This is a genomic window from Dactylosporangium sp. NPDC005555 (assembly GCF_040605635.1).
Taxonomy (GTDB): Bacteria; Actinomycetota; Actinomycetes; order Mycobacteriales; family Micromonosporaceae; genus Dactylosporangium.
In genome coordinates, this window is the sequence record NZ_JBEXDG010000072.1 from 1 (window position 1) to 49,717 (window position 49,717).

The 49,717-nt window shown below is 71.9% G+C and carries 42 protein-coding genes, 8 tRNA genes and 1 pseudogene; 20 read left to right on the forward strand and 31 right to left on the reverse strand.

Going from position 1 to position 49,717, the window contains the following annotated elements; translation table 11 throughout:
- Positions 1-2,584: FtsX-like permease family protein (locus tag ABZS58_RS44390; protein ID WP_354790183.1), on the reverse strand; the 2,584-nt coding region annotated here is incomplete at its 3' end.
- A gap of 221 nt (positions 2,585-2,805) precedes the next feature.
- Between ABZS58_RS44390 and ABZS58_RS44395 the strand changes: the two genes are divergently transcribed.
- Both ABZS58_RS44395 and ABZS58_RS44400 read left to right on the forward strand, forming a co-directional pair.
- Positions 2,806-3,408, forward strand: a complete 603-nt coding sequence (locus tag ABZS58_RS44395) for an HD domain-containing protein (RefSeq protein ID WP_354790185.1) — start codon at positions 2,806-2,808, stop codon at positions 3,406-3,408.
- A 10-nt stretch (positions 3,409-3,418) separates the two neighbouring features.
- Complete coding sequence (locus tag ABZS58_RS44400; protein WP_354790187.1) at positions 3,419-4,003, forward strand: dihydrofolate reductase family protein; 585 nt, start codon at positions 3,419-3,421, stop codon at positions 4,001-4,003.
- Here the strand turns inward: ABZS58_RS44400 and ABZS58_RS44405 are convergent.
- The gene (locus ABZS58_RS44405; RefSeq protein WP_354790188.1) at positions 3,958-4,695 is read right to left on the reverse strand and encodes a helix-turn-helix domain-containing protein; all 738 of its coding nucleotides are present in this window, start codon (positions 4,693-4,695) and stop codon (positions 3,958-3,960) included. The two genes, ABZS58_RS44400 and ABZS58_RS44405, sit on opposite strands and share 46 nt — an antisense overlap.
- Positions 4,664-5,590: an EamA family transporter gene (locus ABZS58_RS44410; protein WP_354790190.1), complete on the reverse strand. Its 927-nt coding sequence runs from the start codon at positions 5,588-5,590 to the stop codon at positions 4,664-4,666. Before ABZS58_RS44410 ends, ABZS58_RS44405 begins: the two co-directional genes overlap by 32 nt.
- Before the next feature lie 47 nt (positions 5,591-5,637).
- On the opposite strand from ABZS58_RS44410, the gene ABZS58_RS44415 reads away from it, so the two are divergent.
- Positions 5,638-6,150, forward strand: coding sequence for a MarR family transcriptional regulator (locus ABZS58_RS44415; RefSeq protein WP_354790191.1), 513 nt, complete (start codon positions 5,638-5,640; stop codon positions 6,148-6,150).
- Between the two features lie 22 nt (positions 6,151-6,172).
- Here ABZS58_RS44415 and ABZS58_RS44420 read toward each other — a convergent pair whose 3' ends face one another.
- The 3 genes from ABZS58_RS44420 to ABZS58_RS44430 form a co-directional block, all read right to left on the reverse strand.
- Positions 6,173-7,354, reverse strand: coding sequence for a serine hydrolase domain-containing protein (locus ABZS58_RS44420; protein WP_354790192.1), 1,182 nt, complete (start codon positions 7,352-7,354; stop codon positions 6,173-6,175).
- 130 nt (positions 7,355-7,484) lie between these two features.
- On the reverse strand, positions 7,485-7,709 hold the full coding sequence (locus ABZS58_RS44425) for a hypothetical protein (RefSeq protein WP_354790194.1): 225 nt from the start codon (positions 7,707-7,709) through the stop codon (positions 7,485-7,487).
- A gap of 106 nt (positions 7,710-7,815) precedes the next feature.
- Complete coding sequence (locus ABZS58_RS44430) at positions 7,816-8,889, reverse strand: ROK family transcriptional regulator (RefSeq protein ID WP_354790196.1); 1,074 nt, start codon at positions 8,887-8,889, stop codon at positions 7,816-7,818.
- A 41-nt stretch (positions 8,890-8,930) separates the two neighbouring features.
- Between ABZS58_RS44430 and ABZS58_RS44435 the strand changes: the two genes are divergently transcribed.
- Positions 8,931-10,166, forward strand: coding sequence for an MFS transporter (locus ABZS58_RS44435; protein ID WP_354790197.1), 1,236 nt, complete (start codon positions 8,931-8,933; stop codon positions 10,164-10,166).
- Between the two features lie 255 nt (positions 10,167-10,421).
- Here ABZS58_RS44435 and ABZS58_RS44440 read toward each other — a convergent pair whose 3' ends face one another.
- The gene (locus ABZS58_RS44440) at positions 10,422-12,662 is read right to left on the reverse strand and encodes a PAS domain S-box protein (protein ID WP_354790199.1); all 2,241 of its coding nucleotides are present in this window, start codon (positions 12,660-12,662) and stop codon (positions 10,422-10,424) included.
- A 198-nt stretch (positions 12,663-12,860) separates the two neighbouring features.
- Here ABZS58_RS44440 and ABZS58_RS44445 point away from each other — a divergent pair, with 198 nt between their 5' ends.
- From ABZS58_RS44445 to ABZS58_RS44455, 3 genes are all read left to right on the forward strand, one after another.
- A complete protein-coding gene (locus ABZS58_RS44445) occupies positions 12,861-13,643 on the forward strand; it encodes an SAM-dependent methyltransferase (RefSeq protein WP_354790200.1) in 783 nt (260 codons plus the stop codon).
- The gene (locus ABZS58_RS44450; protein ID WP_354790202.1) at positions 13,640-14,560 is read left to right on the forward strand and encodes an RNA polymerase subunit sigma-70; all 921 of its coding nucleotides are present in this window, start codon (positions 13,640-13,642) and stop codon (positions 14,558-14,560) included. The genes ABZS58_RS44445 and ABZS58_RS44450 overlap by 4 nt, the downstream gene beginning before the upstream one ends.
- Before the next feature lie 91 nt (positions 14,561-14,651).
- Positions 14,652-14,891: a hypothetical protein gene (locus tag ABZS58_RS44455; protein WP_354790203.1), complete on the forward strand. Its 240-nt coding sequence runs from the start codon at positions 14,652-14,654 to the stop codon at positions 14,889-14,891.
- A 51-nt stretch (positions 14,892-14,942) separates the two neighbouring features.
- Here ABZS58_RS44455 and ABZS58_RS44460 read toward each other — a convergent pair whose 3' ends face one another.
- Positions 14,943-16,637 carry a trypsin-like peptidase domain-containing protein gene (locus ABZS58_RS44460; protein WP_354790204.1) on the reverse strand — a complete coding sequence of 565 codons (1,695 nt, stop codon included), beginning with the start codon at positions 16,635-16,637 and terminating at the stop codon, positions 14,943-14,945.
- A gap of 81 nt (positions 16,638-16,718) precedes the next feature.
- Here ABZS58_RS44460 and ABZS58_RS44465 point away from each other — a divergent pair, with 81 nt between their 5' ends.
- Complete coding sequence (locus ABZS58_RS44465) at positions 16,719-17,120, forward strand: TrmO family methyltransferase (protein WP_354790205.1); 402 nt, start codon at positions 16,719-16,721, stop codon at positions 17,118-17,120.
- Positions 17,121-17,123: 3 nt separating this feature from the next.
- Here the strand turns inward: ABZS58_RS44465 and ABZS58_RS44470 are convergent, their stop codons facing one another.
- The 7 genes from ABZS58_RS44470 to ABZS58_RS44500 form a co-directional block, all read right to left on the reverse strand.
- The gene (locus ABZS58_RS44470; RefSeq protein WP_354790207.1) at positions 17,124-18,017 is read right to left on the reverse strand and encodes a CPBP family intramembrane glutamic endopeptidase; all 894 of its coding nucleotides are present in this window, start codon (positions 18,015-18,017) and stop codon (positions 17,124-17,126) included.
- A complete protein-coding gene (locus tag ABZS58_RS44475; protein ID WP_354790208.1) occupies positions 18,014-18,553 on the reverse strand; it encodes a PadR family transcriptional regulator in 540 nt (179 codons plus the stop codon). Before ABZS58_RS44475 ends, ABZS58_RS44470 begins: the two co-directional genes overlap by 4 nt.
- Positions 18,554-18,656: 103 nt before the next feature.
- Complete coding sequence (locus ABZS58_RS44480; protein ID WP_354790209.1) at positions 18,657-19,976, reverse strand: class I SAM-dependent methyltransferase; 1,320 nt, start codon at positions 19,974-19,976, stop codon at positions 18,657-18,659.
- Positions 19,973-21,343: an FAD-binding oxidoreductase gene (locus tag ABZS58_RS44485; RefSeq protein WP_354790236.1), complete on the reverse strand. Its 1,371-nt coding sequence runs from the start codon at positions 21,341-21,343 to the stop codon at positions 19,973-19,975. The genes ABZS58_RS44480 and ABZS58_RS44485 overlap by 4 nt, the downstream gene beginning before the upstream one ends.
- A gap of 223 nt (positions 21,344-21,566) precedes the next feature.
- Positions 21,567-23,402 (reverse strand): N,N-dimethylformamidase beta subunit family domain-containing protein, encoded by a 1,836-nt coding sequence (locus ABZS58_RS44490; RefSeq protein ID WP_354790210.1) that lies wholly within the window; start codon positions 23,400-23,402, stop codon positions 21,567-21,569.
- Position 23,403: 1 nt separating this feature from the next.
- Positions 23,404-24,780, reverse strand: coding sequence for a condensation domain-containing protein (locus ABZS58_RS44495; RefSeq protein ID WP_354790212.1), 1,377 nt, complete (start codon positions 24,778-24,780; stop codon positions 23,404-23,406).
- 53 nt (positions 24,781-24,833) lie between these two features.
- Entirely contained in the window at positions 24,834-25,010 is a 177-nt protein-coding gene (locus ABZS58_RS44500; RefSeq protein WP_354790238.1) for a hypothetical protein, read from the reverse strand.
- A gap of 113 nt (positions 25,011-25,123) precedes the next feature.
- Here ABZS58_RS44500 and ABZS58_RS44505 point away from each other — a divergent pair, with 113 nt between their 5' ends.
- The 3 genes from ABZS58_RS44505 to ABZS58_RS44515 all read left to right on the forward strand — a co-directional run bounded on the left by ABZS58_RS44505 (position 25,124) and on the right by ABZS58_RS44515 (position 27,534).
- Positions 25,124-25,744 carry a class I SAM-dependent methyltransferase gene (locus ABZS58_RS44505; RefSeq protein WP_354790213.1) on the forward strand — a complete coding sequence of 207 codons (621 nt, stop codon included), beginning with the start codon at positions 25,124-25,126 and terminating at the stop codon, positions 25,742-25,744.
- 55 nt (positions 25,745-25,799) lie between these two features.
- Positions 25,800-26,888: a hypothetical protein gene (locus ABZS58_RS44510; protein ID WP_354790214.1), complete on the forward strand. Its 1,089-nt coding sequence runs from the start codon at positions 25,800-25,802 to the stop codon at positions 26,886-26,888.
- Between the two features lie 88 nt (positions 26,889-26,976).
- Entirely contained in the window at positions 26,977-27,534 is a 558-nt protein-coding gene (locus ABZS58_RS44515) for an NAD(P)H-binding protein (RefSeq protein WP_354790215.1), read from the forward strand.
- 342 nt (positions 27,535-27,876) lie between these two features.
- On the opposite strand, the gene ABZS58_RS44520 is transcribed toward ABZS58_RS44515, so the two are convergent.
- From ABZS58_RS44520 to ABZS58_RS44535, 4 genes are all read right to left on the reverse strand, one after another.
- Positions 27,877-29,646: an ABC transporter substrate-binding protein gene (locus ABZS58_RS44520; protein WP_354790217.1), complete on the reverse strand. Its 1,770-nt coding sequence runs from the start codon at positions 29,644-29,646 to the stop codon at positions 27,877-27,879.
- Between the two features lie 336 nt (positions 29,647-29,982).
- Entirely contained in the window at positions 29,983-30,393 is a 411-nt protein-coding gene (locus tag ABZS58_RS44525; protein WP_354790218.1) for an RpiB/LacA/LacB family sugar-phosphate isomerase, read from the reverse strand.
- A gap of 17 nt (positions 30,394-30,410) precedes the next feature.
- Positions 30,411-31,001, reverse strand: a complete 591-nt coding sequence (locus ABZS58_RS44530; protein WP_354790220.1) for a hypothetical protein — start codon at positions 30,999-31,001, stop codon at positions 30,411-30,413.
- 21 nt (positions 31,002-31,022) lie between these two features.
- Positions 31,023-31,970: a DMT family transporter gene (locus ABZS58_RS44535; protein WP_354790221.1), complete on the reverse strand. Its 948-nt coding sequence runs from the start codon at positions 31,968-31,970 to the stop codon at positions 31,023-31,025.
- Between ABZS58_RS44535 and ABZS58_RS44540 the strand changes: the two genes are divergently transcribed.
- Positions 31,969-33,354, forward strand: coding sequence for a PLP-dependent aminotransferase family protein (locus ABZS58_RS44540; RefSeq protein ID WP_354790223.1), 1,386 nt, complete (start codon positions 31,969-31,971; stop codon positions 33,352-33,354). The two genes, ABZS58_RS44535 and ABZS58_RS44540, sit on opposite strands and share 2 nt — an antisense overlap.
- A gap of 43 nt (positions 33,355-33,397) precedes the next feature.
- On the opposite strand, the gene ABZS58_RS44545 is transcribed toward ABZS58_RS44540, so the two are convergent.
- Positions 33,398-37,678, reverse strand: a complete 4,281-nt coding sequence (locus ABZS58_RS44545) for a discoidin domain-containing protein (protein WP_354790225.1) — start codon at positions 37,676-37,678, stop codon at positions 33,398-33,400.
- Positions 37,679-38,147: 469 nt separating this feature from the next.
- On the opposite strand from ABZS58_RS44545, the gene ABZS58_RS44550 reads away from it, so the two are divergent.
- A complete protein-coding gene (locus ABZS58_RS44550; RefSeq protein ID WP_354790226.1) occupies positions 38,148-39,431 on the forward strand; it encodes an ROK family transcriptional regulator in 1,284 nt (427 codons plus the stop codon).
- Here ABZS58_RS44550 and ABZS58_RS44555 read toward each other — a convergent pair.
- The gene (locus tag ABZS58_RS44555; RefSeq protein WP_354790227.1) at positions 39,409-40,488 is read right to left on the reverse strand and encodes a cytochrome P450; all 1,080 of its coding nucleotides are present in this window, start codon (positions 40,486-40,488) and stop codon (positions 39,409-39,411) included. The two genes, ABZS58_RS44550 and ABZS58_RS44555, sit on opposite strands and share 23 nt — an antisense overlap.
- A gap of 82 nt (positions 40,489-40,570) precedes the next feature.
- On the opposite strand from ABZS58_RS44555, the gene ABZS58_RS44560 reads away from it, so the two are divergent.
- Together ABZS58_RS44560 and ABZS58_RS44565 are read left to right on the forward strand one after the other, a co-directional pair.
- Positions 40,571-41,197 (forward strand): alpha-ketoglutarate-dependent dioxygenase AlkB, encoded by a 627-nt coding sequence (locus ABZS58_RS44560; RefSeq protein ID WP_354790239.1) that lies wholly within the window; start codon positions 40,571-40,573, stop codon positions 41,195-41,197.
- A gap of 94 nt (positions 41,198-41,291) precedes the next feature.
- Positions 41,292-41,660: an STAS domain-containing protein gene (locus ABZS58_RS44565; RefSeq protein WP_354790229.1), complete on the forward strand. Its 369-nt coding sequence runs from the start codon at positions 41,292-41,294 to the stop codon at positions 41,658-41,660.
- Positions 41,661-41,888: 228 nt separating this feature from the next.
- Here the strand turns inward: ABZS58_RS44565 and ABZS58_RS44570 are convergent.
- From ABZS58_RS44570 to ABZS58_RS44615, 10 genes are all read right to left on the reverse strand, one after another.
- Positions 41,889-41,967: transfer RNA gene (locus ABZS58_RS44570), tRNA-His, on the reverse strand.
- A gap of 19 nt (positions 41,968-41,986) precedes the next feature.
- Positions 41,987-42,058: transfer RNA gene (locus ABZS58_RS44575), tRNA-Val, on the reverse strand.
- Positions 42,059-42,071: 13 nt separating this feature from the next.
- Positions 42,072-42,145 (reverse strand) — tRNA-Pro (locus tag ABZS58_RS44580).
- Positions 42,146-42,256: 111 nt separating this feature from the next.
- Positions 42,257-42,331 (reverse strand) — tRNA-Asp (locus ABZS58_RS44585).
- A gap of 5 nt (positions 42,332-42,336) precedes the next feature.
- A tRNA-Leu gene (locus tag ABZS58_RS44590) sits at positions 42,337-42,409 on the reverse strand.
- 10 nt (positions 42,410-42,419) lie between these two features.
- A tRNA-Gln gene (locus tag ABZS58_RS44595) sits at positions 42,420-42,490 on the reverse strand.
- Positions 42,491-42,514: 24 nt separating this feature from the next.
- Positions 42,515-42,587: transfer RNA gene (locus ABZS58_RS44600), tRNA-Ala, on the reverse strand.
- Positions 42,588-42,715: 128 nt separating this feature from the next.
- Positions 42,716-42,788 (reverse strand) — tRNA-Trp (locus ABZS58_RS44605).
- A 279-nt stretch (positions 42,789-43,067) separates the two neighbouring features.
- Entirely contained in the window at positions 43,068-43,970 is a 903-nt protein-coding gene (murQ, locus tag ABZS58_RS44610; protein ID WP_354790230.1) for an N-acetylmuramic acid 6-phosphate etherase, read from the reverse strand.
- Positions 43,967-44,881, reverse strand: coding sequence for a MurR/RpiR family transcriptional regulator (locus ABZS58_RS44615; protein ID WP_354790231.1), 915 nt, complete (start codon positions 44,879-44,881; stop codon positions 43,967-43,969). Before ABZS58_RS44615 ends, murQ begins: the two co-directional genes overlap by 4 nt.
- A 53-nt stretch (positions 44,882-44,934) precedes the next feature.
- On the opposite strand from ABZS58_RS44615, the gene ABZS58_RS44620 reads away from it, so the two are divergent.
- The 5 genes and pseudogenes from ABZS58_RS44620 to ABZS58_RS44640 form a co-directional block, all read left to right on the forward strand.
- Positions 44,935-45,975 carry a BadF/BadG/BcrA/BcrD ATPase family protein gene (locus tag ABZS58_RS44620; protein ID WP_354790232.1) on the forward strand — a complete coding sequence of 347 codons (1,041 nt, stop codon included), beginning with the start codon at positions 44,935-44,937 and terminating at the stop codon, positions 45,973-45,975.
- A gap of 132 nt (positions 45,976-46,107) precedes the next feature.
- Positions 46,108-47,520: an N-acetylglucosamine/diacetylchitobiose ABC transporter substrate-binding protein gene (gene ngcE / locus ABZS58_RS44625; protein WP_354790233.1), complete on the forward strand. Its 1,413-nt coding sequence runs from the start codon at positions 46,108-46,110 to the stop codon at positions 47,518-47,520.
- Between the two features lie 4 nt (positions 47,521-47,524).
- Entirely contained in the window at positions 47,525-48,433 is a 909-nt protein-coding gene (locus tag ABZS58_RS44630; RefSeq protein ID WP_354790234.1) for a sugar ABC transporter permease, read from the forward strand.
- A gap of 5 nt (positions 48,434-48,438) precedes the next feature.
- Positions 48,439-49,326, forward strand: a complete 888-nt coding sequence (locus ABZS58_RS44635) for a carbohydrate ABC transporter permease (protein WP_354790241.1) — start codon at positions 48,439-48,441, stop codon at positions 49,324-49,326.
- A 144-nt stretch (positions 49,327-49,470) separates the two neighbouring features.
- Positions 49,471-49,717: pseudogene (locus ABZS58_RS44640) on the forward strand (phospholipid carrier-dependent glycosyltransferase); the annotation flags it as partial.

The following is a 49,717-nucleotide window of genomic DNA, read 5'->3' on the forward strand; positions in this document are numbered from 1 at the left end:
GGGCGGCCGCGGCGGCGAGCACACCGAGCGCGGCGGTGACGAGCTGGAGCCGGGTGGCGACGGCGGGGCCCTGCCCGGCGAGCCGGGCGGCGCGGGCGGTCGCGGTGTCGTCGCCGAGGACGACGAGCCCGGCGGCGGCGAGCGCGGCGACGACGGACGCGGGAGCACCGTCGGCGAGCCACACCTCGGTGCGGCCGGCGGCGCCGCCGGTGCCGAGCCGCTCGGCGGCGTCGAGGTCGAGCAGGATGCCGGCGGTGCCGACGGCGGGGAGCACGCCGGTGGTGCCGGCGACGCGGACCGGGACGGCGCCGCTACCGAAGACATCGACGGCAGGGTCGCCGAGCCGCCATCCCTCGGGCACCTCGCCGGCGACGACGACGGGCAGCGGCAGGCCGGTGGCGATCGGGTAGGCGACGCTGTCGCCGCGATACACCGCCGGTGCCTGTGCGAGCGTGAGCGTGCCCTGCCGGGCGACGACCGACACGGCGAGGCCCTTCGCCGGGGCCCGCCACAGCCTGGGGTCCCCGAGGGTGGCGCTGTCGAACACGGCCCGGTCCCCCTGCCGCAGCGCCTCGACGGTGAGCGCGTCGCCGGCGCCGGCCTTGACGAGGTCGAGCCGCGTGACGCGGCAGCCCGCGGCGCAGCCCTCGACGCCGGCGGTGACCTCGTGCGCCCCGGCGGGGACGGGCCCGAGCGTGACCGTGCTCAGCGACCCGTCGGCGGTGTCCTGCAGGTGCACCGCCAGCGTCACCCCACCCTCCCCGGCGCCGCGGGCGCGCAGGACGAGCGGCCCGGCGCCGACGGTCGCGGGTGCTCTGTCCCCCACGGCCGGCGCCGCGAGCGACGGCAGCGGCCCGTATTCGGTCCGCCAGCGGGCGACGGCGGCGAGCCGGCTCGCGTCGACGGCGAGGACCCGGGGCCGGGTGGTGTCGTCGACGACGACGGCCATCGCATACCGCCCGCCGGGGTCGGCCTCCCGGACCGCCCGCAGCAGCGTCGTCGGGTTGGCGACCCTCACGGTGAGGACGCGGGCGGCGCCGAGCTCCTGGCCGCTGCGGTCCGCCCGGGCGGTGTCGCCGGTGACCTGGGCGGCGGTGGCGGCGGTGAGCCCGGCGACGGCGACGGCGACGAGCGCGAACACCCGGTCGGCGCCGGGCCGCCGCGACACCTGCACCGCGGTGAGCCCGAGCCGCAGCCGCCCGCGGCGCAGCGCACCCGCCCCGGCCCGGTCGGCGGCGGCGCCCAGCAGCCGGGCGAGGGGGACGGCGAGCACGACCGCCACGAGCACGGGGACGGCGGCGGCGAAGCCGTTGCGGCCGAGCTGGAACGCGCCGACGGCCGCGAGGATCACCAGGACCGCGTCGAGCGCGCCGCGGCGCCAGCCGCGCCGCCGGCCGGGGACCTCGCGCAGCAGGACGGCGACCGGCGCCCGCAGCACCGGCACCTCGGCGCTGAGCACCGCAACCGCCGCGCCGAGCAGGGCCGCACCGGCGGCGGCAAGGCTGGTCTGGAGCACCCCACCGCGGTCCGCGGCCGGTGGCGCCCCCGCCAGCCCATACGCCAGCAGCCACCCCAGCCCGAAGCCGGCCGGTGCGGCGGCGAGCAGCGGCACGAGGTGCTGACCGGCGGCGAGCCGCAGCATCCTGCGCCGGGTGCTGCCGCGCAGCTTCAGCAGGGCCACGTCGCCGCGGCGGTCGCCGGAGGTGTGCCTGCCCGCGAGGCCGAGCGCGAACCAGCACAGGACGACCGCCTGCAGCGCGCCGGCGAGGACGCCGCGGCGGATCGCGGCCCGGTCGGCGGCGATGCGGTCGAGCAGGTCCTGGGTCGGCGCGATCAGGTAATAGCCGGCGCCGCGCAGCGTGTATTCGGCGCGGCGCAGCTGCTCGGCGAGCCCGGCCCCGGCGAGCGCCCGCTCGGGCACCGCCGTCGTGTAGTCGAAGGTGGGGTCGACGAACCGGCTGCTGGCGAACGCGTCCACGGCGAGGAAGAACGGGTCGATGTTGCCCGCCGCGTCGCGGCGGAACAGCGGGTTCGCCCAGTAGAGGCCGGCCGGGTCGACGAGCTCATAGCGCCCGACGACGCGGACCTGCTCCTGCGGGGCGCCCGGCTGCGAGCTGAGCACCACGGTGTCACCGATGTGCAGGCCGAAGGCGTCGGCGGTGTCGCCGCTGACGACCGTCTCGCCGGCCGCGCGCGGGCAGGCGCCCTCGATGCGCATGTGGTCGCAGGCACCGTCGCGATAGGCGGCGACGACGCTCGACGTGCCGCCCTTGCCGAACGTCATGGACACGGACATGCCGAGGACCGGCGCTTCGTCGCGGACGGTGAGGAGCCGCTCGACGCCGGCCCGGAAGGTGGCGAGCGCGACCGCCGCATCGCCGTCGGTGTCGGTCTGCCGCCGCACGGACAGCATGCGCTGCGCGGCGGGCGCGACGGCGACGTCGGCGGCGGTGGCCCGGCGCTCGGCGGCGGCCGCATACCAGGGGCCGGCGGTCGCGGCCGTGACGAGCAGGACCGCGAGCGTGAACACCGTCCACGCCTGCGCGGTGCGCGCCCGCAACGCGCCCAGCACCAACCGGAGCACCGTGACCTCCTCGACCAGGTGCTAGGCAATCTACGTTCCAGGTACGACAAAAACGACGGCAGGCCCCGGCTTCGTGTGCCGGGACCCGCCGTCTGTCGCGCCGCTCGCATCCGCAGTCGATAGGGCAGTACGGATGCTGAGGGCTTCCCTCATGTCGTTGCCGTGCGGATCGACATCCAAACATCACCTGAAGGTCAATCACGGGTCGTACCGTCGCGAGGATGAGGCCGAGGTCGCTGATGGACCCGATTCTGGGGATCGCCGCACTGTTCGAGGGCGACGGTGCGCGCGAGTATCTCGGCGAGCCGGTGACGCAGGCGCAGCACATGCTGCAGACCGCCGCGCTCGCCTCGGTCGCGGGCGCGCCGCCGCCGCTCGTGGCCGCCGCGCTGCTGCACGACGTCGGGCACTTCCACGGCGTCGTCACGGGCGCGCAGCTGATGGAGGGCACCGACAACCGGCACAGCGACACGGGCGCGGACTGGCTGGCCCGCTGGTTCGGCCCTGCGGTGACGGAGCCGGTGCACCTGCACGTGGCGGCGAAGCGCTACCTGTGCACGGTCGAGCCCGGCTACCACGCGCGGCTGTCCGACGCCTCCCGGTTCACGCTGTCCGTCCAGGGCGGCCCGTTCACCGCGGAGCAGGCGGCGTCGTTCCAGGAGCTGCCGTACGCCAGCGACGCGGTGGCCCTGCGCCGCTGGGACGAGCAGTCGAAGGACCCGAAGGCCCGGGTGCCGGGCTTCGACTCCTACCGCGGCATGCTGCGACTGCTGCTGCGCCCCGCTGTCGTTTCCGTACAAGACCGGCGCGGCGGCGGTTCCTAGCATCGAGGGCATGCGCGAACTGGTCTACACAGGATTCATGTCACTCGACGGCGTGCTGGACTCGCCCGGCGGACCCGGCGAAGGGCATCGCAGCGGCGGCTGGGTCGCAGGCGTCGAGTTCCTGCCCGAGGCGTTCGCCCTCAAGGGCGAGGAGCTCGCGGAGACGACCGCGCTGATGTTCGGCCGCCGCAGCTACGAGGCGTTCGCGCCGTACTGGCGCGAGTCGGACGATCACGCCGCGTACAAGGAGCTGCCCAAGTACGTGGTCTCCTCCACGCTGAGCGAGGACGCGCTCGTCGACGGCTGGGGTCCGACGACGATCCTGCGCTCGGAGAAGGAGGTCGCCGCCCTCAAGCACGAGGCCCAGCGGGGCGACGGCGGCGCGATCTTCGTCCACGGCAGCGCTGAGCTCGCCCGGCGGCTGGCCGATGCGGACCTGATCGACCGCTACCACCTGCTCGTCTTCCCGGTGCTGCTCGGTGCGGGCAAGAGCCTGTTCAGCCGGGCGGACCGGGACAAGCAGGTGCTGCGCCTGCGTGCGTCCGGGGCCTATCCCAACGGCGTCGTCAAGGTGGTGTACGACGTGGCCCGCTGAGCCAGGTCGATGGCGATCGCGCCGCCGGAGCCCTCACGCACCTGGCGGGCCGTGCGACCCACGTACCGTCGCAGCGAGCGGGCAAGGTGCGGCTCGTCGAAGTAGTCGAGCCCGGTGACGACGTCCGCGACCGGGGTGCCGGTGGCGAGGAGGGCCGCGGCGGTGCGGGCGCGTTCGATCTGGCGGACCACGCCCTGGGTGAGTCCGGTCGCGGCGCGGAAGCGGCGTTCGACGGTGCGCCCGGTGACCTCCGGGTCCTCGCCGCGGCGCACCGCGACGACGAGGGGGTCGCGGACCACGGCTCCCGCGCGGACGAGCCGGTCGACCAGGGCCTCGGCGTCGTCGGCGCCGGGCGTCCCCCACCGCGCCCCGTCGAGGCGGAACGTCCTGCGGGTCGCGTCCGGCAGCTCGATGCCGGCGTCGACGAGCGCGGGCGTCGGCACGGTCCGTAGCGACGTGCCCACCGCGAACTCGATGCCGACGAACGTCGCGCCCTCCGGCACGGGCGCGGTGCCGGTCCTGGTCTCGGGTCCGGTGACGCCCGCATACCCGTGACCGTCCCGCTCCCAGAAGACGAGGCCCCAGTTGACCGCCGCGACCGAGGTCATCGTCGTGACGTGGTCGCTGGTACAGGTCCACACGGCGTCGACCCAGGAGGAGTCAGACGCGCGCGTCTCGAACCGCAGCTGCACGGGTGAAGGATAGGCGCAGCGGCGCGGCGCCGGCGCCGGCCACGACCGCGGCGAGCACGGCGGCGGCGCCGAGCAGCTGCCCCGGCGACAGCGACTGACCCAGGACGAGCCAGCCGAGGACGGCGGCGACGACCGGGCTGAGCAGGCCGAGCAGCGTGACCCTGGCGGGCGCGAGGGCGGTGACGCCGCGGAACCACAGGAAGTAGGCGCCGGCGGTGCCGACCAGCGACAGGTAGCCGAACCCGGCGGCGTTCGTCCAGGTCAGCGCGGGCGGCAGCCCTTCGACGACCAGCGTCACCGGGGCGAGCAGCAGCCCGCCGACGCTCAGCTGCCAGCCGGTCAGCGCCAGCAGGGCGGTGCGCCGGTCGGGCAGGCCTTCAGGCGCACCCCAGCGGCGGCCGAGCACGGTGCCCAGGGACATCGACACCATGCCCGCGGCCGCGGCGGCGAGCCCGATGGGGTCGAGGGCGGCGTCGGAGCGCAGCACCAGCAGCGCCACCCCGGCCAGCCCGGCGCCGCCGGCGAGCAGCACGCGACGCCCCGGACGCTGGCTGAGCAGCGCGAACGCTAGGGCCGCCACCACGAACGGGCCGAGCGCGCCGAGGACCGCCGCGATCCCGCCGGGCAGCCGGTACGCCGCGACGAACAGCAACGCGAAGAACAGCCCGATATTCAGGAAGCCGAGCACCGCCGCACGCCACCACCAGGCCCCTTGCGGCAGCGCCCGGCGCCCGGCGAGGGCCGCGACGACGCCGACCAGCAGCAACCCGGCCGGCAGGGCACGCAGCGTCCCGGCGAGCAGCGGCCGCCCGTCGGGCAGGAGCTCGGTGGTGACGAGGTAGGTGGTGCCCCACAGCGCGGGCGCTGCGGCGGTGGCCACGGCAAGGTTCCTCATGACTAAGTAGCTTAGCACTAAGCTACTTGGTTACAAGATATGAGAGGATGGCCGACGTGGCAGACGACGTCGACCGGATCGTCGAGCAGTGGGCCCGCGAGCGCCCCGACCTCGAGACCGCCGCGATGGCCGCGTTCGGCCGCGTGTACCGGCTGGCCCGCATCGTCGGCGAGCGGCAGGAGCGGGTGTACGGGGCGCTCGGCATCAACCGCGGCGAGTTCGACGTGCTCGCGACCCTGCGCCGCGCGGGCGCACCGTTCCAGCTGTCGCCGAAGTCGCTGACCGCGTCGCTGATGCTCACCTCGGGCGGCATGACCGGGCGCCTGGACCGCCTGGAGCGGGCCGGGCTGGTCGCCCGGTCCCCCGATCCCGCCGACCGCCGCGGCCTGGTCATCACCCTCACCGACGCCGGGCGCACCCTCATCGACGAGGCCGTCACGATCGGCCTGGCCGCGCAGCGCGAGATCTTCGAGCGCCTGCCCGAGCCGGACCGCGGGCGGCTCGCCGCCCTCCTGCGTGACCTCCTCGCCGCCGCCGAGCAGCCCACCGCGGACGGCTGACCACCCGGCCGCCGCGCGTCGCTCAGTTGTCGATGGCCTGGTAGACAGACGTCCAGAGGTCGGTCCACATCGGCAGGAGCTGGTCGCCCGCGTGGGCGCGCTGCAACAGGAAGATGGCCGTCAGGTCCTCGGCGGGGTCGTTGTACCAGACGGCGCCGTAGTAGCCGGGCCAGCCGTAGCTGCCGACGGACGGGCCGAGCTGGGTGCGGCGGGTGCGGACGGACATGCCGAAGCCCCAGCCGATGTCGTCGAAGTAGTCCGGCCGGAAGCCGGACACCGCCTTCTGCGCGGGGGTCAGGTGGTCGCTCGTCATCAGCGTCACCGACGGCCGGGACAGCACCCGCTCCCCACGGTGGACGCCGCCGGCCAGCATCGCCGAGGCGAAGGCGAGGTAGTCCTCAGCGGTCGACACGAGGCCGCCGCCGCCGCTCTCGAAGGTCGGCGGGCGGCTGTACCTGCCGTCGGGGCCGTCCTCGACGACCGGCACGCCGGTGGCGTCGTTGTCCCGTTCGTATGCCGTGGCCAGCCGCTCCAGGTCTGCCGCGGCCACGCTGAAGCCGGTGTCCCGCATCCCAAGCGGCGCACAGACGCGCTCGCGCAGGGCGGCGCCGAAGGACATGCCCGTCGCTCTGGCGATGAGGACGCCCAGGATGTTGGAGCCGGTGTCATACATCCAGCGCTCGCCCGGCTGGTGCAGCAGCGGCAGCGCGCCGAGCCGGCGCAGCCACTCGTCGGGCGGCTGCTCGCCGGTCCCCGGGAGGGCGTCGGCGATCGGGACCGTGCCCGGCTCGGCGGGGACCATGCCGGTGCCCAGCGTGTACGTGAGCAGCATCCGCAACGTGATCGGCCGCTCCGCCGGGACGATGTCGTCCAGGGGTCCGCCGGGGTCGGTGAGCACGGTCATGTCCGCCAGCTCCGGCAGCAGCGCGTCGACCGGGTCGTCGAGGCGCAGCGTGCAGTCCTCGACGAGCGTCATCGCGCACGCGGCGACGATCGGCTTCGACGCCGAGCCGAGGCGGAAGATCGTGTCGCTCGCGATCGGTGCCGCCGACCCGGGACCCTCGAACGCGAGGTTGCCCGCCGCCTCGAGGCGCACCTCGCCGTGCCGGGCGAGCAGTGCCAGCGCACCGGGGACGAAGCCTGTGTCGACGTGGCGGTCGAGCTGCGCCCGGACCCGGGCCAGCCGTCTGGAGGAGAAGCCCACCTGCGCACGGTACAGCGTGCGCCGACGCTACGTGTCGCCCATCCTGTGCCGGCGCACCGTGTGCGTCCGGCGGAACTCGTCGACCGCCGCCTGCCGTCTTGGCACCCATGAAGCCTCCGCGGTGCACCGGTCACGCCGGACGCAGCGTATCCGGCCCCGCGAGGGCGGCGCGGAGGATGTGTTCGGCGGTGGCGGCGAGGCGGTCGTGGTCGAGGGTGTCGTCGAGGACGGTCTGCAGGAGCAGGCCCTGGTAGACGGCGATGAAGATCCTGACGACCGAGTCCCGAGGCCGGGTCGAAGCCGAACGTCCACGGCTCGCCCTCCCGGCGCACCGCGGCGTGCCACTCGGCCGCACCGGGGAACGTGGCGGTGCCGTCCAGGGCCGTCTCGAGGGCGCGGAACATGGCGACGTGCTCGGCGGTGCGGCTGCTCCGGTCGATCACGCCCTCAAAATCACGCCCTCAAAATAATGAACGAACACCCATTTTTGAAGGGATGCCGTACGCGGCGTCGAGCACCTGCATCGCCGCCCCCGCCGCGATGACGTCGGCACGGAGGTCGGCGAGGGTCACCGACACCGACTGCCAGTGGGAGCGGGGTATGGCTGAGCGCGTCGCGGCCTCGTACACCTCGGGGAAACGCAGAAGGTCGGCGCCGGCGAGCACGATGTGGTTGACGTCAGTGGTCTGCAGCAGGTTGACGATGCCCACCGCGAGCACCCGCGCCGCGTCCGCGACCCGGCCGTCGGCGACCGCCGTGTCGTGCAGTATCTCCAGGCACCCGTCGCGGCCGCAGACGCAGCGCGGCCCGTCGAGCTGCATGACGGTGTGCCCGAACTCGCCGGCGTTGGTGTGCGCGCCCCGGTAGGCGCCGCCGCCGAGCCACAGCCCCGCGCCGATGCCCGACTCGACCATGATGAGCGCCCCGTCGCGGAAGGCGGGCCCGCGGCGCCAGGCTTCGGCGGTGACTCCGGCGGTCACGTCCTTGTCCAGGTGTACGGGCAGCGCCAGGGCCTCCTGTGCCAGGTCCCGCAGTGGCACGTCGTGCCAGTGCCGCAACCGATGGGCGCCCCGGACGATGCCGGCCGCGTGGTCGAGCGGGCCGACCATCCCGATCCCCACCCCGACCAGGTCGGTGTCGAACGCGACGCTCCCGCGGACGGCGTCCAGCAGCTGCCCGGGCGTGAAGTCCGGCGGCAGCGGCGTGACCCGCGAGGCGAGGACCGTGCCGGCGAGGTCGGTCAGCACGGTGCGCAGCGTGGTGCGGGTGACGTGCACCCCGGCGGCGTGGCGGCTGCCCGGCACGAGCCGGTAGATGCTGGCCGGCTTGCCGACGCCCCGCCGGCGCACCCCGCAGATCTCGACCAGGCCGTGCTCGGCAAGCCGGCCGAGGACCTTCGACACCGCCTGCGGGGTCAGCCCGGTCGCCTCGGCGACGCCCGCACGGTCGAACTCGGCCCTCGTCCGGGCGAGCGCGACGACGAGCGACTCGTTGTAGTCCCGCAGGTGCTCCAGGTGGGCTCCGGGCGTGTCCATCGCCACAGTCTATTACGCAACAGCGTTGCTAAACTGCCCGCATGGACCACCTCACCGCGTCCCGGCGCTGGACGGCGCTGCTCGCCCTCGCGCTCGGCGGCTTCGCCATCGGGCTCACCGAGTTCGTCGCGATGGGGCTGCTCCCCGACATCGCCCGCAACCTCCTGCCGTCGCTCTACGAGCAGTCCAGCGCGAAGGCCGTGGCCCACGGCGGCTGGATGATCACCGTGTACGCGCTCGGCGTCGTCGTCGGCGCGCCCACGATCGCGGCGCTGACCGCCCGGCTGCCCCGCAAGCACCTCGTCGTCGGGCTCCTCGCGCTGTTCGCGGCCGGCACGGTCGCGTCCGCCCTGGCCCCGACGTTCGAGCTGGTCCTCGTCGCCCGCTTCGTGGCCGCGCTGCCGCACGGCGCCTACTTCGGCGCGGCCGGCCTGCTCGCCGCCGCCATCATGGGCCCGGGCAACCACGCGAAGGGCTTCGCGGTGGTTCTCGGCGGCCTCACCGCGGCCAACCTGGTCGGCGTGCCCGCCATCACCCGGCTCGGCCAGACGGCGAGCTGGCGCACGGCGTACATGGTGATCGCCCTCATGTTCGTGCTGACCCTCCTGGCCGTCCTCGCCACCGTCCCGGCCGTCGCCGCCGCGGTCGACGGCTCCCCGCGCGCCGAGCTCGCCGCCTTCCGCGCGCCGCAGGTGTGGCTCGTCGCGGCGGTCGCGGCCCTCGGCTTCGCCGGCTTCTTCGCCATCGACAGCTACATCGCCCCCGTCACCACCCACGTCGCGGGCCTGTCCACCGGCACCGTCCCGTGGGTCCTCGTCGCCGTCGGCCTCGGCATGACCGTCGGCAACGCCGCCGGCGGCTACTTCTCCGACCGCGACCTGCGCCGCAGCATCCTCGGCGGCTTCACCGTGTTCATCGCCGCGATGGTGGTCTTCGCGCTCGTCGCCGACTCCCCGGCCGGCCTGTTCGCCGGCGCATTCCTGATCGGCGCCGCCGGCCTCTTCCTCGGCCCGGCCATGCAGTCCCGCCTGATCAGCGTCGCCCCGACCGCCCAGCTCATGGGCGCCGCGGTCAACCAGTCCGCGATGAACGTCGCCAACAGCCTCGGCGCCGCCCTCGGCGGCCTGGTCATCGCCCGCGGCTGGGGCTACCTCGCCCCCGCCTGGGTCGGCGTGGCGCTCGGCGTGGTCGGCCTGGCCCTGGCGGCGGTCAGCTTCCTCGTCGAGGACCGCACGCGCGCCGCTCGCACCCGGGAGCCCGCGCTCACGGCACGGTGACCGCCCGGCCTTCCTGCCGAGGCGGACACACCGTCGGTCACGACCGCCATCGCATCGACGACGGCGGTCGTTGGACATGGCGCTGTCGCTGACTGCAAGGCGGGCGCTCGCCTGGATCGCCGGCGCCCACCCCACGACGGCTGCCGTCCGGGGCGGAGCGGCGGTCTCCTGCTGGAGCCGGCGGTGCTCACCCTGCTGTGGACGGCGCTGAGCTGACATGGCGACGTGCGGCGGCCGCAGGGACCAGGGAGCGCGCTAGGGCGTGAGCTGGTCGGCGACGGCGGCGAGGAGGTCGGCGCCGGTGAAGGGCTTCTCGACGAGGTGGACGCCCGGGTCGAGGATGCCGTTGCTGGTGAGGACGGGCTGGGCGTAGCCGGACATGAAGAGGACGCGGGTGTCGGGGCGGGCCTGCTGGAGGCGTTCGGCGAGGACACGGCCCAGCATGCCGGGCATGACCACGTCGCTGAGCAGCAGGTCGATCGGGCCGTCGTGGGCCGCCGCGACCTCCAGCGCGTCGGCGCCGTCCGATGCGGCGAGGACCGTGTACCCGCCGCGGCCCAGGATGCGGGTCGTCACCTCGCGCAGCGCCTCCTCGTCCTCCGCGACGAGGACGGTCTGGCCCTGGCCGGCGGGGCGGTCCGAGCAGGGGGCGTCGCCGGCGGTCAGGGGCTGGGCGTCGCTGGCCGGGAGCAGGACGGTGATCGTGGTGCCGAGGCCCGGCTCGGAGTACAGGCGGACGGTGCCGCCGGCCTGCACGACGATGCCGTAGACGGTGGCCAGGCCGAGGCCGGTGCCGGCGCCGCTGGGCTTGGTGGTGAAGAACGGCTCGAAGGCCTTGTCCTGCACGTCGCGGGGCATGCCGGTGCCGGTGTCGGACACGCGCAGCCGCACGTACGTGCCGGGCTTGAGGCCGTCGCGGGTCATGGAGTGCTCGTCGTCGACGATGACGGTGCCGGTGTCGATGGTGAGCCGGCCGCCCTCGGGCATCGCGTCGCGGGCGTTGACGGCGAGGTTGACCAGGACCTGTTCGAGCTGGCCGGGGTCGGCGACGACGGAGGGCAGCGGATCGGACAGTGCGGTGCTGAGCTCGATGTGCTCGCCGATGGAGCGGGTCAGCATCGGCTCGACCCCGGCGACGACGTGGTTGACGTCCAGCGGCACCGGGCGGACCACCTCACGGCGGGCGAAGGCGAGCAGCTGGTGGGTGAGCTCGCTGCCGCGCTGCCCGGCCCGCAGGATCTGGCGGGCGTCCTCCTCGAACGGGGTGCCGGTGCCGTCCTCGACGATGAACTCGGCGTAGTTGAGGATGACCGCCAGGAGGTTGTTGAAGTCGTGCGCGACGCCGCCGGCGAGCTGGCCGAGACTTTCGAGGCGCTGGGTGCGCTGCAGCCGGACCTCGTCCATCTGCCGGTCGGCCTCGGCGCGCAGCCGCTCCTGCTCGGCGCGGGCGAGGATCTGCTCGGTGACGTCGCGGATGCCGGCGATCGTGATGACGCCCTCGTCGGTGCGCAGGACGCTGCGGGTGATGTCGACCGGGACGAGGGTGCCGTCGCGGCGGCGGGCGGCCGGCCCGGTCCAGCCCTCGGCCTGCGCGCCATCGGGCAGCAGCCGCGCGACGGGCATGTCGAGCAGGTCGTAGCGGGGGTAGCCGAACAGCCGCTCCGCCTGCGTGTTGACCAGCGCGACCCGGGCCGACTCGTCGGCGCCGATGAGCGCGTCGGGCGCGGCGTCCAGGACAGCCTGCATCTGCGCCTCGGCCCGCTCCCGCTCGCTGATGTCGCGGGTGGTGGTGGTGACGCCGATGGTCCGGCCGTCGGCCGCGGTCAGCGGCGACACCAGCATCGACACGGTGAAGACGGTGCCGTCGGCGCGTTGGCGCAGCGTCCGGTACGGGTCGACGCGCCCCCCGGCGGCGACGATCGAGCGGATCTCGGTCTCGTCGTCGCGGCGGGACGGCGGGATGATGACGTCCTTCGACCGGCCCAGCATCTCCCCGGCGGTGTGTCCGTAGAGCCGCTCGGCGCCCGGGTTCCACGACAGGACGATCCCCTCCAGGTCGGTGGAGACGATCGCGTCGTGGGACGACTGCACGATCGAGGCGAGCAGCGACCGGGCCCGGTCCACGCCCGTCGCCCCGGAGAGGTCGTGCAGGACGGCGAAGATGTGCCCCTCGACGACCGACAGCGTGACCTCCGCGGAGAAGAGGGTGCCGTCGTGCCGGACCGCCCGCAGCGGCTGGCCCTGCCGCCGGTCGGGGTGCGTGGCGCCCAGGTACGCGCGGACCCGATCGATCATCGGCGGGTTCGCCGGCGGCACCAGCACGTTGACCGACTCGCCGACGAGGTGCTGGGTGCCGAACATAGCCCGCGCGGCCGCGTTGGCGAACGCGATCACACCGTCGCCGTCGCTCACCACGATCGCGTCCGGCGCCACCTCGAGCAGGCCGCCCGCGAGCGCCTCCGTCCACCGCACCTGACCGCCCCCGCACGTCCGCATCTACACCCAGAGTAAAGTCACATAAACGGACAGTAGTGAAGTTCCGGAAAGCGGTGTCATGAGCGAGCCCGCGAGCGAATCATGTCGCAGGTTCAGCTCAGGCTGACGCCTGGAGCGCAGCCGAAGGTGGCAGCATGAGCGAGCCATGTCGCAGCTCCGGCTCACGCTGACGCCTGGAGCGCAGCGGAAGGCGGCAGCATGAGCGTTGACCCGAACCGGCCGAGCGCCGCCCGCATCTACGACTGCCTCCTCGGCGGCACGCACAACTTCGCCGTCGACCGGGAGGTCGCCGAGCGGGCGGTCGCCCTGGTCCCGGACCTGCCGCGGGTGGCGGGCGACAACCGGGCCTTCCTGCGCCGGGCGGTGCGGCTCGCCGCCGCCCGGGGCGTGCACCAGTTCGTCGACGTCGGCTCCGGCATCCCGACCGAGGGCAACGTCCACGAGGCCGCCCGCGCCGCCGACCCCGGGGCCAGGGTCGTCTACGTCGACATCGACCCGACCGCGGTGATCCACTCGCGGCAGATCCTCGGCGCCGACCCGCTGACCGTGGTCCTGCAGGCCGACCTGCACCAGGCGGACCGCATCCTCGACGACCCGGCGGTGCGCGCGCTGGTCGACTTCGACCGGCCGGTCTGCCTATTGTTGGTCGCGATGCTGCACTTCATCCCGGACTCCGCGGACCTGCACGCGGCGCTGCGCCGCTATCGGGACGCCGCCGCGCCGGGCAGCCTCCTCGCGATCACGCACGGCACCGCCGGCTCGCGCACCGAGCAGCTCGAGGCCCTCGCCGACCTGTACGTGCGGACCGGCACGCCGCTCGTCCTGCGCGACCACGACGCGATCCTCGACCTGTTCGACGGCTGGGACCTGCTCGATCCCGGGCTCGTCCACCTGCCGCGGTGGCGCCCCGACCCGGGCGACCCGCCGGTCGGCGACCCGGCCGCCTACGCGGGCCTCGGCGCGGTCGGTGTCCGCGCGTGATCTCCGGACCCGACCTCGACGCGCACCGCACGGAGCTCACCGGGTACTGCTACCGAATGCTCGGCTCCGCGTTCGACGCCGAGGACGCCGTCCAGGAGACGATGCTGCGGGCGTGGCGGGCCGCGGACCGCTTCGACGAGCGCCGCGCGACCCTGCGGACCTGGCTCTACTCGATCGCCACCAACGTGTGCCTTGACGCGCTGCGCGCCGCAGGCCGCCGGGCCCTCGCCGTCGACCTGGCGCCCGCGGGCACGCCCGGCGGCGGCTTCGGGGCGCCGCTGCCGGAGACCGCGTTCGTCTCCCCCGTCCCCGACGCCCGTGTCCTGCCCGCCGACCCGGCCGACCTCGCCGTGCGGCGCGAGACGATCCGGCTCGCGTTCGTGGCGGCGCTGCAGGTGCTCCCGCCGAAACAGCGGGCCGTGCTGATCCTCCGCGACGTCCTCGCCTGGTCGGCGGCAGAGGTCGCGGCGTTGCTGGACGCGTCGGTGCCGTCGGTGAACAGCGCCCTGCAACGCGCCCGCGCCGCACTGCCCTCCGTGCCGGCGCAACGGCAGCCGGACCTCGACCAGGATCTCCTGGACCGCTACGTGCACGCGTTCACCAACCACGACGTCGACACGCTCGTCTCGCTGCTGCACCGGGACGCGACGATGTCGATGCCGCCGTTCTCGTGGTGGCTGTCCGGCCGCGACGCGATCGAGGCCACGCTGCGGGCCTCGGACGCGTGCCGCGGCGACGTGCTGATCCAGGTGCGGGCCAACGGCGGCCCCGCGTTCGGCCAGTACCGCGACGGCAGCCCCTTCGCGCTGCTGCTGCTCACCGGCGGCCCGCTGATCACGTCGTCGGTCGCCCACCTCGGCCGCGCCGACCTGTTCCCGCTGTTCGACCTGCCGCTGAGCCTCGTCCACGCCGGCTGAGCCGCACCCGCGGACACCGCCGCGCCGACGACCACGCGAGCTGCCACTGAGCCGCGCCCGCGGACACGCCCGCGGCGGGTTTCCGCAGGTCATGCGGGCGATCGTGGAAGGCGTCCTGGCTGCCCGCGACGAGGTGGACCGGCTCGGCCTGGACGTGCTGGTCGGCTGCAACTCCACCCCGGTCTTCGACCCCGCGCAGGACTTCTGGACCGGCCTGGGCCGGCTCGGCGGCGGGGAGTTCCGCGCCGCGCTCGGCTATGCCGGCCTGGACTTCGACTACACGCCGAAGCCGGCGTTCGAACGGTTCCGTGCGCTGATCGCCTCGCGGTGAACAGCACAACGGCCCGCGCTGTGGCGAGCGCGGGCCGTTGGCAGCGGAAGGTCAGGGGGACTCGCCGAGCGTGACGGTGAGCTGCTGCTCGGCACCGTCGCGCTTGATGGTCATCTTGAGCTGCTCGCCGGCCTTCCCCGCCTGGACGGCGTTGATCAGGTCGGTCGCGTCGTTGATCTGGGTGGTGCCGATCTTCGTCACCACGTCGCCGGTCTTCATGCCCGCCTTGTCCGCCGGGCCCGCCGCCACGACCCCGCCGATCAGAGCGCCGCCGTCGCCGTCGCCGAGCTGCACGCCGAGGTACGGGTGGCTGACCTTCCCGCCCTTCGCCAACTGGTCGGCGGCGGAGCGGGCCCGGTTCACGGAGATCGCGAAGCCGACGCCGATGTTGCCGTTGCTGTTCTCCCCCGCGGTCAGGATCGCGGTGTTGATGCCGACGACCTCACCGGCGAGGTTGACCAGCGCGCCGCCGGAGTTGCCGGGGTTGATCGCGGCGTCGGTCTGGATCGCGTCGGCGATCGACTTCGCGCCCTGCTCGCCCGAGCTGATCGTGCGGTGCAGCGCGCTGACGATGCCGGCGGTCACCGACCCCTGCAGGCCGAGCGGGCTGCCGACGGCCAGGACCGTGTCGCCGACGCGGAGGGCGTCGCTGTCGCCGAACTTCGCCGCCGTCAGGTTCGACACGTTCTGCGCCTTGATGACCGCGATGTCGCCGGCGGGGTCGGTGCCGACGACGGTGGCGCTCGCCGTCTTGCCCGTGCTGAACGTGACGGTCAGCTTCGTCGCCCCGGCGACCACGTGGTTGTTGGTGATGATGGTGCCGTCGGTGCTCATGATGACGCCGGAGCCCTCGCCCTCGCCCGTCGTGATGTCCACGACGCTGGGCAGGACCGCCTCGGCGACCGCCCCGACCGAGCCGCGTTCCAGGTTGGGCGCGGCGTTGCGGGTGATGACGGTCGTCGGCCCGCCCCCGTCCGCCGCGAAGTTCGTGGCGACGAGCCCGCCGCCGAACGCGGACACGACGGCGATGACGAGGCCCGCGATGACGAGCCCGGCGACCCTGCCGCCGCGGACCGGCTGCGCCTGCCCGTAACCCGGCTGCCCGCTCACCGGCTGGCCATATGGGGCATACCCGGGGTGACCATATGCGGTGTAGCCGTTGGCCCGCTGGCCGCTACCCGGCTGGCCCGAGATCGGGTAGCCCGAGACGGGATAGCCGGAGACCGGCTGACTGCTGTATCCGGGGTGCGTGCCGTGGCCGGGCCGGCCGCCGTACGGCTGCTGGCCGGCGCCGCCGACGGCGGGGAACGCCCCCGTGGCCGAGGCGGTCCCCGCCGCGCCGGTGGCCGGGAACGCGCCGGTGCGCGTCGCCTGCCACGTCTGTGCTGCGGGCAGCGGTGCGGTGGTGTGCTGCGGGTGCCCGGGCAGCTGCGCGGTCGACCCCCCACTCACCGGGCCCGCGCTCCCCTGAGCCCCGACCACAGGGGCGCCGGTCACCGGGGCGCCGGTCACCGAGGGCGGGAACGGGCCTGCCGGGATCTGTGCGGTCGACGCCGTGGGCTGCTCACCGCCGGCCGGCCGGGCCCAGACCGGCGCCGGACCGGCGGCGGGCGCAGCATCGGCGGCCGCGGTGGAGGCCGGGAGGTCGGAGGTGCCGGGGGAGCTGTCCGCGCCCGGCGGCTGGCCGGGGGTCGCGGGGCGTGCGGCGGTGGGCGGTGCGCTCCACTGGCGGTCCTCGTCACTCATGATGTCCACATTGCACAGCGCACCTCCGCCCAAACTGGACTTCGGCTGGGAACTCGCCGTGAGCCTGCACGGACGACCTCCGTGACCGATTTCGTCGTTCGACCGGCCGGCCGGGTCGAATCGCCCCTGTTGGACCGTGCGCAGGCCCCCGAGCAGGGCGACGAGGGCGCTCCTGACGCCTGGCCGCGCTTCACGGCGGCCGTCGGGCGGCCCTGCGCGACCTCGCCGCCCGGCACCGACGTGTTCCTGCTCACCTGGCTCGACCGCGCCGACCACGCCGACCACCCCCGCGGCGACACCGGCCGCCCGGCGACCGGCGTCTTCAGCACCCGCTCCCCCGACCGCCCCAACCCGGTCGGCCCGCACCGCGTCACGATCCTCGCCGTCGACGGCACCCGCGTGCGCGTCCGCGGCCCGGAAGCCCTCGACGGCACCCCGATCGTCGACGTCAAGCCGGTGCTCGGCCGGGTGGAGGAGCGCTGACCCTCACCCTGCGGTCGCGACCGCCGGTGCCTGGATCACGTCGCCGGGACGGCGCCGCGGACGGAGGGAGACGAACAGCAGCCCGAGGCCGCCGAAGAGCAGGGTCATGACGACCGAGCTGGCGACCGGGGAGAACCACGCGTCGGCGTGGCCGGTGAACCGCAGGTGCCCGTCGACGAGCAGCGGGGTCGCGATCGCGTTGGTCATGCTGTGCAGGACGACACCGGGCCAGATCGAGCCGGTCCGCACCCGCAGCTCGCCGTAGACCAGGGCCGCCGCGGTCAGGCCGGCGAACATCAGCGCCAGGAACCCTGGCCAGGACAGCGACGTCACCAGCCGCATGTCCGCGTCCGACGTCCACACCAGATACAGCGGCAGGTGCCAGGCGGCCCACACGACGCCGACCAGCAGGTGCGGCGTGGCCTTCCCGGGCAGGTCGAGCGCCATCGCCGTGCGGGTGCCGTACCCGCGGAAGATGAACTCCTCGACGGGATTCTTGACCACCTGGACGGCGAGGACCGCCAGGAACGCGGCGAGGAACGGCTCACCGCCCGTCAGCGACAGCGTCACCCCGCCGGCGGCGAGCCCGGCGCCGATCGTGATCGCGGTGAGCACCGGATACAGGACCGCCGCCGCGCCGAACCAGCGGGCCCGGTGCGGGAAGCGCAGCGTCAGCCCGAGCGGGCCCGCGCCGTCGCGGGAGACGAAATACAACACGAGCGCCGCCACCACCGGCCCGAGGATGAACAGCAGCATGCCGGGTGTGCCGCCGCTGTCACTGAACGCGGCATCGTTGACGAGCGGGGTGCCACTGGCGACGTCGGCGGCCACACCGAGCCACCCGGCGCCGACGACGGCGATGCTGAAGAGGACGAAGTTGCGCCGGGCGCGGGTCATGGCTCTCCCTGAAGCGTGTCGAGGCATTCGTCCGCCCAGGCGGCCGCCGCCCGGGCGTGGTGGATCCCCGCGAGGATGGTCATGCGGATGTACGGCCAGTCGGGCGTGTCACCCTCCGCGACGGCGAGGTGCGCCAGGAGCTGCTCGTATTCGGCGCGCTGCGCCTCGGCGGCATTCTTGGCGCCCCGCAGCAGCTCCCGGCACCGCTCCCGGCCGAGGACCCGGCCGAAGAAGAGCCGCAGCAGCAGCCCGTTTCGCGGCGGGTTCTCCTGGACGGGCTCGTTGAGCAGCTCGATCAGCCGGGCCGTCCCGGACGGGGTGATGACGAACACCGACGACCGCGCCCTGGCACCCTCCTGCCGCCGCACATGGCCCTCATCCTCGAGGGCCTGCAGCGTCGGGTAGATCTGCCCGAAGCTCTCGCTCCAGAAGTGTCCGAGCACGTCCCGGATCGCCTCCCGCAGCGCATATGCCGTCATCGGCTCGACGGTGAGCGCACCGAGGACCGCCACCTGCGTCTGACTGGATCTGCTCATGCACCCATCCCCATGTATCTGCCAGATATTTCTAACAGATACATGGCATCGAAAACAAGCGGCACGCCTCCCGCGGGAGGCGTGCCGCCGGCGTTGCCTGTGGTTACGCGGTCCAGTCCGGTCGCAGCGGGAACGAGGAGTCGCCCAGGCGGGTCGTCTTCGTGGCGAGGATCTGGTGCAGCTGGATCTGGTTGCGCTCGAAGGCGAAGCGGGAGCCCGCCATGTACAGGCCCCAGACCCTGGCGGTGCCGACGCCCACCTCGTCGACGCAGGCGTCCCAGTGCTCCACCAGGTTCCGGTTCCACCCGGCGAGCGTGTGGCTGTAGTGCATCCGCAGGTTTTCCTCGTGCTGCACCTCGAACGCCATGTCGTGGACCGCGCTGACGAGCTTGCCGGGGCTGGCGAGCTCGCCGTCGGGGAAGACGTAACGGTCGATGAAGGCGCCGGTGCGGTGCGAGGTGCGGTTGTCCGCACGGGTGATGCAGTGGTTGAGCAGGCGGCCGCCGGGCTTGAGCCGGTCGCGCAGGGTCTTGAAGTACCGGGGGTAGTTGCGCAGCCCGACGTGCTCGGTGAGGCCGATGGAGCTGATCGCGTCGAAGTGCTCCAGGGGCGCGTCGCGGTAGTCCAGGTGGCGGACCTCGGCGAGGTGGCCCAGGCCCTCGCGCTCGATCGCCGCCTGCGCCCACGCGGCCTGCTCGCGGGACAGGGTGACGCCCAGGGCCTTGACGCCGTACTCGCGGGCCGCGTGCCGGACCATGCCGCCCCAGCCGCAGCCGACGTCGAGCAGCCGCATGCCGGGCTTCAGGGCGAGCTTGCCGGCGACCAGGTCGTACTTGTTGGACTGGGCCTGCTCGAGGGTGTCGCTCGGCGAGCGGTACACCGCGCAGGTGTAGGTCATCGAGGGGCCGAGGACCTTCTCGTAGAAGGCGTTGGAGACGTCGTAGTGGTGGTGGATGGCCTCGGCGTCGCGGCCCCGGCCGTGGCGCAGGCCGTTGATCGTGCGCTTCCAGTTGGGCAGGTGCTCCTGCGGCGGGGGCGGGGGCGGGCGCAGCCGCTCCCAGCCGAGGCCGCGCACCAGCCGCAGCGCGTCGGCGGGTGACGGCATCCGCAGCCGCAGCCCGCCGTCGAGCGCCTTGAGCGCCTCGTACGGGTCGCCGGGGTGCACGCCGCGCAGCTCCAGGTCACCCGTCACGTAGGCGCGCGCCATGCCGAGGTCACCGGGGGCGGTGAGCAGGTAGGACAGCCCGCGTTCGGAGGCGACGTGCAGGGTGGTCGCCGCCGTGCCGGGCCCGACGGAGCTGTCGTCGTACGCGGTGATGCGCACGGCGGGCTCGCCGTCGGTGACTGCGCGGACGATGTCCGCGACGGTGGGCATCGGCGGACGCTGCCGCGGCGCCGAGAAACGCTTGTTGGTGATGGTCATCGTCGCCCCACTACCTTGTCGTAGAGGTCGGTCAGTCTGTGGCCGGGGTCGTAGCGGTCCTTCGCGGCGCGGTACGCCTCGGCTCCGTAGAGCCGGTCGAAGGTCTCGCGGTCGTAGTACGCGTCGGAGTACAGCGACTTGTGGCCGCCGAGCTCCGACACCTTCTCCTCGATGGCCCGGTTGACGTCGCCGTCGGTGGTGCCGGGCACGATCGGGACGGTGCCCCAGAAGCCGACGTTCACGTAGGGCTCGCCCGCGTGCATCGGATAGAGGGGCCAGGCCGTGCCGGAGCGCAGGCGCAGCGGGCACAGCCAGATCGGGGCCATCGGCACGTTGGACGTGAACCATTCCAGGAACTCGCCGGTGTGCGCGAGGGGAAGCTCGACGTCCTGGACGACCCGCTCGCGGTCCGGGTTGCCCCGCAGCCGGTCGATCCTGGCGGCGACGCCGAACCGGTTCTCCAGCCGCACGATGCGGTGGTAGACGTCGCTGCGGCGCAGCCGGGCCGGCCACAGCCGCCGGACGAGCGGCTGCTGCGCACCGAAGGCGGCCGAGCACCAGAACCAGTCGGTGTCCCACCGCCACAGGTAGTCGTAGGCGGTGAGGCGGTCCGTCGCCTTGGAGCGCAGCGACTGGTAGTAGATCGACTGGCCGGTGTAGTCACCGGCCGGTCCGGTGCCGCCGGCGAACTCGCCGAGCACCAGGTAGGACTCCTCGGGCCGGAAGACGACGCCGTCCATGACGTCGACGTCCGTGCCGTCCCAGCGGCCGGTCCGCATCACCTCCGCGACGGCCTCGAGGAGGTCCTCGACGCCGTCGAAGCGGATGTTGCGGAGGGTGACCTGCGGGGTGATGGGCTGCAGCTCGATGCGCAGCCGGGTGGCGTACCCCAGACTGCCCAGCGAGTTGGGGAACGCCGCGAACAACGCCGCGTGCTCGTTGTCGGGGCGGGCGGTGACGATCTCACCGGCGCCGGTGAGGACGTCGAGCTCGATCACCGACTCGTGCGGCAGGCCGTGCCGCCAGGAGGTGGCCTCGATGCCCAGGCCGGTGACGGCGCCGCCGAGCGTGATGGTGCGCAGCTGCGGCACGACCAGCGGCATCAGTCCGTGCGGCAGGGTGGCGTCGACGAGGTCCTCGTAGGTGCACATGCCCTGCACGTCCGCGGTGCGGGCGAGCGGGTCGATCTCGATGACGCCGTCGAGACCGCTGACGTCGAGTCCGGCGGGCCCTGCCGCCGATCTCGGGCGGAACAGGTTGGATGTCTTCTTGGCCAGGCGGACCGGGCTGCCGTCCGGCACCGCGGCGTACGAAGCGCGCAGCGTGGCCACGGCCCGCTCGTGCTCCGGCCGCCCCTTCGGGTTGATCCGTCTCACTCGATCACCTCCTTTCCTGTGAAGGTCCCCGTGACCTTGCACATTCCAGGTGTTCAAGAGTTGAAACTTGCACATTAGGCAAGATCATCCAACGACAGGAGATAAACCTCACTGCACGCGTGGGTAACTTGACTCAGCGGATTTTCCTGGGAGGCGGCGCTTCCAGCGGCACCTGATGACTTCACCCTCCAGGATCGGGCAGGTCGCGGCCAACTTATTTCTCCCGCCACGCCAGGGGCAGACCGGCCGCGGCACCGACGAGGTGACCGCCGACGCCGCCGGCGAGCAGCGTGTAGGGCTGCGGGCCGGTCAGCGGCGTCCAACCCAGCGGCGCGCGGACCGGCGGCCGGGTGACGATCCGCCCGTCGCCGTCGACGCCGAAGAGCAGCCCGCTGGCGCCCGTCACGGCGCGCACCCCGCCGGCCGGCCCGATCGCGGTCCAGGTGGTGTCACCGGCGGCGAGTGCGGCGAGCGTGAGGCACCACAGGCAGCCGTCGCCGTCGACCGCGAAGAGGGTGCCGTCTCCGGCGGCGATGGCGTCGGTACGAGCGGGGGCGGCGCCGACCTCGACCCAACCGGCGGCGTCGACGATCGGCTCCCGGTAGACGAGCCGCCCGGCCCGGGTGACGCCGTAGAGGCCGACCGCGAGCCCCGACACCGCCTCGCGCGGCGCGGTGAGGCAGACGGGCGGGTCACCGGCGGCGCTGCCGGGGATGCGGCGCCAGGCGAGGTTCTGCCCCGACAACTCACGGTGCACGAGGTCGCCGCCGGTGGTGAGGCCGAAGAGCCGGTGCTCGGCGGCGGCGAGCGCGATCATGTCCGGTGCGGGCCCGATCACCTCCCAGCCGCCGGCGTCGGTCGAGGACAGCCGGTCGAGGACGTTGCGGGTGATGCGGTCGACGGCCGCCTGGCCCAGGGCGCTGCCCCAGTTGACGGTCGCCGCGTTGAAGACGGTCCCGGCGCCGAGCCGGAACACCCCCATGGTCGCGTGGCCGCCCTGCCCGAAGTGCCGCCAGTGCCGCAGGTCCGCGGTCGCCAGGATCACGAACGACGCCGGGGTGCCGTCCCGGCCGGTGATCCTCGGAACGCCGTCGACCTCCTCGAAGAGGGCGGCGTCGGTCTCGTACCCGACGGCGCCGAGCGCGAACCGGTCGCCGTCGGCGAGGCCGGTGCCGGCGAACACCCAGTGCCCGGCGAACCTGACCGTGTACTCGGCCTCCTTCATGACGTCCATGAAGTCGCCCCAGGCGCCTGCGCCGTGCCGGTAGCTGACGCCTGTCATCGTGTTCTCCGGCCGGTGCACCGGCGCGCTGGACCACTCCACGGTGACGCGGGCCGGGTCGGTCGCGGCGAGGGGGTCGCGGACCGCGTCGCGGTAGCAGGTCATGCTCCGCCCGCCGTCGTCGAAGCGGGCCTGCCAGAAGGCGGTGTTCCCGGCGAAGTAGGCGACGTTGCCGCCGGCGAGCGTGAACGCCTCGACGGCGTCGCGCATCTCCTTCGACCAGTACTCGTCGTGGCCGTTGACGACGAACAGCCGGTAGCCGCGCAGCAGCGCGCCGCCGAGCCGGTGCAGGTCGAGGTTGGAGCAGTAGTCCACGGCGTACCCGGCGGGCCGTAGCCAGCGCAGCAGCCCGTCCTCCCAGCGTTCCGGCGGCGGGCCACCACCGGGCCGGTCGAAGGTGACGGTCGTGGCGCGGGTCGCCTCCTCGGCGAAGTACAGCCCCTCCCCCGGCTCGCCCGAGCGGTTGTACGCCTGCCACGTCGCGAACGGCACCGACACCAGGATCCGCCGCCGCTGGGCGGCCGGGCGGACCACGAACCACACCTCCTCGGTGCCCTCGGTGCCGCTGAACACGGCCCGGCACAGCGTGCTGCGCCAGCCGTCCGGCACCGTCAGCGTCCACAGCGGACCCATCGCGGTCGCGGTCAGCAGCAGCTCGTCGTCGGTGGCGTCGTGCACGTCGACGCGCACCGGGCCGGTGGCGTCCAGGAGGGTGAAGCGCAGGGTCCCGCCGGGCGGGCACGAGGTGGCGTCCGCGTAGGCGCGCACGTCACGCCGCGACCGCGGCCTCTGCAGCGGCCCGCAGCAGCAGCCTCTCGATGCCGCGGAGGTGCTCCTCGACGGCGGCGGCGGGCAGCACCGCCGTGTCGGCGAACAACGTCAGGTCGAGGCTGCCGGGGACGGCGTTGACGTGCAGGAAGTAACGGGCGCCGTAGTGCTCGATCCGCTCCCAGCGCAGGGTCGTCGCGGGGCGCAGCGCCTCGATCGCCGCCGGCGTCACCGTTTCGCCCGCGGCGACCGGGGTCTGCGAGTCGAACCGGCGGTCGTTGAACGACACCGACAGGTCCACCTCGCCGCCGCGCGCCGCACCGACCTCGGCGAGGAGGTCGTCCAGCGCCGCCGGGTCGTACTGGGCATGCAGGTACGCCTGCAGCGACGCCCGCATCGTCCGGCCGATGACCCGCAGGAGGTCGTCGTGTGCTTCAGGAGGGCCGACCTCGATGACGCACAGGCCGTCCTGCGACGCCGGTCCGACCGCGCCGGCGAGCCCGGGGCGGAAGCGGTTGCTGACGATCACCTGCGCGACCGTCTCGCGGGCGCCGGTCTGCCGGGCGAGCTGCACGGCCGCGGCGGCGAGGATGACGGCCGACGTGCTGACCCGCTCCCGTCCGGCGAGCAGCGTGACGGCGAGGTCGCCGGCGGGCGAGCCGAGCGTGGCGGCCCAGAACGGCGGCTCGCCCGCCGGGCGGGGCGTCCCGGCCGGAAAGCGTCGCAGCGGCACGGTTTCCAGGTGCCTGGCCCAGTAGCGCAGGGCCTTCTCGCTCTGCCGGCGGCCCGCGGCGGACCGCTGGTGCAGGGCCTGGTCGTACGGCTGCCGGTCCGCGGGCTCCGCGAGGGGTTCGCCGCGCAGGCCCAGCACGACGTCGCGGACCAGCGCGGTGAGCCCGCCGCGGTCGGTGACGAGGTGGCAGATGCCGAACACGGCGTGGGTGACGACGTCGCCGACCCGCACCGCACCGGCCCGGAACGGCCAGTCGTCCGGGTAGTCGTACGCGGGGGCGGTCAGCCGCTCCTGCAGCGCCCTCGCCTCGGCGGCCGCGGTGTCCGCGGTGGCGTCGACGACGTGGACCTCGATCGTGCCGGCGGCCGCGACATCCTGCACCGGCGTGCCGTCCCCGGCCGCCCGGACCCTGGTGCGCAGCGACTCGTGCCGCTCGACGACCGTGCGGACGGTGGCGGTGATCCGCGACAGCGGCGTGCCGGTGGAGATGCCCTCGCCCTCGAGGTCGGTCACCCAGCTCATGTTGAGCGCCGCGTCGTCGGGGACCATCCGCTGGATGGCCCGCCAGATCGCGACCTGCCCCCAGCTGAGGCCGCAGACCCCGCCCCGGCTGCCGCTGAACTCGACCAGCGCCCGCTCCGTCATCGTTGGAATTCAAGCTTCACAATTCAACGACTGTCAATATATAGCCATCCCGACTATGGGGCGCGCAGTCCGTCGAAGACGAGGCGGAGCGTCCGGTCGCGCAGCCCGTCGTCCCACTGGTGGCGCTCCGCGCCCAGGCACGCCGAGCTGAGCAGGGCGAGCACCTCGGGCATCGCGAGGTCGGCGCGGATCCCGCCGGCCGCCTGCGCGCGTCCCAGCAGCGCCTCGATGGCCGCAGCGTCGCGGGCACCCCGCTCGTCTGGGTCTTCCGCACGGACGCCGGCCGGTTGGCCTCACTGCGGACGTTTCGCGCGATCCGGTCCGGATCGAGTTCAATGGACCGGTGAGCAGAGACTGGGTCGAATGGCACCAGGGCTACGACCCGCCGGGGTCACCGCTGGCGGGCCGGCTCGAGGTCGTCAGGCAGAACCTGCGCCGGGCCCTGGGCACGTCCCCCAGCGAGCCCGACGGGACGCGGCGGATCGTCAGCATCTGCGCCGGCGACGGCCGCGACGTGCTGCCCGTCGTCGCCGAGCACGACCGGCGGGTCCGTGTGCTGCTCGTGGAGCTCGACCAGACGCTCGCCCGCCGGGCCCGGGAGACCGCCGACGACCTCGACCTGCCCGCCGTCGAGGTCCGGACCGCCGACGCGGGCGACGCCGCCACCTATCTCGGCCTGCCGCCGGCGCACATCCTGCTGGCGTGCGGCGTCTTCGGCAACATCGGTCCCGGCGACGCACGGCGGACCGTCGCGGCGCTGCCCGCCCTGATCGTCGCCGGTGGCATCGTCATCTGGACCCGCGCCGGCGACGCGAGCCTGGAGGTGCGGGCGCTGTTCGCCGAGCACGGGTTCAACGAGCTGTCGTTCACCGTCCCCCCCGACGCCCGCTTCCGGGTCGGTATGCACCGCCTCGCCGGTCCGGTCCGCCCCGGCCCTCTCACCGGCCGCTTGTTCCGGTTCTAGGGTTCATCTCGTCCGGGTGGGCCTGCGTGCCGCCGCCGCGCGCGACGGTGGGCGCATGACGGTGAAGGATCTGGCCACCCTCACGCCGAGCGGCTACCCGGCGGTGTCCCTGCTGATGCCGACCCACCGCACGCCACCCGAGAACCAGCAGGACCCGATCCGGCTGCGGAACCTCCTCACGGAGACCCGCCGACGTCTCGAGGCAGACGAGTCGGTCCCCGCCGACGTCGCCGCGGCCGTGTACGACGAGATGGCCGAGGCCGCCGCGCACGTCGACCTGCGGCAGGTCGGCGAGGGACTGGCCCTGTTCGCCTCGCCCGGCCAGGTGCACGTCCGCCTCCTCGAGACCCCCGTCGCCGAACGGGTCGTCGTCGCCGACACCTACGAGATCCGCGACGTCGTCGCCGACGCGGCCCGGCGCCACCGGTACTGGGCCCTGGTCCTGTCCGAGCAGCCGACCCGGCTGTGGAGCGGCGACGGCGACCACCTCGTCGAGGTGACGACGCACGGTTTCCCGTTCACGCACGAAGGCCCCGGCGGCGCGGTCGGCCTCCCCCGTGACTACGGCCAGAACCCCAGCGCCCACCGCGACGAACGGCACCGCCAGTTCTTCCGCGACATCGTCACCGCCCTCACCCGGGTCGACGCCCTCGACACGCGACCCGTGTTCGTCCTCGGTGTCGAGCGGTACCTCGCCTTCTTCGCCGAGGAGTGGAGCGGCCAGGTCGCCGGCACCGTGCCCGGCAACTACGACCGTTCCGGCCCGCACGACCTGCACAAGGTGCTCGCCTCCCACCTCGCCGCGCACCACGCCTTCGAGCAGATCGCCGCTCTGGAGCACCTCGACGTGGCGCGAGGGGCGCGCCGTTTCGCCGCGGGTCTGCCCGAGGTGTGGCAGCTCGCCCGGCAGGGCCGCGGCGCGCACCTCCTCGTCGAGGAGAGCTTCCACACCCCCGCCTGGATCCACGACGACCACCTGCACCCTGCCGAGCAGCAGCCGACCCGCGGCCCCGCCGGCACCCTCGTCGACGACGCCGTCGACGACGTGGTCGAGCTCGTCGCCCGGCAGAGCGGCGAGGTCACCTTCGTCGGCGACGGCAGCCTCGCCACCGACGGCCGGATCGCGCTGATCCTGCGGTACTGAGCGGCATTTCCGCGGGCCGCACGGGCGGTCTCCGCACGGGCGGACGAAAGGGTCTTCGCGCGTGACACAGAGTCTTCCGCGCGGGTGGGTGACAGGGTCAGAGGCGGAGCTGGGCGACGAAGGCGGTGGCGGACTCCAGGTCGGCGCGGCGATCGGTGAAGTGGCCGATGAACGCGAGCTGGAAGCAGGCGCCCAGGAGCAGGCCGGCGATCGCCTCCAGGTCGGCGTCCGCGGCGACCCGGCCGAGGCGCTGTTCGGCGCGCAGGTAGTCGGCGAGCCCGTCGTTGGCGCGGTGCGGGCGACCGGCGTCCGCCGCATCGTCTCGGTCGACGCCGCCGGCCGCGTCTCGGACCCCGGCGACGGCCTCCTCATGCGCACGGTCGCGAAACCCCTCGTGCGACGGATCCTCAGGGCCAACTTCGACGACCTCGCCGAGGCGGAGCGGGTCCTGCGCGCCAGCGACCTCGACTGGACCCTGATCAGCCCGCCCCGCCTCACCGACAACGGTCACCGTCCATACCGGACGGTCCTCGACCACGGCATCCGCGCCGGCCGCACCCTCTCCCGCGCCGACGTGGCCGACGCCATGCTGAACTCCGTCACCACCCCGGCCCACATCCACCACCGCGTCAGCGTCGCCTACTGACCCGGCCCGGTGGATCGCTGTGGTCATGGCGGCAGCCGGCCACCGGGTGGTCGGCGGCGGCCGGGAGTGCCGGGGCGCGGACAGCACCGCGGCCCGGGTCCGGCGCGCACCGGATCCGGGCCGGACACCCGCGACCGCCAAAGAAGGCAAGACGGCCGCGGAGGTCACCGCATACCCGGGAAGTCCCTCGTCGACCCGGGCACGGAGGTCATGCCTCCCGGATCCGGCGGGCACCGGATCCGGGCCGGACGCCCACGGCCGCCCCAAGGAGGCAAGGCAAGCCGCAGGTGACACCACATGCCCGGGAAGTCCCTCGTCAAACCCGGGCATGCGCGCTTGCGATCAGCTGACCCCGAGGCTGCCGAAGTCGAGCATGCCGTAGTACTGGCTGATGTAGACGTTGGTGAGGCGGGGGTTGCGGTAGTTGAGGGCCTTGTCGTAGGTGAAGGGGACCAGGACCGCTTCGTCCATGACGACCTTGTTGATCTGGCTCCAGATCTCGGCGGCCTTCTTCTGGTCCGGCTCGGCCCTGGCCTGGTCGATGAGCTTGTTGACCTCGGCGTTGTCGAGCTCGGAGTAGTTGTTGTTGCCGCTGGGCAGGATCTGCCGGCCGTCGACGAGCACGGCCAGGAAGCCCGACGCCGTCGGGAAGTCGGCGCCCCAGCCGGCCATCATCAGGCCGTAACCCTTGGAGTGCGTGTTCGACGGCGCGCCGATGGTGGAGCGGAAGTACAGCGAGGCGTCGGTCGGGTCGAGGCGGGCGTTGATGCCGACGTTCTTCAGCGCGGCCTGCAGCGCCTCGGCGGTCTTCGGCTCCTTGCCGGCGTTGCGGGTCGCGAGGACCGTGTCGAAGCCGTTGGGCTTGCCGCACGCGGCGAGCTCTTCCTTGGCCTTGTCGACCTGGGGCTTGCCCGACTTCGTGTTGAACGGGTCGAGGTTCGGGTCGTGGCCGGCGATGTTCGGCGGCAGCATGTTGGTGGCGATGTCGCCGCCGGCCTCGGGGCCGCCGCGGGCGGTCTGCATGGCGATCTTGTCGGTGGCGTACTGCACGGCCTTGCGGCAGTGGATGTTGTCGAAGGGGGCGACCTTCGTGTTGATGGCGAAGTAGCGGATGAAGCCGGTGGTCGGGGCGTCCGCGTACTTCTTCACGTCGGGGTTGAGCAGGATCTTCGGCTGCGAGCCCTGCTGGACGCCGGTCTGCGCGAGGTCGAGGTCGACGTCACCGGCGATGAGCTGGTTGTCGATCTCCTCGTTGGCGATCCCGAAGGTGACCTCGATGCGGTCCGGGAGCGCCTTGCGGACCGGGTCGGTCTTCTGGTCCCACTGGTCGTTGCGGACGAGCACGGCCTTCTTGCCCTGGTCGTACGACTCGAACTTGTACGGGCCGGAGGACACCGGGTGGTTCGCGTACTGCTCGCCGTTGTCCTTCGCCTTCGGCACGGGGCCGGCGCCCGGCATCGCGAGCAGGTACTGGAAGTCGCTCAGCGGCTCCTTGAGCGTGAACACGATGGTCTTGTCGTCGGGGGTCTGCACCGACTTGAGGCCCAGCTTGTCGGGGTCGGTGTCCTCGTACACGCCGGGGTACTTCTGGCCCTGGTCGAGCACGTCGACGAGGTAGCTCGGGCCGCCGGACAGCACCTTGGAGGCGAAGACGCGCTCCACGCCGTACTTGACGTCCTTCGACGTGATCGGGGTGCCGTCCTCGAACTTCAGCCCGTCGCGCAGGGTGAACGTGTACTTCTTGCCGCCGTCCTCGACCTTCGGCAGGTCCGTGGCCAGGTCGGGGGTGAGGACGAGGCCGTCCGCGCCGGGCTTGGCCTGGTTGGTCAGCAGGGTCCGGACGTAGTACCCCTTCATGAAGTTCCAGATGTTCGCGTAGTACGCCCGCACCGGGTCGTACGAGTCGGGGTTGTCGTGGTTGGTGAGCTTGAGCGTGCCGCCCTTCTTCTCCGACGGGTTGACCACCCCGGTGAGGGCGGCGTTGAAGCCCGAGGCACCTTTCTGACCTGCGTCCTTGCTGGTATTGTCGCTGGACGGACCGCCTCCGCAGGCGGACAGCACGAGCGACGCGGTGACCGCTCCGGCCACCAGCGCACCTGTTCTGATATTCACGTGTGTTGGACCTTCCCGGATGCCACGACTGTGCGGTCGTGGAGGGTGTTTCGGCACACGGGCAGCACGCATCGCCAGGCGTCCACGATGGACCGTCCACTATGGACGGGCGCGGGCATGCACCGCGCCCACCGTGTGGGTCGTCGTGTCGTCTGTGCCGGGGCTACGAAGCTGCTCGCGTAACGGCGATGTGCGTCGCCGTTCATTGAGCAAAGACCTCGGGCTCCGCGAGGCGGTTGCTGAGGTTCAGGTCACGCTTTGGTCAAGCGGCGTCATACGCCGCCGCGGCGACGTCGAAAGCGCCGCCACGACGGCGTCGTGCGACGCCGGTGTCGCTCATTCGAGGAGCGCGATGTTCGCGGACTCCTCCGGGTCGGGGTCCTCGACGGCGAGAAACGCGGCGAGGACCTCGACCGCGACGTCGGGCGCGAGGCGCTTGAGGCTCATCGCCAGGACGTTGGCGTCGTTCCAGAGCCGGGCGCCGCGGGCGATCCACGGGTCCCAGGCGAGGGCGGCGCGCACGCCTGGCACCTTGTTGGCGGCGATCGCCGTGCCGGTGCCGGTCCAGCACATGACGACGCCGAGGTCGGCGCGGCCCTCGGCGACGGCGCGGCCGACGGCGGTGCCGAGGTCCGGCCAGGGCGCGCCGGGCACGGCGACGTCCAGCACCTCGTGCTGCTCGGTGAGGTGCCGGACGACGGCCGCGGTGGTCTCGTTGGAGTCGTCAGCGGCGAACGCGATACGCACGCCGCAAATCTACTGGGTCAGTCGCCCAGGTCGCCGCCCGACGACGTCTCCTCCAGCGACGACATCATCGACCTGGCCATGGTGAGGAAGTCGGCGCGGACCTTGTCCGGGGTGAGGGTGGTGCCGGCCGGCGCGGTGATGTTCAGGCTGATGTAGAGGTTGCCGTGGTACAGGTCGAGCTCGTACAGCAGGGCCTTGTCCGCGGTGGTGTACATGGCGAACGCCTTGGTGCCGATGCCGGACACGTCCGCGACGGTCGCGCCCGCCGCGACGCTGGCGTCGGCGGCCTTCTTGATCGAGTCGTAGTGGACGCGCACGTCCGACTCCGACGAGGTCACGTCGATCATGACGGTCAGGGTGCCGGCCGTCTCGAACGTGACGACGCAGCCCGGATACGTGCGGCCGAACGCGTTGGTGCTCTTGGGTTGCTGGTCCTTGACGGCGCCGAACGGGGCGATGCCCTGGGCGCCGGTCACGGTGGCGCAGGCGTCGGACGGCTTGGCGTAGGTGGTGGTGTCGGCAAAGTAGTACAGGGCCACGCCGCCGCCGCAACAGAGCAGCAGCAGCGCGCCCGCGATGATTCCGAGGATGAGGAAGACTTTCTTCACGCGGTGATGCTGGTGTACGGCTCAGCGAAGATCAGTCGCGTAGTGGCCAATGTCGTCAATCGGCCTGGCCGGCGTGACGGTGCGCAGCCGCTGGGTGAGCGCGACGCACGCCAGTACAGCGAGCGCGGCGACGATCGCGGCGGCCGGCACCGACTCGTGCAGCAGCAGCGCCGACCAGGCGAGGGTGAGCACCGGCTGCGACAGCTGCAGCTGGCCGATCTTCGCGACCCCGCCGCGGGCCAGCCCCGAGTACCAGGCGAAGAACCCCAGGAACATGGAGATCACGGTGACGTAGGCGAACCCGGTCCAGGCGGCCGTCGACGCGTGCGGCGGCCGCACCGCGACGGAGACCACGGTCACGGCGGTGGTGACGGGCAGCGACAGGACCAGGGCCCAGCAGATGGTGCGGGCGCCGCCGAGGTCGCGGGCCAGGGCGCCGCCCTCCGCGTAGCCCAGGCCGCACAGCGCGACGGCGGCGAGCAGGAACAGGTCGGCGAAACCGACGGAGCCGCGGACCGCGCCGCTGGCCACGAGGAATACCAGCACCGCGACGAGACCGGCGCCGCCCGCGAGCCAGAACGCCGGGGTGGGACGCTCGCCGCTGCGCAGGACCGCGAACCCGGCGGTGATGGCGGGCAGCAGCGCGATGACGACCGCGCCGTGCGAGGCGGTGCTGGTCACCAGGGCGAGCGACGTGAAGAGCGGGAAGCCGACGACGACGCCGAGTGCCACGACCGCGAGCCGCCGCCACTGGCCCGGGGTGGGGCGCGGCGCGCGGGTGACGGCGAGATACCCGAGGGCGAGCAGCCCGGCGCCGACTGCCCGGCCGAACGCGACGAACCACGGGTCGAGGTCGCCGACGGCGACCCTGGTGGCAGGCAGCGAGAAGCTGAACGACAGGACGCCGAGCAGCCCCAGCACGATGCCCGTTACCGTACCGGCGGGAGTAACGCTATTCTTGTCCTTCATGAATGACGATAACGCAGCCGCCCGCGTTATCCAAGATCTCCGGGCCCTCGCCACCACGGGCACGCCGGGGTCGAGGCTGCCGACGGTGCGGGAGCTCAGCGCCCGCCACCAGGCGTCGCCGGTGACCGTGACCCGGGCGATCCGCGCGCTGGCCGCCGAGGGCGTGCTGGACGCCCAGCCGGGCCGCGGCACCTTCGTCCTGCGCGGACCGGGGGCCCCGCAGCGGCAGGACCTGGGCTGGCAGTCGATCGCGCTCGGCGCCCGGCCGCCCGGCGAGGACGCGATGCAGGCGCTCCTGGCGGTGCCGCGGCCCGGCATGATCCCGCTGTCCAGCGGCTACCTCGACGAGGCCCTGCAGCCGGCGGCGGCGCTCGGCGCGGCCCTCGCGCGGGCGGCCCGGCACCCGGCGGCGTGGCAGCGCGGTCCCGTGGAAGGGCGCGAGGACCTGCGCGCCTGGTTCGCCCGCACGTCCGGCGGCGCGCTGCGGGCCGAGGACGTGATCATCTGCCCCGGCGGGCAGTCGGCGCTGTCCACCGCGTTCCGGGCGCTGTGCGCGCCCGGTGACCCGATCCTCGTGGAGGCACCGACCTACCTCGGCGCGCTCGCCGCCGCGCGGGCCGCCGGGCTGCGGGTCGTGCCGGTGCCCACCGACACCGAGGGCGTGCGCCCGGACCTGCTCGAGGCGGCCTTCCGGCGCACCGGCGCGCGACTGTTCTACTGCCAGCCGCTGTATGCCAACCCGCACGGCGCGACGCTGTCCGCGGCCCGCCGGCCGGACGTGATGGCGGCGGTGGAGACGGCGGGCGCGTTCCTCCTCGAGGACGACTACGCGCGGGACCTGGCGATCGACGACGACCCGCCGCGACCGCTCGTCGCCGACGACCCGCACGGGCACGTGGTGTATCTGCGGTCGCTGACGAAGTCCGCGGCGCCCGGGCTGCGGGTCGCGGCGATCGGGGCGCGCGGGGCGGCCGGCGCGCGGCTGCGGGCGGCCCGGGTCCTCGACGACTTCTTCGTCTCGGGGCCGTTGCAGCAGGCGGCGCTCGATCTGGTGACGTCGCCGGCGTGGTCAAGGCACCTCAAGGCGTTGCGCGCCCAGCTGCGTATCCGTCGTGCGGTGCTCCTCGAGGAGCTGGCTTTACGGGTACCGACGCTGCGAACGGAAACCGTCCCGGCCGGTGGGCTGCATGTCTGGGCCCGGCTCCCGCAGGGCGCGGACGACGTCGAGGTCACCAACGCGGCCGCGGCGCAGCAGGTGGTGGTGTTTCCCGGACGGCCGTGGTTCGCGGCCGAGCCGGACGGCGCGTATCTGCGGCTGACGTTCGCCGCCGCCGCACCGGACCAGCTCCGCGAAGGGGTCCGCCGCCTGGCCCGGGCGATGTGAAGGGGCCGCCGGCTCTCGCCGACGGCCCCTTTTCCAGCGGGTGTTACGGGTTGACGGTGATGACGAGCAGGGTCGGGTTCAGGTTCCTGATGTTGATGTAGTTGTTCGTCAGCGTCAGGTTGTTGAACGTGACCGCGCCCCGGGCGGGACCCTGGCCGGTTTCCGGCAGCTCGTTCGCCCAGATCGCGTAGCCGGACTTCGCGTCGAACGCGTCACCGGAGCGCTGGGCGCCGGAGATCGACACGTTCGTGAAGATGGTGTCCGTGATCGGGTTCTGCGGGGAGCTGCCGACGTAGTTCGTCTGGAACATGATACCGGAGTAGGTCGGGTCGATGATGTCCACGTCGTTGACCCGGATGCCCTGGAACACCTTGGATGCGGAGAACACCCAGATGGCTCCGAAGACCTGGCTGCCCCAGAAGTGGCCGCCGGCGCGGACGACGGAGATGTTCGAGAACTGGGTGGGCGGGCTCGCGCCGAAACCGTTCATCGGGTAGCCGAAGTCGAGCGAGCTGATGGTGATGCCGCTGTAGACCAGGGTGTCCGCGATGTAGATGTTCCGGAACGTGTTCGCGTACCCGCCGTAGACCGCGAGCCCGGCGGCACGCCAGGTCAGGGTCGTGGACAGGTTCTCGTAGATGTTGTCCTTCTCGTCGGAGCCACCGGCGTCGATCGCCGAGAACAACGCGAACGCGTCGTCACCGGTCGAGCGGGCGTCGTTGTTGGTCACCAGGTTGTTGGTGCTGCCGTTGGTCATGTTGATGCCGTCGGCGAAGGTGTCCCGGATCCGCGAGTTCTTGATCGTCACGAAGTCCGTGTTGGCGCCCCAGTACATGCAGACCATGTGCTCGGTCCAGATGTTGTCGATCGTCATGTTGGCCACGTTGGACCAGTCGAAGACCTTGCCGGGACCGTCGTTGCGGATGATGTAGTTACCGAAGTACGCGAAGCCGGAGAACGTCGAACCGTTGGCGGTCGAGTCGGCCCGGAAGCCCACGTCGGTGTTGTCCTGCGTGGACGGTGCGTAGAACCGGGTGAACCACGGGCCGGCGCCGATGACCTTGAGCGCCTTGCCGTAGACCTGGAACTTGCTGGCCGTCTGGTAGTCGCCGGGCGGCAGGTAGACACCGAGCGCGGTGCTGCTCTGCCGGGCCTGGCTCAGGGCGTTGTCCACGTCCTGGTGGGTGAAGCCGGCCGGGACGATGTACTTCGCCGGGTCCGGGTTCGGGATGACCGTGGCCTGCTCGAGGTTGATGAAGTCGACCGCGATCGGGCCGGTGTTGGCGGCGTCCTTCTGCAGCTTGATCGTGGCACCGGCCGCGACCGTGGTGCCGAGCAGGACGTTCGCCTCGTCGTAGATGTGGCGCGGGCCGGTGCCGGAGTTCTGCGGCGCCGTCTCGTTGCCGTACAGCCACGCGTACTTCGACGTCAGCGGGATGTTCTTCAGGAACGTGCCGTTGACGTAGATGTTGAGCGTGGTGTTGGTGTTGTCCGGGATCGAGAACCGCACGACGAGGGTGTTCGTCTGCGCCTTGGTGGTCCACTGGACGTAGTTGCCGGTGCTGTTCAGGTTGACGGCCTTGCGGCCCGACGCCTCACCGGCGATGTCGCCGACGGTGCGGTTCGGTCCGACGACGGTCGCGCCGCCGCCGACGGTGCCGTCCTCGGCCTCGTACATGTCGTACGGCATGTTCGCGCCGCGGCCGACGAAGAACGACGTGGTGCTCGTGTTGTTCGCCTGCTTGACCGACAGCTCGTTGGTGTCCGCGGCGATCACCGTGGTCACCGTGTACTTGCCGTTGGCCGCGACCCACGTGCCCAGGTTGACCGGGGCGGTGGTGGCGCCGGCGTTGATCACGCCGGTGTAGGAGCCGGTCAGCGTCTTGACGGTCGCGCCGCTGGTGGCGTCCTTGACGGTCACCGTGATGCCGTGCGCGCCACCGGCCGAGTTCTGCGTGCCCTGGTTCTTGATGGCGACGGAGAACGTGACGGTGTTGCCCGCCGACGGGTTGCTCGGCGACCAGCCGGACGGCGACGCGAGCAGGTCGGAGGTCTGCACCGGCGCGACGGTGAACGCCGACCCGGTGAAGGTGTTGTTCGACTCGTCCTGCTCGACGACGGCGTTGCCCTCGTCGACCTTCGCGATCGGCGTGTACGAGCCGGCGTCACGGGCGCCGATGCTGGCGGTGACGTTGGCCTGCGCACCGGCCGCGAGCGCCGCGACGTTCGCGGTGCCGAGGAGCGTGGTGCCGAAGTAGAACTTGACGTTGGTCGCGCCCGACGCCGCGGTGCCCTGGTTCTTCACCGTGGCGGTGAGGCTGATCGCGTCGGTCTCGATCGGATTCGCCGGCGAGCTGCTGATGGCGGTGACGACGAGGTCCGGGTTCGGCGCCGCGACACCGAAGACCTGGAACTCGGCGATCTGCCCGCTCGGCGCACCGGTGTTGGAGTTGATCTTCAGCTGGACGTCCGCGACGCGGGCGGTCAGCGTGATGTCGACGCTGTTGCCGGTGGCCGGGTCGAAGCGGTAGTCACGGGCCGGCACCAGGCTGGTGAGGCCGGACGCGCTCTGCTCACGGCCGAGGACCTCGATGTTCTGGGTCCGGGCACCCCACGAGGAGCTGGGGTCGAGCTTCAGCGTGATCTTGCTGATGTCGGCGTTCGCACCCAGGTTGGAGGTCAGGGTGGCCGGGAAGCCACCAGCGCCCTCCCAGTAGGTGGTGACGCTGTTGTCGACGGCGTTGGCCGGGACGAACGTGAAGATCGAGCCGCTGGCCGTGACCGGCTTGTTCACCGAGAGGTTGGTGCCGGTCGGCGGGTTGCCGGTGCCGGTGCGGGTGACGGTGTTGCTGGCCGCCGAGTTGTTACCGGCGCCGTCGACCGCCTTCACCTGGTAGGCCACCGTCGCCGTGTCGGGCTGGTTGTCGGTGTACGTGAGCACCGTGCCGGCCACGTTGGCCCGGTAGGAGCCGTTGGCGTAGATGTCGTAGCGCGCGATCGAGCCGCTGTTGTCCGTGGACGCGCCCCAGGTCAGCTTGATCTGGCCGCTCGCCGGCTGGGTGTAGGCCAGGTTCGACGGGGCGGTCGGCGCCTGCGTGTCCACGACGGTGCCGGTGCGGGTGACGGTGTTGCTCTGCGCCGACTGGTTGCCGGCCGCGTCGCGGGCCTTCACGAAGTACTGCACCGTGGCGGTGTCGGGCTGCGAGTCGGTGTAGGTCAGCACGCCGCCCGCGACGCTGGTGCGCAGCGCACCGTTGGCGTAGACGTCGTAACCCGCGATCGAGCCGCTGTTGTCCGTCGAGGCGGTCCAGGTCAGCTTGATCTGGCCGCTCGCCGGCTGGGTGTAGGCCAGGTTCGACGGGGCGGTCGGCGCCTGCGTGTCACCGGTCGACGGGCCGTAGACCTCGAGCTCGGACAACTGCGCGGCGGTCCAGCCCGTGTTCGCCGAGACGCTCACCCGGATGTAGCGGGTGGTCAGCTGGGTGAACGGGATGGTGACCGTGTTGCCGGTGCCCTGGTTGAACTCGTAGGACGCGGAGCCCAGGATGTTGGTGAACGTGGTGCCGGTGGTGCTGCCCTGCAGGGTCAGCGTCTGGCTGCGGGTGCCCCAGTTGGTGGGCAGCTTCAGCACGACGGAGCTGACCGGCACGGCCGAGCCCAGGTCGACCTGCAGCCACTGCGGCAGCGCGCCGCTGCTCTCCCAGTAGGAGGCCTGGTTGCCGTCGCCGGCGTTCGCGGCCGTGTAGGAGGCGTTGGTGCTGCTGGAGGAGAACGTCTTGCCCGCGGCGAGGTTGGTGCTCGACGACGCGACACCGTAGATCTCGAACTCGGAGATCTGCGCGGCCGGCCAGCCGGTGTTGGCGGTGACGTTGATCCGCACGTACCGGGTGTTCGACGCCTGGAAGTCGATGGTGACGGTGTTCTGCTGGGCCGGGTTGAAGCTGTACCCCAGCGAACCGGCGATCGTGCTGAACGAGGTGCCGTCCTGGCTGCCGGTCACCGACAGGGTCTGCGTCCGCGTCGCCCAGGCGGTGTCGTTGGGCAGCTTCAGCTTGATCTGGTCGATGTTCTTCGCGCTGCCCAGGTCGATCTGCGCCCATTGCGGGAAGGCGTTGTTGGCGCTCTCCCAGTAGGTGGCCTGGTTGCCGTCGTTGATGTTGCCGATGCCGTTGGCGCCGTTCGTGCTGCTCGACGTGGCGGGTCGGCCGCTGGCCAGGTTGGGGCCACCGGCGGCTTGCGCCGGCAGCGTGTGCGCCGTAACCGCGACCAGGGCTGCCACGGCGAACGCCGAGAGCACCCTTCGCGTCACGTGCCTCTTACTCATCGCGATCCTTTTGTCAGGCGGGGGGGTGTGCGCGGTGCGGGGAGTTGGCGGCTCCACTGAGGGACCAGGTGCTGCACAGTTCGGTGTGGCAGGGATGGGCGGCGCACGGACGGGCACGGCGGGCCTCTCCGCGTGACCTGTTGGCGGACCGGTCACGCTGCGAGTTGCGGAGAGTGGCTTCACTCTGACGAAAGCTTGTTGGAATCTTGCACAGCGTTGGCCCAAATGTTGCAGACATGCTACCGAGAAGTCAACGGGTGTCACTGGAAACGGCCCCGCGCGGTTGTGTGCAGTCGCGTGGGGTTCGCGCGTTGGATCGTGGGCACCTCGACACGGCAGCTGAAACGAGTTTCGAAACGTTCTGGATTCGTTGCCCGCAGGTCTGGTGTTGCCGGGATGTTTCGTGGTTGATTCGTCGGACTGACAGACGAATGAGCTGCGTCGATGCTCTTCAGATGGGGGTCGTTCGATGGCTAGCAAGGAGCGGGCCGGCGCCGGTTCCGTCGACGAGCCCACCGATCAGCTCGCCCTGCGCCGGGCCAACCTGAGCCGGACCCTGCGGCACATCCGCACCAACGGGCCCCGGTCCCGGGCCGCGATCGCCGCCGCAACCGGCTTGCACAAGGCGACCGTGTCGAGCCTCGTCGACGAGCTGCTGAGCCGCCGCCTCGTGCGCGAGATCGGCACCGAGCACTCCGGCAGCGCCGGACGCCCCGGCCGAGGCATCGCCCTGTCCCCCGACGTCGGCGCCGTCGGCATCGAGATCAACGTCGACTACCTCGCGGTGCACGGCAGCGACCTCACCGGACGCACCGTGATCGAGAAGCGGGTCAGCTTCGACGCCAAGGGCCGCGACGTGGAGCGCTGCCTCGACGACCTCACCCAGGCCGCCCAGCGCACCCTCGCCGAGCTCGTCCGCCGCGGCGTGACGCCGGTCGGGCTGACCGTCGCCGTGCCGGGCCTCGTCGACGTGGCCCGCGGCGTCGTCGTGCTCGCCCCCAACCTCGGCTGGCGCGACGTCCCGGTCGCCACCCGGCTCGCCCACGGCCTCGACCCCGACCTGTGGATCGGCGTGGACAACGACGCCAACCTCGCCGCGCTCGCCGAATACACGTGGGGGGTCGCCGCCGGCACCGACGACCTCGTCTATCTCACGGGTGAGGTCGGCGTCGGCGGGGGCGTCATCGTCAACGGCCGGCTCCTGCGCGGCGCCGACGGCTTCTCCGGCGAGGTCGGCCACCTGCCCCTGGACCCGGGCGGCGACCTGTGCGGGTGCGGGCGCGTCGGCTGCTGGGAGACCAAGGTCGGCCTCGCCGAGCTGGTCCGCCGCGCCACCCCCGACGTCGCCTACGGGCTGGAGCAGGGCCCCATCCCCGACCCCGAGGAGCGGGTGGCCGAGGTGCTGCGCCGGCTCGGCCGCGGCGACAAGGCGGTGGCGACGGCCGTCGCGGAGGTCGGGCGGTGGCTCGGGCACGGCGGCGCGATCCTGGTCAACCTCTTCAACCCGCGGGTGATCGTGCTCGGCGGCTACTTCGCCGAGCTCGCCGACCATCTCATCCCGTCCGCGCAGGCGAATCTGGCGCGGATGGCGGTCGCGAGCACCGCGGCCCGCTGCCACTTCGTCGCGTCGCACCTGGGCTTCACCGCCGCCGCGCGCGGCGGGGCCGGCGTCGTGGTCGAGCGGATGATCGAGGACCCGACGGCCGTGTCGCTGGCGCCGGCGCCGTCGTCTAGCCTTGCGGTCGCACGGTGATCACGAAGTCCCGGAGCTCATAGCTGGAAATATCCGGTTTCAGCGTGACGCGCGGTGGTTTGACCATCATAAGGTTGTTCATGGCGAAGAGCTTGCTGAGGAAGATGTCGGCCTCCTGGATCGCCACGTAGGCGCCGGGGCACTTGTGCGGGCCGTCGCCGAACGACAGGCCCGGGCCGTCGACCGTCTCCTCCAGGTTTGCGGTGCTGACGTCGATGTCGATCAGGGCGCCCTCGGGGATGTTCTGGATCCCTGCGGTCGATCGCCGTTTCAGGTTGCCGACGACGGGTTCGAGGCGGAGCAGGTCGTGCAGCAGCGCCACTCTCGTGTTCCCGTCGCCGCTGGTGTACCGGTCGCGCAGGGCATCGTCGGTGAAGAAGTGCCACGCGCACATGTTGACGAACTCCCGGGTGGTGACCATGCCGGCCGCGGCGAAGGTCAGGCACTCGCCCAGGATCTCGCCGTCGCGGCAGCCCTCGTCGATCAGGTGCGAGATGAGGTCGTCGCGTCGCTGCCTGCGCCTGACCTTGACGGCGGGACGCACATCGGCGAGGTAGATGCCGAGGAACTGGACGTTCTGCTTCAGCACCCAGTAGACGCCGTCGATGCTGGTGAACCCCGGCTTGCCGAACTTCTCCGGGAAGAACCTGTCCAGACGCCTGTCCAGCCCCGGGCGGCTCTCGGTCAGGCCGATCACCGCGCACACGACCTCGATCGCCATCTTGAAGCTGAGCTTCGCGAGGTCCGCGGTCTGCGCCGCCTTCAGGGTCTCGAGCTGCTGGTCCGCCGCCCGCTCCATCAGCTCGCGGTAGCGCTCGTCGACCCGCCTCGGGGTGAAGTACTTCGCGGTCCGCCTGCGGTGCTCGCGGTGCTCCTCGCCGTCGCGGTACAGCACCGGGCGGCGGATGCTCGGGGGCAGCTTCTCCACCGTCTCCACGCCGAGGCCCGCCTGGACCGTGTCCGTGCTGCGCAGCACCGCCCGCGCCTGCGCGCATCCCGTCACCCGCACGGCGTCCGCGTCGAGATCGTAGGTGCGGTCGATCTTCCGGCTACTCATGGTGACCCATACGATACGGCCTTGAGAGTTGGGCGCGTTGATCGTACGTTTGTTCGAAGGCGGGTGTAAACTCGGTCGCATGATGGAGCTCGCGTACCAGCCCTCGATGCTGGACACGGTCATGCCCGCGGTGGGGCCGCTCACCGGCGGGATGGTGCGCCACGAGCTCAGCCGCGGCGCCTGGGTCGACCATCTGCCCGGCTGGGTGCTCGGCTCCGACCCGGTCCTCTCCGTGCTGCTCAGCGATGTGGACTGGCGCGCCGAGCGCCGCAAGATGTATGACGGCGTCGTCGACGTCCCCCGCCTCCTGCGGTGGTATGGCGAGCGCGACGAGCTCCCGCACCCCCTGCTCACCGAGGCCCGCCGCGACCTGACCCGGCACTACGTCGAGGAGCTCGGCGAGCCCTTCGTCACCGCCGGCATGTGCCTGTATCGCGACGGCCGCGACAGCGTCGCCTGGCACGGCGACACCATCGGCCGGGGCGCCCGCTTCGACACGATGGTCGCGATCGTCTCCTTCGGCTCCCCCCGCACACTCCTGCTGCGCCCGCGCGGCGGCGGCGACAGCATCCGCTTCCCCCTCGGCCACGGCGACCTCGTCGTCATGGGCGGCTCCTGCCAGCGCACCTGGGAGCACGCCATCCCCAAGACCGCCCGCCCCGTCGGCCCCCGCGTCAGCGTCCAGTTCCGCCCCACCGGCGTGGCCTGACCAGATCCGCGGCACGATCGATCTTTCGATGGATGCGGGACCGGCTCGCAACCCGTATCATGAGACCGGCTCTGATTGCGAGAAGGTGAGCCAGATGAACCAGGTCGATCGTTTCGCCGTATTCCCGGAACTGCACATCACGGTCGACCCCTTGCCCAACCAGGCGATCAGGGTCAGGGTGGCGGGCGAGGTGACCCTCGAAAACGTCGCCCAGCTCCGCACCATCCTGCACCGCGCCATCGACGACGTCCGCGCCACCGCGGTCGAGGTCGACCTGGGCCTCGTGGCCTTCATCGACTCGACCGGCATCGGCAAGCTGGTCGGCGCCAGGGCCCACGCCCGCAGCAGCAACAGCGACCTGTATATCGTCAACCCCAGCCCGGGCGTGCGCCGCGTGCTGAGCATGCTCGGCCTCCTCGAGGTCCTGAGCGCCCCCGACAACACCACGGGCACCGCCGCCTGACACTGCCCGCCGGCGTCAGTTGGCTGGGGGTTCTTGATGATCCGGAAGAGTTTGTGCTGCTCTGGCGACATAAAGTCTTCCGGATCATGGGAAAGAGGTGGGATGGAGGCCGGGCAGCGGTGCATGGTCGTGGGTCCCGGTGTCGATCCGGGCACACCGCCGTTATGAGCGGCGGCCGGGCAGCCAGCGCCCGTACCCACGTAGCGAAAACGGCCACAGCGGATGGCATGGAGAGCGATCGCCGGGAGTTGAACCCGGACCACCAGGGCCACGACCTGGTGTGCACAGCCGGTACACCACGAACGCCATGGAGCATTGTCGGTGCGTACCTGCGGAGGGATTTGAACCCCCGACAATCTGCTTGTAGGGCAGGTGCTCTTCCGTTGAGCTACACAGGCATGGATGAAACCGTCGGGCTGGCGGGATTCGAACCCACGACCTCGCGCACCCGAAGCGCGCGCGCTACCAAGCTGCGCCACAGCCCGTCGACCGGAAAACTGCATGAAAACCGCGTGGATCGACTCGGGATCGAACCGAGCAGGCGATGCTTGCAAAGCGACGCTGCACACCAGTGCTCAACCCGTGGTTGAAACCAGCGCCCCGTACCGGATTTGAACCGGCGATCTCCGCCTTGACAGAGCGGCGTCCACTCCTGACTGGACCGACAGGGCTTGCGTACCCGGCCAGGGATTCGAACCCTGAACCTCCGCGATCTGAGCGCGACGCCTCTTCCGTTGGGCTACCCGGGCATGGGTGAAGCTGGGGGCGGAGGACTCGAACCCCCACAGCGAGGACCAAAACCTCGTGGCCTGCCGTTAGCCGAGCCCCCAAGGTCAGCAGCAACACGACGAACGTGGAGAGGCGGGGACTCGAACCCCGGGCCTTCGGTCTGCCGGACCGACGCTCTACCGACTGAGCTACAACCCCATGGAACACGTCGGGAACCGGGGAATCGAACCCCGCGCATCCTGGCCCCAAACCAGGTCCGGTCACCAAGCCGGTCGTTCCCGAAAAATGCCATCCGCTGTGGAGTTTTCAATGAACACAATGGCGCGCAGGGGCGACAGGATTCGAACCTGCAGCCTTCGGTTTTGGAGACCGACGCTCAACCAGTTGAGCTACGCCCCTATGGGGAAAGAAAAACCGCCCGGTCCCTGGGAAGGGGCGGGCGGCGGGGAGGCTGAAGAATCTAGCCTCTGCACCGTCCCGCGATGTGCGGCATCGGCATGGCATCCCAATGGGCGACGGGGGCCATGGGCAGCGCGGCAGCGAGCGCCGGCAGCTGCCGGGCTTGCGGTGCCGGTGCGGTCCAGGTCCTCATCGTGACTCCCCTTGAAAGTGTCTTTGTCGCGTTGACATGTTCAACGATAAGCCCGGCCCACCAGAAAGCCAACCAATTAAAATGCGTTATCGGACCGTGTGCAGGGCGCGGTGGACGACGCCGCCGGCGGCGCGCAGGGCGCGGCGGGCCTCGGTGACGTCGGCGCGGGTGAGCAGCGTCAGCAGCGCCACCTTCGCCTCGTCGCCGGCGGCGGTGAGGGCGGCCTGGCAGGTGTCGGCGGGCAGGCCGGTCGCCTGGACCAGCATGCGGACCTGGCGCACGCGGAGCTTGGCGTTGCTGGCGACCATGTCGGTCATCAGGTTGGAGTACGTGCGGCCCAGCCGGACCATCACCGCGGTCGACAACGCGTTGAGCACGAGCTTCTGCGCGGTGCCCGCCTTCATCCGGGTCGAACCGGTGACCACCTCGGGACCGGTGTCGACGGCGAGGTGGATGTCGGCGTAGGGGGCGAGCGCCGCGTTCGGGTTGGCGGACAGCAGGACGGTGCGCGCGCCGCGGTCGCGGGCGGCCCGCAGCGCGCCGCCGACGAAGGGGGTGCCGCCGCTGGCGGTGATGCCGACCGCGACGTCGCCGGCGGTGAGGACCTCGACGGCGGTCGCGAAACCGGTCTCGGCGTCGTCCTCGGCGGCCTCGACGGCGTCGGTGAGGGCGCGGGTCCCACCGGCGAGGTGCGCGACGACATGGCCGGGCTCCACACCGTACGTGGGGCGCAGCTCCGTGGCGTCGAGCACCGCCATCCGGCCGGACGTGCCGGCACCGAAGTAGTGCAGCCGATGGCCGGAGCGCAGCGCGTCCACACAGCCGTCGACGGCCGACGCGAGGTCGGGAAGCACCGCGGCGACGGCGGCCGCGACGGTCGCGTCCTCGGCGTTGATCAGTTCGAGGAGCTGCAGCGTGGGCAGCTGGTCGATCTGATGGGTCCGCGCGTTGCGTTCCTCCGTCGGGGCGATCGGGGGCGAAACGGTCACCAGGGTCCTCGTTCCGGTCGCACCCGCCGGCTGCGGACCGCCTCGCGGGTCTTCTCCACGGCCGCTTTCGTCTGTGCGTACGTCTTCTGGGCGACACCCACGAAGACGCAGTCGACGACGGTGAGCTGCGCCAGCCGGCTGGCCATCGCCCCGGAGCGGAACGTGGTCTCGCGGGCTGCGGTGGTGAGGGTCAGGTCGGCGATGCGGGTGATCGGCGACTTGGGGAAGTTGGTGAGCGCGACGGTCGTGGCGCCGCGCCTGCCGGCCTCACCGAACGCCTCGATCGTGTCGACGGTCGTGCCGGTGTGGGAGATGCCGATGGCGACGTCGCGCTCGTCGAGCAGCGCCGCGCTGGTGAGCGCCAGGTGCAGGTCCGACCAGGTGTAGGCGACGAGGCCGACGCGGTGCAGCTTCATCTGGAAGTCGCGGGCGACGAACGCGCTGGCGCCGACACCGTAGATGTCGACCCGGCGCGCGGCGGCGACGGCGTCGATCACCTGCTGCAGGATCTCCAGGTCGAGCTGGGCGGCGGTGTCCTCGACGGCCCTGGCGTCGGCGAACGCGATCGTCTTGACGACGGTCGCGAGGTCGTCGGTCTGGCTGATGTCGCTGCCGGGTGCCTCGCCGGGGCCGCCTTCGTCCTGTGCCCGTCCTGCCTCGGCGGCCAGTCTGAGCCGCAACTCCGGATAGCCGGAGAAGCCGATGGCGCGGCAGAATCGGATGACGGTCGTCTCCGACGTCTCGGCGCGCTTCGACAGCTCCGTGATCGTCAGCTGGGCCGCTGTGGCGGACTCCTCGGCGACGATCCGTCCGACGCGTTGCTCCGCCGGGGAGAGCGAGGGCAGCAGCCCTCGGATCTTCACCGCGGTGGACGTGGCGCCGCCCTCGGCGGACTGCCGGCTCACCTTCATGTGGGAAAGTTTCCGTTCTCCCGACCTTTTCGTCAATGCAGTACGGTGTTCCGGTGCACGCACCTTTGGTTGCCGGCATCGACGCGGGCGCCACCAGCACCCGTTGCGTAGTGGCGACCGCCGATGGCGTGGTGCTGGGGCGTGGCCGCTCGTCCGGGGCGAATCAGAACTCCAGCGGCGGCCGCCCGGCGCAGGCCCTGGAGCAGGCGCTCCGTGAGGCCCTGCGAGGCATCGACCCCGCTTCGGTGGCGGCGGGGGTGGTCGGCGCGGCTGGTGCCGCTTCGGCGGGACGGGCCGAGGCCCGCGCGGCGGCCGAGGAGGCGTGGCACGCCGCCGGGCTGTCCGGTGCGCCGCGCAGCGTCACCGACCTGGAGGTCGCCTTCGCCGCGGGCACCCCGCGAAAGGACGGCCTGCTGCTGCTGTCGGGCACCGGAGCCGCGGCCGTGGCGTTCCGCGACCGCGTGCCGCACCGACGCTGCGACGGCTATGGATGGCTGCTCGGCGACGAGGGCTCAGCGGTGTGGCAGGGCCGCGAGGCGTTGCGCGCGGTGCTGCGGGCGCTGGACGGACGCGGCCCCGCGACCGGCCTGACCGAGCCCGCGATCGCGATGCTGCGGACACCGGCGAGCACCGAACCCGCGACCGCGATGCCAGGGTCGCCGGCGGGCACCGAACCCGCGATCGCGATGCTGCGGACACCGGCGGGCACGGACCCGCAGGAGCGGGCCCAGGCGCTCGTCCGGGTCGCCTACCGACGCCCGCCGGCCGAGCTCGGCCTCCTCGCACCCCTGGTCGGGCAGGCGGCGCTCGACGGCGACGCGGTGGCCCGGGCCATCGTGGAGGAGGCGGCCGCGCACCTGCTGCATTCCCTCGGCACCGTCGCCGGGGGCGGCGCGGAGACGGTCGTGCTCGCCGGGTCGGTACTGCTCACCGCCGGGCCCGTCGCGGATCTGGTCCGCGCCGGGGTGAGCCGGCGGTTCCGGGTCGAGCCCGCCGAGGCGCGCGACGGCGCAGCCGGCGCGGTCGTCCTCGCGATCGCCGCGCTCACCGGGGTGCCGGTCAGCAACGCCGTACACACGCGGCTGACGGCATGAGGGGCAACATTTCATCAATATTTGGCCTGATCATGGTGGCAGGAACCTTCCTACTCTTGAAAGTTCCGTTGGAAACCTTCATCCTCGGTGGCAACGAGCGCCCCCTCGACCCCCAACGAAGGAGCACGAAGGATGAACACGCTGACCCGCAGGGGCGTCCTGCAGACGACGGCCACCGCCGCGCTGCTGGCCACCGCCCCGGCCGCGTTGAGCGCCTGTGCCACGGGCGGCGGCGGCGGGGACACCAAGTCCGCCGAGGGTGACAAGACCAACGTCAACCCGCTCGGCGTCAAGGACGACGCCCCGCTCGAGGTCGTCATCTTCAACGGTGGCTTCGGCGAGGACTACGCCAAGGCGCACGAGGCCATGTACAAGGAGAAATACCCGAAGGCGGAGATCAAGCACTCCGCCACCCAGGAGATCGGCAAGACGCTGCAGCCGCGGTTCGTCGACGGCAGCCCGCCCGACATGGTCAACAACTCCGGCGCGTCGCAGATCGACTTCAACGGGCTCGTCTCGCAGAACGCGCTCGCCGACCTCTCGCCGCTGCTCGACGCGCCGAGCCTCGACATCGCGGGCAAGAAGGTCCGTGACACCCTGCTGCCGGGGTCCCTGCTGCCCGGCACCTACAACGGCAAGGTGTTCGCGCTCAACTACGCCTACACCGCCTACGGCATCTGGTTCGACGAGAAGCTCCTCGCCGACAAGGGCTGGCAGTATCCGAAGACCTGGGACGAGATGATCGCCCTCTGCAGGACCATCAAGGCGGCCGGCATCGCGCCGTGGACGTACCAGGGCAAACACCCGCGCTACATGAGCTGGCCGATCCTGTCCGCGGCGGCGAAGATGGCGGGACCCGAGGTCCTGCTCGCCATCGACAACCTCGAGCCCAACGCGTGGAAGCACGAGGCGATCAAGGCCGCCGCCGACGCGTACTCGCAGCTCGCCGTCGACGGGTTCATCCTGCCGGGCTCCGAGGGCCTGGACCACATCCAGTCGCAGACCGAGTGGTCGAAGGGCAACGCCGTCTTCCTCTCCTGCGGCTCGTGGCTGGAGAGCGAGCAGAAGAAGGTCACGCCGCCCGCGTTCAAGATGGCGATCGCGCCGACGCCCAGCCTGAGCTCGTCGGACAAGCTGCCGTTCGAGGCGCTGCGGGGGACGGCCGGTGAGCCGTACATCGTGCCGGCCAAGGCCAAGAACGCCAACGGCGGCATGGAGCTCATGCGCATCATGCTGTCGAAGAAGGGCGCCGCGGACTTCACGAAGAAGACGTCCAGCCTGACCTGCGTCGCGGGCGCCGAGGAAGGCGTCGAGCTGCCGCCCGGCCTCACCAGCGTCACCAAGGCGCTCAAGGCGTCCGGCGACAAGGGCTTCAACTGGGTGTACAACTCCTTCTACCGCAAGCTGGAGCGCAACCTCGTCGACGCGGCCTGCGGCGACCTCTTCACCAAGCGGATCAACGCCCAGCAGTTCGTCGAGGCGTGCCAGAAGGGCGCCGACGAGATCGCCAAGGACACCTCGATCACGAAGTACAAGCGGAGCTGACCCCATGCGGCACGGCCGGCGCCTGTTCCTGTTCACATTTCTCGTACCGCCGCTGGCGCTGTACGCCGTGTTCGTCATCTCGCCGTACCTGCAGGCGTTCCAGATCTCGCTGACCGACTGGCGGGGACTGTCGCCGACCTACCGGTACGTGGGACCGGAGAACTTCAGCCGGCTCCTGCAGGACCACTACGTGTGGAACGCGCTGAAGAACAACGCCATCATCCTCGTGGCACTGCCGATCGTCACGATCGTGCTGGCGTTGTTCTTCGCCTCGATGCTCAGCGTCGGCGGCCGCTCCGGCAAGGCCGGCGTGCGCGGGGTCCGCGGCGCCGCCTTCTACCGCGTCGTCTACTTCTTCCCGCAGGTGCTGTCGGTGGCGATCATCGGCGTGCTGTGGAAGGAGGTGTACGCCCCCCGCAGCGGCATCCTCAACGGGTTCCTGCGCGCGATCGGCCTCGACGGCCTGGCGAAACCCTGGCTCGGCGTCCCGGACCTCGCCTTCTGGTGCGTCCTGGCCGTCATGGTGTGGAGCAACGTCGGCTTCTACGTCGTGCTCTTCAACGCCGCCATGCAGTCGATCCCGAGGGAGATCTACGAGGCGGCGATGCTCGACGGCGCCGAACGCGGCGAGACCCTGCGCAAGATCACGGTGCCGCTGCTGTGGGACACGATCCAGGTGGCATGGGTGTACCTGGCGATCCTCGCCATCGACGGGTTCGCGGTCGTGCAGATCATCACGCTGGGCGGCCCGGGCAACAGCTCCGACGTCATCGGTCTGCGGCTGTACGACACCGCGATGGGCGAGTACAAGTTCGGCTACGCCTCCGCGATCGGGGTCACGATGTTCTTCCTGACGTTGTCCATCGCCGTCGTCGCGCTGCGCCTCTCCCGGCGGGATCGGATCGAACTGTGACGACGCTGCTCGAGAAGCCCCCCGCTCGGCCCGCTCCGCCGGCCCCGCCCGCCAGACGGCGCTTCGGTGTCGTCAACGCCTTCTCGCACACGTTCCTCGTCGGCTGGGCCGTGCTGACCACGTTCCCGCTGATCTGGGCGATCCTCAGCGCGTTCAAGGACGACAACGAGATCCTCACCAGCGCGTGGAGCCTGCCGTCGAAGCTGCGCTTCGACAACTGGAGCCGGGCCTGGACCGAGGCCAGCATCGGCCGCTACTTCCTCAACACCGCGATCGTCGTCGCCGGCGCCCTGGTCGTCACCATGCTCCTTGGTGCGATGGCCGCCTATGTACTGGCCAGGTACACCTTCCGCGGCAGCCGCCTGGTGTACTTCCTGTTCGTCGGCGGGATGATGTTCCCGGTCTTCCTGTCGCTCGTGCCGCTGTTCTTCGTGGTGAAGAACCTCGGCCTGCTCTCCACCCACCTCGGCCTGATCCTGGTCTACAGCGCCTACTCGCTGCCCTTCACCGTCTTCTTCCTCACCGCGTTCTTCCGGACCCTGCCGAGCTCGGTCGCCGAGGCCGCGATGGTCGACGGCTGCTCCCACTTCGGCCTGTTCTTCCGCATCATGCTGCCGATGGCCCGCCCGGGCCTGATCAGTGTCGGCATCTTCAACCTGCTCGGCCACTGGAACCAGTACGTGCTGCCGATCGTCCTCATGCAGGGCGAGGGCGCGGAGAAGCAGTGGGTGCTGACGCAGGGACTCACCGCGCTCGCCATCAACCAGGGGTATGCCGGCGACTACAGCGCACTGTTCGCCGGTATGGCGATCGCGATGCTGCCGGTGCTCATCCTGTACCTCGTGTTCCAGCGACAGGTGCAGTCCGGCCTGACCGCCGGTCAGCTGAAGTGAGCCGCCGGCACTGACGGCGTCGTCGCCGCTGTCCGGCCTGCCGCTGTCCGGCCTGCCGCTGTCCGGCCTGCCGCTGTCCGGCCTGCCCGGCGTCCTGTGCCTGCCGGGACGGACGGGCGGGCCCGCGGCCTTTACGATCACCGGATGACGTCGCAAGCGCGGACCGTGCCGGACGTAGTGCGTCGCCGGCTGTCCCGGCCGGATCCCGCCACGCCAGGCTTCTGGCTGGCGGCGCTGCTGGTCACCGGCATCGCGCTGCTGCTGCGGATGGTGAACCTGTCCCATCCGAGAGAGCTGGTGTTCGACGAGGTCTACTACGCGAACGAGGCGTGGGACCTGCTGCAGCACGGGGTCGAGTGGAACCCGGAGGACAACACCCCGCAATACGTGG

Excerpts from the sequence above, each read along its gene's own strand:
- ABZS58_RS44395 (WP_354790185.1), top strand. The coding sequence starts at position 2,806 with ATGAGGCCGAGGTCGCTGATGGACCCGATTCTGGGGATCGCCGCACTG.
- ABZS58_RS44400 (WP_354790187.1), top strand. The coding sequence starts at position 3,419 with ATGCGCGAACTGGTCTACACAGGATTCATGTCACTCGACGGCGTGCTG.
- ABZS58_RS44410 (WP_354790190.1), bottom strand. The coding sequence starts at position 5,590 with ATGAGGAACCTTGCCGTGGCCACCGCCGCAGCGCCCGCGCTGTGGGGC.
- ABZS58_RS44415 (WP_354790191.1), top strand. The coding sequence starts at position 5,638 with ATGGCCGACGTGGCAGACGACGTCGACCGGATCGTCGAGCAGTGGGCC.
- ABZS58_RS44430 (WP_354790196.1), bottom strand. The coding sequence starts at position 8,889 with ATGGACACGCCCGGAGCCCACCTGGAGCACCTGCGGGACTACAACGAG.
- ABZS58_RS44435 (WP_354790197.1), top strand. The coding sequence starts at position 8,931 with ATGGACCACCTCACCGCGTCCCGGCGCTGGACGGCGCTGCTCGCCCTC.
- ABZS58_RS44440 (WP_354790199.1), bottom strand. The coding sequence starts at position 12,662 with ATGCGGACGTGCGGGGGCGGTCAGGTGCGGTGGACGGAGGCGCTCGCG.
- ABZS58_RS44445 (WP_354790200.1), top strand. The coding sequence starts at position 12,861 with ATGAGCGTTGACCCGAACCGGCCGAGCGCCGCCCGCATCTACGACTGC.
- ABZS58_RS44455 (WP_354790203.1), top strand. The coding sequence starts at position 14,652 with ATGCGGGCGATCGTGGAAGGCGTCCTGGCTGCCCGCGACGAGGTGGAC.
- ABZS58_RS44460 (WP_354790204.1), bottom strand. The coding sequence starts at position 16,637 with ATGAGTGACGAGGACCGCCAGTGGAGCGCACCGCCCACCGCCGCACGC.
- ABZS58_RS44470 (WP_354790207.1), bottom strand. The coding sequence starts at position 18,017 with ATGACCCGCGCCCGGCGCAACTTCGTCCTCTTCAGCATCGCCGTCGTC.
- ABZS58_RS44475 (WP_354790208.1), bottom strand. The coding sequence starts at position 18,553 with ATGAGCAGATCCAGTCAGACGCAGGTGGCGGTCCTCGGTGCGCTCACC.
- ABZS58_RS44480 (WP_354790209.1), bottom strand. The coding sequence starts at position 19,976 with ATGACCATCACCAACAAGCGTTTCTCGGCGCCGCGGCAGCGTCCGCCG.
- ABZS58_RS44495 (WP_354790212.1), bottom strand. The coding sequence starts at position 24,780 with ATGACGGAGCGGGCGCTGGTCGAGTTCAGCGGCAGCCGGGGCGGGGTC.
- ABZS58_RS44510 (WP_354790214.1), top strand. The coding sequence starts at position 25,800 with ATGACGGTGAAGGATCTGGCCACCCTCACGCCGAGCGGCTACCCGGCG.
- ABZS58_RS44540 (WP_354790223.1), top strand. The coding sequence starts at position 31,969 with ATGAATGACGATAACGCAGCCGCCCGCGTTATCCAAGATCTCCGGGCC.
- ABZS58_RS44535 (WP_354790221.1), bottom strand. The coding sequence starts at position 31,970 with ATGAAGGACAAGAATAGCGTTACTCCCGCCGGTACGGTAACGGGCATC.
- ABZS58_RS44545 (WP_354790225.1), bottom strand. The coding sequence starts at position 37,678 with ATGAGTAAGAGGCACGTGACGCGAAGGGTGCTCTCGGCGTTCGCCGTG.
- ABZS58_RS44550 (WP_354790226.1), top strand. The coding sequence starts at position 38,148 with ATGGCTAGCAAGGAGCGGGCCGGCGCCGGTTCCGTCGACGAGCCCACC.
- ABZS58_RS44555 (WP_354790227.1), bottom strand. The coding sequence starts at position 40,488 with ATGAGTAGCCGGAAGATCGACCGCACCTACGATCTCGACGCGGACGCC.
- ABZS58_RS44560 (WP_354790239.1), top strand. The coding sequence starts at position 40,571 with ATGGAGCTCGCGTACCAGCCCTCGATGCTGGACACGGTCATGCCCGCG.
- ABZS58_RS44565 (WP_354790229.1), top strand. The coding sequence starts at position 41,292 with ATGAACCAGGTCGATCGTTTCGCCGTATTCCCGGAACTGCACATCACG.
- ABZS58_RS44615 (WP_354790231.1), bottom strand. The coding sequence starts at position 44,881 with ATGAAGGTGAGCCGGCAGTCCGCCGAGGGCGGCGCCACGTCCACCGCG.
- ngcE (WP_354790233.1), top strand. The coding sequence starts at position 46,108 with ATGAACACGCTGACCCGCAGGGGCGTCCTGCAGACGACGGCCACCGCC.
- ABZS58_RS44630 (WP_354790234.1), top strand. The coding sequence starts at position 47,525 with ATGCGGCACGGCCGGCGCCTGTTCCTGTTCACATTTCTCGTACCGCCG.